We start from the raw sequence: 57,671 nt of genomic DNA on the forward strand, positions 1-57,671 counted from the left end.
GGGGCTCTTTTTGTGTTGGGGTAGAATTTGTGTTTCATATGTCGCGAATCTGTTGGATGCCACAAATAAGGCAGAAAGGTGCGGTATGCCGCCAGGTCGTCTAAGCCGCCCCGGCGTTTCCACCCCGGCCGCTGGCGCCGCACCCGTCACATTTCTTTCACTTCGTAGGACATTGCAATTGCTACAGTGGAATCGTAAGGTAGGCTACAGGTACACATTGAACGTGATTGTTTGGCGCGCAGATAGAGAGGGAGTGGGCGTGTGAAGTTGGAGGGGAAGCGAATCGCTGTGGCGGCGGATCGGAGAAGTGATGAGATTACCGCGTTGGTGAAGAAGTTGGGTGGTGAGGCTGTGCTCCGGCCGTTGCAAGGGACGTCGTGCACAGATGAGGCGCTCGTCGTGCGGGAGCTGGAGGAACTGTTGGATACGGGTGCCGACTGGGTGATTTTCACCACTGGTGTGGGGGCGCAGAAGGTATGGGAGATTGCTCAGCGCTGCGGTTGCCTTGAGGCGTTGCGGGCGTTTTTGCAGACGGTGCGAGTGGCCGCGCGAGGGCGCAAGACCACAAAATTCCTGGTCGATCACGGCATTGAACCGGCCGCCCGCGACGACGATGGAACGACGTATGGCGTGTTGCGGGCCCTGGAACCGTTCGATGTGGCGGGAAAGCGAGTGGTGGTGCAACTGCATGGGGACCTGCCGAAGTCGTTGGACACGTGGTGTGTCGAACAGCGCGCGAATGTGAGCTTCATTCATGCTTATACGTATTTGCCGCCGGAAGCCGATGTATTACAGGCGCTGTTGATGGATATTGTCCATCGCCGGGTGGACGCCGTGACATTTACCAGTGCGCAACAGGTCCGCTTTCTATTCAATTACGCGGCGATAGAAAATCAGGTGGATGCAGTGGTGGCTGGCTTCGACGAAGTCGTCGCGACCGCCGTCGGCAAAGTGACTGCGGAGAGCCTCCGGGAGAGTGGCGTGCGGCGCATCGTCGCGCCGGAGGAGGAGCGTATGGGCGCGATGATTGTTGCATTGATGCGGTACTTTGAAAGGGAATCTTTAAAATAGAGATGTGTTGAAAAATCGGTGATAAATCCTCCTACGTCCGCTGCCAATGCCTAGGCGGGCGTTTGTCTGTGTGGAGACACTATAGAGTGACACATAGGAGGCCTTGGCCTCTGCGCCGAATGTCGTTGCACGTGCGGGGTGGGAATCGGGTATGCGGTGTGTGGGAGATATTGTAGTGGTGTCGACGGCCAGATTATAAGGAACACATACGGATACTATAGGCGTTCGGGGGGAATATGGATTGCAGGTGAAGCGTTGCAGATTACATAGATTACGGATGCCGCTGCGACAGCCGACACGCACGTCGTACGGGGTACATACGGGTAGAGATCTGATTATTGTCGAATTGGAGACGGTGGCGGGTGCACGCGGGGTGGCGGAGTGTGTGGCGATGCGAGAACCCACGTATACCGAGGAGACGGTGGAGACCGCCTGGCACGTGCTGCGGGACTTTTTGGTTGGCCGCCTGCGTGGTCAGGTGTTTCATTCGGTAGATCATCTCGACCGATTTGCGGATAGCCTACTGGCTATCCGCGGCAATGCGATGGCCCGCGCTGGTCTCGAAATGGCCGTTTGGGATGCGTTTGCGGCCGAGACGGAGACACCGTTGTACCAATTGCTCGGCGGTCAAGAACGGGACGTGCCCGTTGGTATCAGCTTAGGTATGGAGGACGCTGTCGACACGCTCGTCGAGCGGGCGCAGGCGGCAAATCGCGCTGGTTATCAGCGGATTAAATTGAAGGTCGCGCCCGGTGAGGATGTATTGCCACTTCGGGTGCTACGCGACGCACTGCCTGACTTGCCGTTGATGGCTGACGCAAATAGTGCCTATCAGGATGCCCCAGAATCCACTTTTGCCGAGTTAGACGAATTGTCGCTGATGATGATTGAGCAGCCGCTCTCACCTGACGATTTGGTCGACCACGCCCGGCTCCAGCACCGCATTCAGACCCCCATTTGCCTCGACGAAAGTATCCGATCCGCCGCAGATGTCCGTCGTGCTGCCGAAATTGGTGCATGTGGCGTCATTAACTTAAAACCCGGCCGCGTTGGCGGTTTTACGCAATCGCGCCGCGCGCACGACCAGGCGTGTGCGCACGGACTCGGGTTGTGGTGTGGCGGGATGTATGAGACGGGCATCGGACGCTTGCACAACATTGCGCTCTGTAGTTTGCCGGGGTTTCAATTACCGACGGATGTGGGGCCGAGTGATCAGTATTTTGTCGAGGATATCGTCGAGCCTCCTGTACGTTTCTGCCGTCCTGGTTTTTTGCGCGTGGAGGCGATGTGTGGTGTGGCTGAGCGCGTCGACTGGCGGAGTCTACAGCGGTATACGGTGCACTCGGAGCAGATTGACTTTTGAGGAAGCCAGAATTTACAACAGGAATTTTGCCGAATGACGTCGAAATTCATTAGGTGGATTAGAATTCGGCGTTTCTTGTTACTGGGCGAGTTCTCGTTCGACACCGAAACATTCGAGTAGAGGAGTTTGATTGCACAGTGATAGAAATGCAGGATGTCTGGAAGGAATACCCCAACGGCACCTCTGCGTTGAATGGAATTTCTGTTCACATTCAAAAGGGTGAGTTCGTATATGTCGTCGGTCCCAGTGGGGCCGGTAAGTCTACATTTATCAAATTGATGTATCGCGAGGTTCGCCCGACAAAGGGGCATATCTTCGTCAACGGATTTAACATTGAGCGTTTGAAGGACAGGAAGATTCCGTTGTTGCGGCGCAGTATCGGCGTCGTGTTTCAGGATTTTAAGTTGCTGCCGAAACTGACTGCGGCAGAAAACGTCGCATTTGCGTTGGAGGTCATCGGTTTGAGCCAGCGCCAAATTCGGCGCCGCGTGGAGGATGTGCTCACGCAGGTGGGGCTTGAAGACAAGATGAACATGCTGCCGTCGCAATTGTCGGGTGGGGAGCAGCAGCGGGTGGCGGTGGCGAGATCGCTTGCCAACAACCCTGCCGTGATTATCGCTGACGAACCCACTGGCAATCTTGACCCGGACACCTCTTGGGGGATTATGCGCTTGTTTCAGCGCATTAATGACCGGGGGACGACGATTGTGATGGCGACACACAACCGGGATATTGTGAACTCGCTGCGCCGCCGCGTGATTGCGATTGAACAGGGCATCATCGTTCGCGATGAGCAGAAGGGGCTATATGGATATGATGAGTAAAATCCTGCGTCACCTCCGTGAGGGGTTTCGGAATGTCTTGCGCAATGGGTGGATGACATTCGCCTCGGTCAGCGCCGTGACGGTGACCCTTGCAGTCCTAGGTCTGACGCTGATTTTGGCGATGAACGCACAACAAATGTCGAAATATGTGACTAACCAGGTTCAGGTACAGGCGTACATGCACCCGAATGCCTCGGAACAAGCAGGTGAGCAGTTGGCGCAGAAACTTCGTTCGATGCCGGATATCGCCTCGGTTCAGGTGATTAGCAAAGAGGCTGGCATGAACGAAATGAAGCAGGAATTTGGCCAGTATCAGGACATTTTGGAGCAGTATAAGTCGAGTCCACTGCCGGTGCAACTGGTGATTAAGGCCAAAGATCCGAGTAAGACGTTGCAGGTGGCCAACGAGGTTCGGCATATGCCGGATATCGATACCGTTCGAGACGGAAAATCGTATATCAAATCCTTGTTTCGGACGGTGAGCGTCTTGCGCACCATTGGTATAGTGTTTGTCATCGCATTGTTGGTGACATCTATGTTTCTCATTTCCAACACGATTCGCATGACCATTTTTTCGAGGCGCCGAGAAATTGAGATTATGAAACTGGTCGGCGCTGCAAACTGGTTCATCCGTTGGCCGTTTATCGTGGAGGGCATGCTCATTGGGGTATTTGGTGCGGTGGTTCCGCTTGTGATTTTAGGGTACGGCTACCATGTGGTGTATGACCGAATCCACGATATTCCGCTGATCCTTTCCATCAATCTAGTTTCGAGTGGTGCCTTGATTGCGAAACTCGCAGTGGTGTTGCTTGGCATTGGCATCCTGCTTGGTGTCTGGGGCGGCGTCATGTCCGTAAGGAAATTCCTACGTGTTTAATTCGTTTCACGGTGCCGAGCTGACAGGAAATTGCACGTGCGCGCGCGAATTCATCAGTGTGGACAGTCAACGGGTGCACATTGTGACGGTCTGTCAGCTCGACAGGTGATACACGGCGTATAGAAAGGAATCCTACGGCATGCAGCACTGGACGGTAGCAGGTGGCTGGGGGCAGATTGTCCTCGTCGCTGTAGTCGCATTTTTACTCAATCCCCTCCACTATGTGGCTACGGCGCTGGTGATTTGGGATTTGGTTCGGAACATTAAACATGAACGACTGTGGTTTGGTGTCCGCGTTACGCGAATTATTCAGCCTGTGATTTTGCGGTATATCAAGGCTTGTGTTATCGGCTTAGCTGGTTCTGTCGCCCTCGTGTTGTTGGGGGCAACGGCGTCCTGGCAAACGATTCTGTTTGTCGCCGTTTTGTCCCTCGTACTAGGGCTTTTCCGATTTCGTTTCCTCAGTTCCATTGTGGCGATTCCAATTGCATTGACCTGCTCGTTTGTCGCACACGACTTGCCTGTATCGGGGAATAGTTGGTATGCAAGAATTATTGAGTTTCTGCAGACTTTTCAAATGAGGTCTTGGGTGCTGATTGCCATTGTCGTCTGCTTGGCTGAATTATTTCTTCAGTGGTGGACGTCTCGTGATGCGGTATTTCCAGCGTTGGTCACGAGCAAACGCGGACGTCGAATTGGGGCACTCAAGTTACAATTGGGTTTTTCAATGCCGCTCGTCATTTGGATGTCCCCGATAGAGGGTGTGGGGATAAGTTTTCACGATGGTGTCAGACCGTGGCTGATGGAACTTCACCATCCGGTCACCTTGTGTGTGATGCCGACGGTGTTTGGGATTCATGCACTCTTCACGGCATTGAAACCTGAGCGCGTTCTGATTCAGTTTCGACGTTGGAACTTACTCTATGCCGCGATACTCGCTGCGGGTTTTTCTGTGGTTTACTGGTTGCACTCCGACATGGGTTATTTGGCAGCGCCCGTTCTCATTGTGGTCATGGAAGTGGTGCGGTACGTATGGCGGCGTGTGGATGAGGCGAGTGAACCGGCGTATTCACCCTCCTCGCAGGGTGTTATGGTACTGTATACCATTCGCAACTCACTATCACACAAGTTGGGGATTTTACCGGGCGAAGTGATTACGCATATCAATCAGACGGCGGTACACACGGAGTACGACCTGCACTTTGCGTTTGAACAGAACCCGGCTTACGCGAAATTTCAGGTGCTTGACCAGCGTGGTGAAGTTCGACTGATTGGCAATCCGGTGTATGAAGGCGAACGACACCAGCTAGGCCTGATTGTCGTCGTGTCAGGTGAGGCACCTGTATTGAAATTGGCACGACCGTTCGGATTCCTCGAAACGTTGTACTTGAAACAGCAGTGACAAGCAAAACGTTGTGGTAACCGACAGGCCAAACTAGTACAAAAGGCGGCCGGACAGCCAGTTGGGCTGGATTCGGACACGCAGGAAATGGGCGGATTCGGCTAGGCATGGGGGAGGAACCACAATGGATTTCGCAACGATTATAGGATTAGTGGTTGGTATCGGCGGGCTGCTGACCGGTTTTGTTCTGGACAAGGGGAGTATCGGCACACTCGTTCAGCCTTCTGCGGCATTGATTGTGTTCGGTGGTACGCTCGGCGCGACGTTGGTATCGAGCCGGATGAAATCATTCTCGACGATTGGGAAATACCTTAAAATCGCTTTTTTTACGAAGGCAAAAGACCCCCACGATACGATTGAATTGCTGGTTGATATGGCCGTAACTGCCCGACGCGAAGGGATTTTAGCCCTTGAAGAGCAGGTTGATGATTATGACGATGTGTTTCTAAAGAATGGCGTTCGTCAGATTGTCGATGGTGTGGACCCTGAATTGGTGAAAGAGATGTTGGAGACGGAAATTGCGTACATTGAGCGGAGGCACGAAGCTGGTGTAGCGATGTTTGAGGCGGCGGGCGGATTTGCGCCGACAATGGGAATTATCGGTACGGTCATGGGATTGGTACACGTCCTTGGGAACCTGCAGGACGTGACAACACTTGGGCCGGAAATTGCAACCGCGTTTATCGCTACACTGTACGGTGTGGCTAGCGCTAACGTATTTTGGCTACCAATCGCCAATAAGTTGAGGACGAAATCTGAAGATGAAATCCTTGAGCGGGAAATGACCTTGGAAGGTATTTTGTCCGTACAGGCGGGTGAGAACCCGAACGTACTGAGGCAGAAGCTTCTGTCGTTCCTCGCGTCCTCGCAGCGCGCGCGGAAGAATGCAAAGGCGGGTGAGACCGATGCCGAGACCGCGCAAGCCTAGGAAACCGCAAAATCACGAGCGGTGGATGGTGACGTATTCTGATCTTATCACGCTTTTGCTCGTGTTTTTTATCATCATGTTTGCAATGTCTAGTATCGACAAGGTGAAGTTTGCCACGTTAGCTGAATCGTTGGCGAGCGCCTTGCACCAAAGCAACGAAATACCGTTACAGGGGCTTGGTAAGAGTTCGTTGCTCCTCTCGGGTGATAACGACACGGGCGACAGTCCTCCAATGAATGTGCCGACGCCAGCGAAGACGACGCCGACCCAATCTTCCAAGGATAATGATCAACAGCTTCAAGACCTTTACCAGATGGCAAACCAATACGTGATTTCACACCATTTGCAAGATAAAGTGCAAATTACGAACCAGCAGCGGGGTGTCCAGATTACGATGAAGGACATCGCACTGTTTGACACGGGTGAAGCTGTCCTCAAGCCCAATGCGCAAAATTTGATTCGTGGATTTGTTCCGTTTTTCAAGTCACTACCGAACGATATTGTGGTGGAAGGTTATACGGATAATCAGCCGATTAGCACGAGTACCTATCCTTCCAATTGGGAACTGTCCTCTGCACGCGCGATGAGTGTGGTTCGCTTTTTGGCCGCCGACGGGATCTCTGCGGATAGACTATCTGGAACGGGGTATGGGCAATACCACAATATTGTGCCAAACGACACACCCGCCCATCGTCAACAGAATCGGCGGGTCAATATCGTGATTCTGCGCCAAGATGCGGCGCCGGGAACGCCAGCGGCTATGCCACAGACCACGTCATCCGCGCAGACGTCGCCGTGACGACACTTGTGATTTAAATTTGCCCTTGTCGTTTCGTTTAGCATAGTTGCAGTGGTCGACCGAGCTTACGGATTTCCAGTGACATCTCCTTTACCCTCTATGCAGACTTCTCTATAATTCCAAACAGAGACATTTCTCAATTGCAACAGGGAACGCACGTTCCCTTTTTGCCGTGTTCGTGATAAGGTAATCCTAATGGGTATACAGACTTCGCATTCCGCTTAGCGGAATTGCGTGATATAACGACGAACGATAAAATATCGCACTTGACGGGAGGGCTTGGTTTGGCGACGCAACCCGGAAAGTTTGAACTTGTTTCAGAATATAAGCCGCAGGGAGATCAGCCTGCGGCCATTGATGCTTTGGTTGACGGCGTCGAGTCGGGACTTCGGCACCAAACGCTGTTAGGTGTGACGGGTTCCGGGAAGACATTTACCATGGCGAACATTATTCAGGAAGTGAATCGCCCGACGTTGGTCATTGCGCACAATAAGACGTTGGCTGCGCAGTTGGCGGCAGAATTTCGGGAGTTTTTTCCTAACAACGCGGTGGAGTATTTCGTCAGTTACTACGATTATTATCAGCCGGAGGCGTACATTCCTTCGACGGATACGTTTATCGAAAAGGATGCCAAAATCAACGACGAAATCGATAAGTTGCGCCACTCTGCGACGGCGGCGTTGCTGGAGCGCAACGACGTTATCGTCGTCGCTAGTGTCTCTGCGATTTATGGGTTAGGTAGTCCCGCTGAGTACAGCCAGCATGTATTGTCTTTGCGTGTGGGTGCCACGATGGACCGCAATCAAATCTTGCGACGGCTCGTCGATATGCAATATGAGCGCAACGACATTAACTTTACGCGTGGCACGTTTCGCGTGCGCGGCGACGTGGTGGAGATCTTTCCTGCGTCCCGCGACGAGAATGCGATTCGCGTCGAGCTGTTCGGCGACGAGATTGACCGGATAACCGAAATCCATGTGGTGACAGGCCAGGTGGTGGCACGTCGGAACCACGTGAGCATTTTCCCGGCTTCTCACTTCGTGACCTCGCGGCCGAGGTTGGAGATGGCTATCTCGCGGATTAAGGAAGAGCTGCGCGAGCGGCTTGCTGAACTTCGGGATAATGGCAAATTGCTCGAAGCCCAGCGCTTGGAGCAGCGGACGATGTACGACATCGAAATGATGTTGGAAATCGGCTTTTGTTCTGGGATTGAGAACTACTCCCGACATCTCGAAGGCCGCGCGGCTGGCGAGCCGCCGAACACGCTGCTCGACTACTTCCCGCCGGGGTTCTTGACGTTGATTGATGAGTCGCACGTGACGCTACCGCAGATTCGCGGTATGTACGGCGGTGATAGATCTCGAAAAGAGACGCTGATTGAACACGGCTTCCGGCTCCCATCCGCGGCGGACAACCGGCCGCTCACGTTTGAAGAGTTTGAGCGGGCTGTCGGGCAATGCATCTACGTCAGCGCGACGCCCGGACCGTATGAAGAAGCGCATCAACAGCGGATTGTCGAGCAAATTATCCGTCCGACCGGGCTGCTTGACCCAACCATTTCCGTCCGTCCCATCAAGGGTCAAATTGACGATCTCGTCGGCGAAATTCGCGCCCGCATCCGCAATGACGAGCGCGTTCTCGTCACGACGCTGACAAAGAAGATGGCGGAAGACTTGACGGATTATCTCAAAGAGATTGGCATCCGCGTGCGGTATTTGCACTCCGATATCAAAACCATCGAACGCATGGTGATCTTGCGAGACTTGCGCAAGGGCGCTTTTGATGTCCTTGTCGGCATCAACCTCTTGCGGGAGGGGCTCGATTTGCCGGAGGTATCTTTGGTCGCGATTCTCGACGCGGACAAGGAAGGCTTTTTGCGTGCGCACCGGTCGCTCATTCAGACGATTGGACGCGCAGCCCGCAACGCCAATGGTGCTGTTATCATGTACGCGGATAAAATTACGGATTCCATGCGCATTGCCATTGACGAGACGGAGCGCCGCCGCGCGAAGCAGATAGCCTATAACGAGGAACATGGCATTACGCCGACGACGATTCGCAAAGCTGTGCGCGATGTGATTGAGTCTACGAAGGTCGCTGAGGAGACGGAGGATTACGTCTCTGTGGCTGAGCAGGCGCAGCAGTTGAGTAAACGGGAACGCAAAGAGTTGGTCGCGAAATTGGAAGCTGAGATGCGCGAAGCAGCTAAGGAATTGCAATTCGAGCGCGCTGCGCAGTTGCGCGATATGATTTCCGAGTTAACGAACGCGTCATAAGCAATGGGGTGCCCCGTGCCACGCGACATTGTGAGACAGGGGGGCACCTTTCATAGAGGGATGTGAAACTGGTGCCACAAGATTACATCTACGTACGGGGAGCCCGTGCGCACAATTTGAAGAACGTCAACGTTCAAATTCCACGCGATAAGTTTGTCGTTGTCACTGGATTGAGTGGATCCGGCAAATCGTCGCTGGCGTTTGACACGATTTACGCAGAGGGGCAGCGTCGATATGTCGAAAGTCTGTCGGCGTATGCGCGGCAGTTCCTCGGTCAAATGGACAAGCCGGATGTTGATGGCATTGATGGCCTATCGCCGGCTATCTCTATTGATCAGAAGACGACGAGTCGCAACCCACGGTCGACAGTCGGAACAGTGACGGAGATTTATGACTACCTGCGCTTGCTCTTTGCCCGCGTGGGCCATCCGTACTGCCCGAATTGCGACATTCCCATCTCCTCGCAGACGATTGAACAAATGGTTGACCGCCTCATGCAATTGCCGGAACGTACTCGTCTGCAGGTGTTGGCGCCGATTGTCCGCGGGCGCAAGGGTGAGCACCAAAAGGTCATCGAGCAGATGCGCAAAGCCGGGTACGTGCGCTTGCGCGTGGATGGTGAGGTTCGTGAGCTGGAAGAGGACATTCAGCTCGAAAAGAACAAGAAACACAATTTAGAAGTCGTCGTCGACCGGATTGTTCTGCGCGACGACATTCACAGCCGCCTCGCTGATTCCTTGGAGTCCGCCTTGAGCCTGGCGGGCGGTATTGTTATCGTCGAAGTTATCGACGGTGAGGAACTGATGTTTAGTCAGAATATGGCTTGTCCGAATTGCGGTTTTAGCGTTGACGAGTTGGCGCCGCGCATGTTCTCCTTTAACAGTCCTTTCGGAGCTTGTGACGCGTGTGCCGGACTCGGTGTCAAGATGGAAGTAGACCCGGAACTGGTGGTGCCGAACACCTCCCTCAGCATTGATGAGGGCGGTATTGTGCCATGGGCGGGATCGACATCGACGTACTATCCACAGCTGCTACGGGCCGCGTGCCAGGCTTTTGGCATCGACACGACCGTTCCGATTGCAGCGTTGCCAGAAGACGCGTTGAAGAAGATTTTTTACGGAACGGGTGAGCCGATTCAGTTTACGTACGAAAACGACTTTGGTCAGCGCAAAACAGCGCAGATTCCGTTTGAGGGCGTGATTCCGAACTTGGAACGGCGCTTTCGGGATACGGCGTCGGATGGCATTCGCGAGTTTATTGAGTCATTTATGGCGGCGAAACCATGCCCTTCGTGTAAAGGGCGGCGATTGAAGCCGCAGAGTTTGGCGGTTCGCATCCATGATCGCAATATTTCTGAGGTCACAGATTTGTCGGTGGTGGAGGCCCTGAATTATGTTCAAGGTCTCGAACTGTCTGAGAAGGAGATGCAAATCGCCCGGCAGATTTTGAAGGAAATCGAAAGCAGGCTTGGCTTTTTGCGCGACGTCGGGTTGGATTATCTGACGCTTTCCAGATCTGCCGGCACGCTTTCCGGCGGTGAGGCGCAGCGTATCCGTTTGGCCACGCAGCTTGGTTCTTCCTTGATGGGTGTGCTCTACATTCTCGACGAGCCAAGCATTGGTTTGCACCAGCGAGACAACGAGCGCCTGATTCGCACCTTGGAAAATATGCGGGATTTGGGGAATACACTGATTGTCGTTGAGCATGACGAAGATACGATGATGGCATGCGACTACATTATTGATATGGGGAAAGGCGCTGGCGTTCACGGCGGCGAGGTGATTAGTCAAGGTACGCCTCGTGAAGTGATGAACGACCCAGAGTCGGTGACTGGTCAGTACTTGTCAGGTCGGCGGTTTATTCCGGTGCCGGAGAAGCGGCGCAAGCCGGACGACCGCTGGTTGGAAGTCCGAAAGGCGCGCGAGAACAACTTGAAGAACGTCAACGTCAAGATTCCGCTCGGAGTCTTCACCTGTGTGACAGGCGTCTCCGGGTCGGGAAAGTCGACGTTGGTCAACGAGATTCTGCATAAGGCGCTCGCGCGTGATTTGAATCGTGCACGCGTGCGCCCTGGGGCGCATGACAAGATTCTTGGTCTGGAGCACCTGGACAAGGTGGTCGACATTGATCAGTCGCCGATTGGGCGGACGCCGAGATCAAACCCGGCGACGTATACAGGCGTCTTCGACGACATCCGTGATTTGTTTGCCACGACGAACGAGGCGAAGATGCGCGGGTACAAGAAAGGGCGCTTTAGCTTTAACGTCCGCGGTGGGCGCTGTGAAGCGTGTAAGGGCGATGGTATCATCAAGATTGAGATGCACTTCTTGCCCGACGTGTATGTTCCGTGTGAGGTTTGCAAAGGAAAACGGTACAACCGGGAGACATTGGAAGTTCGGTACAAGGGCAAGAACATTTCGGAAGTGCTGGACATGACGATTGAGGATGCGGTGTCGTTCTTCGAGAACATCCCGCGGATTCACCGCAAATTGCAGACGTTGCTCGACGTCGGCTTGGGTTATATGCAGTTAGGGCAGCCAGCGACGACGCTCTCTGGCGGTGAGGCACAGCGTGTGAAATTGGCTTCTGAATTGCATCGCCGTAGCACTGGTCGAACGCTGTACATTTTGGACGAACCGACGACGGGTCTGCACGTGGCGGATATTGAGCGGTTGCTGACAGTGCTTCACAGGCTCGTCGACAACGGCGATACTGTGTTGATTATCGAACACAATCTGGATGTCATCAAGACGGCGGACTACATTGTTGATCTCGGCCCGGAAGGCGGCGACCGCGGCGGCCAATTAGTTGGCGCGGGCACGCCGGAGCAAATTTGTCAGATTGACGCGTCGTATACAGGGCGGTTTTTGAAGCCGATTCTGGAACGCGACAAACAGCGCGCGCTCGCTCGGGCTGCGGAAGCTGACCGCATGGCCGAAATGAATGCCGCTGCAAATTAACACATTTCACGAGTGGTGAGTTCCACCGGCTTGTAGATGATATGAGGTGGGGTGCGGTTTGACCGAAGAACGCGGTGTGACTGTTCGCCAATTGGTCAAGGATTTGGACTTACACGTGTTTAATGAAGACTCTGATCTTGACCGGATGATTCAAACGCTGGATATCAACCGACCTGGATTGGCGCTTGCTGGGTACCTGCGCTACCACCCGGCAGAGCGCGTCCAGGTATTAGGCCGTACAGAGCTGTCGTTTTTGCGTGGCATGAACGAGCGAGAACAGGCTTTGCGGGTCTTTGCATTTTGCTCTTACCAACAGACGCCTTGTATCTTGATTACTCGGAACGATACACCGCCATCCGTCTTGCTTCGGGAGGCGGCTGCGAAACGGATTCCTGTACTCGGAACGAACATGGTGACGACGCGTCTGACGGCCACGTTGTCCACGTACTTGGAGGAGCGCCTCGCGCCGGAAACGCTGGTTCACGGTGTGCTCGTGGACGTCTATGGGATTGGCATTCTGATTACGGGTGCAAGTGGAATTGGTAAGAGTGAAACGGGATTAGAGCTGATTAAACGCGGTCATCGCCTCGTGGCTGACGACGCGGTGGTGATTCGTCAGATTTCTGATGAGAGTCTGATTGGTTCGGCCCCGCCACTGCTGCAGCACTTGCTTGAAATTCGCGGACTTGGCGTCCTCAACGCGATGACGCTATTTGGCGCGGGTGCGGTGCGCACGCATAAGAAAATCGCACTGGTGATTCACCTTGAGGCGTGGCGGGAGAACGTGGCGTATGACCGATTGGGCATCGAGCAGCATACGACGAAGATTCTCGATCTCGAGGTCCCGCATGTCACAGTACCTGTCCGCCCAGGTCGCAACTTGGCGGTCATCGTCGAAGTTGCGGCGATGAATTTCCGCTTGAAGGGCATGGGGTATGATGCTGCAAAGGCGTTCACCGATGAGCTTGAGCAGGCCATTGCCGAGCAGGCGGACAAGGACAAACAATAACCCCCTAATATCAAATGTTGATATTCATCGCAACCGAAGCCCCCGATGCGCCTGCGTTTGGGGCTTTGTCGTCGTTTCAGACATGGGAGAGGAGTGGACGGACGTGAGTTCAGCTCACAGGACTAGCAGATAGTTATCTGAGCGAAATGCACGGTTGTCGTCGCGCCAACTCAGGCACGCGAGAGGCGAAACTTATGTCAACATGTGTTCTGATCCCGGCTGTAGCACGTGAAAAACAGGGCCCACAATGGGCCCTGTTTTTCGTATGCGTGGCACCTGGCGGCGCGGCTTACATCTCGTCTGGGGCGTCCATCCCGATGAGATACAACGCCTTGGCCAACGCCTTGCGCGTGGCGAGCGTAAGGGCGAGCCGGCGTGCTCTGTCCTCCGGACTGGATTGGAGGATAGGGTTGTGGTGGTAGAACCGGTTGAACGCGTGGCACAGCTGCAAGGTGTAGCGGGCCATGACGGACGGATCGTACTCGTCAACCGCGCGGTTGAGCGCCTCGTTCGCCTGGCCGAGTTGTAGCACGAGTGCCCATTCGGTATCGTTGAGCGCGTGCGCGTCGTCGGTTGCGCCCGCGGGTGCTGGGAAGGTGAGCGTATCGATATCGCCACCGGCTTTGCGCAGGACGCTGGAAGCGCGTGCGTGCGTATATTGAACATAGGGGCCTGTCTCGCCGTCGAAGTTCAGCACGTCCTCATAGCGGAAATCCACTTCGTGCAAACGGTAGGTCTTCAGGTCGTTGAAGACGACTGCTCCGACGCCCACACTTTTAGCCACTTGGTCTTTGTTGGCGAGATTTGGATTCTTGGCCTCGATAATCTTGCGCGCTTCGTCGATTGCTTTGGCCAGCACGTCTTCGAGATAGACGACGTGACCACGCCGCGTCGACAGGCGTGCGCCGTTGAACTTCATGAGGCCAAAACTGACGTGGACGGCGCGCGATGCGTAAGGTTTGCCCATTAGCTCGAGCACCTTGAACAGCTGTTGGAAGTGCAGTTTTTGCTCACCGCCGACGACGTAAACCAACGTGTCTGCCCCAAGTTCATCGTGGCGATAGGCAGCGGCCGCCAGGTCGCGGGTCGCGTAAATCGACGTGCCGTCTGATTTTTTGATAATGCATGGGGGCATGTCGTAGGCGGAGAGATTGACCACCTCTGCCCCTTGGTCCTCGACTAACAGATTGTCGGCGATTAACTCGTCGACAATTGCGTCCATCTTGTCGTTGTAAAAACTTTCGCCAAGATAGTGATCGAATGAGACGTTGAGCAAATCGTACGTCTTTCGGAACACTTTCAGACTTTCGTCGATAAACCACTGCCAGAGTTTCACCGCTTGCGGGTTACCGTCCTCTAGCTGCTTAAACCAGTAGCGCCCCTCTTCTTCGAGGGATGGATCCCGCTCGGCCTCTTCGTGGAACTTGACATACAACTTGAACAACTCGCGCACCGGGTTTGCCCGGACGGTTTCTTCGTCGCCCCACTTGAGATACGCGGCGATGGTCTTGCCGAACTGTGTGCCCCAGTCGCCCAAGTGATTGATGCCAATGACCTCGTATCCGTCCTCGCGCATCAGTCGGACGATGGATTCGCCGATGATAGTCGAGCGAAGGTGCCCGACGCCGAACGGTTTGGCGATGTTCGGGGACGAGTAGTCGACGGCTGCCCTGTGGCCTCTATGTCGATCCGCCGAAAACAACGCGTGAACATCTTGCACTGCGACATCGACGATGGCCTTCGCAAAGGGCAAGCGGGCAAGAGAGATATTTAGGAATCCGCCAGCTGGCGCAGCAGATGCCACTTCTGGAATCTGCACCAGTGCTTCTGCCAGCGTCTGCGCGATTTCATTTGGGTTCTTGCGCAGCGATTTGGCAAGTTTGAAGCAGGGTAGGGCGAGATCGCCAAGTTCTGGGTTGGGTGGGTACTCGAGCATTTGCACGAGTTCGTCTTCAGCGAGGCCCGTTGCGGGCACAAGTGCTTTGGCTATGGTGGCCTTGACCGCTTTCACCAATCATCCTCCTATATGAAAACTGCCGTGGAACGCTTGTCCACGATGAATGCGCTCGATTGCGGCAGTTTGTCGCAATATGTTAAGGAAAACGCGCAGCGTCCAAATTCAGATGACCAGAATAGATTTGGACATACTGCCGATTTACGCTCCACTAATTCTCCATTATAACATGGGGTATATCGCATAGGTACTTCGCGCTTTTCGTTGGTTGTGGTATACTTTTTCCACCAGTTCACATAACGCCAGGTCAATGCGCTGATTTGCGCTTGGGCAGCAGCTTCAGGAGGTGCCTCATGGACACTCGTCATTTTCGCAAATCGTCCAGCAATGGAAGCAGCAACGTCATCGCGATGAACTTTGACGCGGCGTACTTCTTTGAGCGGGGCGTCCGCTTCCTGCAGCGGAATGATTTGAATAAGGCCCTCAAAGCATTTCGAAAAACCGTTGAATATGAGCCAAACAACCCCATTAACTATTGTAATTTAGCAGGCGTGTACTCGGAAATGGGTGATTTCGAAGCTTCGAATCAACTGCTCGAGCACGTACTTTGCGATTTAGATCCCAATATGACTGAATGCCAGTTTTACCTTGCCAACAACTACGCAAACATGGGGAAGTACGACGCGGCGGAGGAATACGTGCTTCGCTATCTCGATGCAGACCCAAATGGTGAGTACGCGGACGACGCGGAAGAGATGCTCGGCGTGCTCCTCGACGAATTCGGTGGCGGCCGTGCACTTGAGAAATGGCAAGAGGAAAAGCGGAAACTCGATGCGGAACAAGCGGCAAAAGATGGACGCTACTTCTTGGAAAACGGGCAGTTTGAAGCCGCGGTTGAGTGGCTTGAAGCCGTCATCAAGGAAGAGCCGGAAAATTACGCTGCGTACAACAATTTGTGTTTGGCCTATTACTATACTGGTCAACACGATAAGGCACTCGCGCTTGCGGACGACGTTTTGCACCGACAGCCGGATAACTTGCATGCGCTGTGTAATCGCGCGATTCTCGTCAAGCATTTTGGGTGGAAGGACGTCCTAGATGCCGCTGCCGAGCCACTCTGTAAGGTGTTTCCACTTCATTATGACTTGGCGATGAAGGTGGGAACTACACTTGGCATCATCGGCTATCACGCTGATGCCTTTGAAAAGTTCCGGCGTTTGATGCGCCTGACTGCACAGGCTGACCCTGTGCTTATTCACGCGACTGCCGCTGCTGCAGCGAACTGTGAAAACTGGGCCATCGCTGAGCGCTATTGGCAAATGCTCGCGCGGGAGTCTGAATATCAGGCAGTGGCCGAACATTACTTGCGGCGGGTACAGGAAGTCCGCGCCGGCCACACCGCCCAACTGCGCGTGAGCTACCAGTTAGACTTGCCGGTTGAGGAGCAACTGGCGGTGGTCAAGGATAAGCTCAAGGACCCGAAGATGGAGGCTTGGCGCCGTGATCCGCTTTTGCGAGCCTCTTTGTACTGGGGGCTACGGCATGGGAACCACGAGACGAGACGCCGGGTGATTCGAGCGCTCGCGGTAGTCGCTGATGACGATGCGGAGAAGGCTTTGCAATTGTTTGTCGGCCGACGCGATATCGACGATACGCTGCGATTATATGCAATTGTGGCGCTGAAGCGAATTGGGGCACGAGGCAAAGTCCGCCTCAGCGGAGATGCTGAAGAGGTGGCCATTGAGCAGATCAATCCAGATGTTATCTTTGAGCTGAATCCGAGTTGGCGGGAAGTGTGGCAGCGGGCCGAGACGTGGCTTGAGAAGGAAAATTTGCAAAGGCTCGTGCCGGAGGCAAAGCGACTTTGGCTCACGTATTTGTACGATATGTTCCTGCATGTCCACCGGCGGATCGGCAAAGCTGATATTTGGGTAGCCGGGTTACTTTATATCACGTTGCGGTATTTTGGTGTACCGATTGTGCAAAGAGAGCTTGCAGAGGAGTTTTCCGTGGCGGCCTCGTCGATTCGCAAGTGTAGTGCACGATTGGAACAGTCGCTTTTCACGTCAGGCATTTGAAGCGCGAGGTTCGTGCAATTTTGCTGTAGATGTCACAGTTTTTTAATCCGCTTGTAACACGATTGAAATATGGTCAGCGTACGATACAGATGTAGCACATTTGACCCCCTTTTTTAATATAACTTTCGGACGCCGACAGGCGTCCACTTTTTTTTTCGCCAGAAAAGCCAAGCGAGCGCTGCGAATCTGGAGAAGGCGCCGGTGTCGCTGGTAGTCCGAACCGCCACATGCTATGCTTTTCATTAGAGAGGTGGAGCAGGTGCAGCTGATTGTGAATTGCTTCGTTCCATGGCAAGACGGATTTGTGATGTTACAAAAACCTCGCCGGGGTTGGTGGTACTTGCCAGGGGGGAAAGTGGAAGATAATGAGCTGTGGCGACAGGCGGCCATGCGTGAATTCTCGGAGGAATCCGGTCTGCAATTGGCAGATGCGACGCTGTGTGGAATCTACCGGGTGCAGGTGGCGGCCGGATCGGACACGGCTGCAAAAGACCGCCTAATTGCTCAATTTATCGGGCATGGCGCATCAGGAACACTGGCGCTGGACCACCGCGAGGGGAAGTTAGCGGTCATTCGACCAGAACAATTGCCGCAGTTGCCGATGGATGAGGGCGATAGATTGATGATTCGGCACACACTCGCTGCGCATACACGCCAAGATCCGGTTGTATTTTTTGGACACTTTACATATGATGCAGACCATCAGGTTCAGCATTGGACGATTGACCCAGAAGGCTATCTCGCAACGACTTGACACTTGTTTCGGAATGGAGGGCTGAAACGTGACAGTGCGCTTAGAAACCGTGATTTTGACTGGCATGTCAGGGGCTGGGAAATCAGTCGCGATGCAGGCACTGGAGGACATTGGCTTCTTTTGTGTGGATAACCTGCCACCGGCGCTGATGCCACGTTTGCTGGACATGGCGGAGCATGCGTCTGGAAGTTTGAGCAAGGTTGCGTTCGCCTGTGACCTACGCGGTGGCGCACTGTTTGAGCCGCTGTTGACGACTGTTGAGGAATTGCGGAGCCGGAAGGACATGGATACGACACTCGTCTTTCTAGACGCGAATGAGGCAACACTTGTGCGTCGCTACAAAGAATCGCGGCGCAGACATCCGCTGTCTCCGACGGCGCGCCTGACGGAAAGTATTACACAGGAGCGGATTGCCCTCGAGGCGGTACGGGCGGCTGCGGATATCGTGATTGACACAAGTGATATGGCGACGGCTGTTCTGAAGAAGGAACTGACTAGCCGGTTTGAGGCACATGCAGGGCGGATGCCGGTGCACGTCGTCTCATTTGGCTTTAAGTACGGGGTGCCGGTGGATGCAGACATGGTGTTCGATGTGCGCTTTCTGCCGAATCCGCACTATATCGACGAATTGCGCCCATTTACTGGGGAAGATAAACCGGTCTACGATTACGTCATGCAGTGGCCGGCGACCCAGCAATTTATTGCAAAGGCCGAGGAGATGTTGGACTTTCTTTTGCCCGAATACCAACGAGAGGGCAAAAGCCATTTGGTGATTGGTATCGGCTGCACGGGGGGGAAACATCGCTCTGTGGCAATTGCTCGGCACGTGGCCGAACACCTTAGGCAGAAGGCGGACGTAGAGCTCTCGCACCGAGATAAGGGTCGGGAGGGGTAGAACATGCGGCAGTGGTGGTTACTCGCCTGGACTATCGCGTGTTTCGGAGTTGGCATCCTAGCGGGTGTCTTGCGACTCGCGCGGCTGCCGTATGGCACAGCCCTCGGAATGCTTGTCCTGTTTGCTGCCATTGTGCTACTTGCATTTGGCTGGTGGCGCGATATGCGCGAAAGTCGTCGGCAAGCCAAATGGGCTGAACGGCGACTGAAAATTGTCGCGCTTGGCGGCGGTACAGGATTATCGACGATTCTTCGGGGACTTAAGGAGTTCCAGGTAGACCTTACAGCGGTCGTCACGGTGGCCGACGATGGCGGGAGTTCGGGCCGTCTGCGCAACGATTTTGCAATGCCTCCGCCTGGAGATATTCGTAACTGTCTTGTGGCGATGGCCGACACCGAGCCGTTACTGGAGCGACTTTTGCAGTTTCGGTTTCCGTCAGGAGAAGGGCTAGAAGGTCACAGCTTTGGGAATTTGTTTTTGGCGGCTATGACACATATCATGGGTGATTTTGAGTCAGCGATTCGCGAGACGAGTAGAGTGCTCGCGGTGCGTGGGCAAGTGTTGCCCGCGGTTCGGGACGATGTTCGCTTGCGCGCCCACTTGACCAATGGAACGGTCGTTGAAGGGGAGTCGAATATTCCGGAGGCGGGCGGCCAGATTGAGCGACTTGAATTGGTGGCAGATAAGTTGGAGCCGCTTCCGGAGGTTTTGCGCGCCATCGAGTCGGCTGATGCTATCGTCATTGGGCCGGGAAGTTTGTTTACGAGTATTCTCCCGAACCTGTTAGTCCCAGGCATTGTCGAGGCGGTTCGAGCGAGTAACGCAAGGAAAATTTATGTTTGTAACGTGATGACGCAGCCTGGTGAAACGGATGAATTGTCCGCATCTAGCCATGTCAAAGCCATTTATCGACATGTCGGCGACGCGTTATTTGATTACGTGCTCGTCAACGCAGCACCGCTGCCTGAAGAGGCGTTACAACAATATCAATCGCAGCAGAGTTACCCTGTGCGAGTGGACATTGAGGAATTGAACCGAATGGGGCTCAAGGTGGTCGCTCGCGATTTTGTGCATTATGCCACATATGCGCGACACGACAGCCGTAAAGTGGCTGAACAGATTGTCAGCCTATTAGGCTATGAACGGGATAAACGTCGAGGATAGGAGGGTGTGCGCTGTGTCGTTTGCAGCAGAAACGAAGAAAGAGTTGACACAAATTGAGCAAGACGCTTGCTGTGCGAAAAGCGAATTGCAGGCCATCCTCGGTCTCGGCGGGTGTTTTGTGACAGTCGATGGCCGCCGTCAATTGGTGGTTGAAACGGAGAATGTCGCCACGGCTCGGCGAATCTATACGGTGCTGAAAGAGACGTTTGGCACGCGGTGTGAAGTGATTGTCCGCAAAAAGATGCGCTTGAAAAAAAACAACGTATACGCGATTCGCCTCACCGCGTTGCAAGCAGAGGTGGTGCTTTCAGAACTGGGGTGGACGGGCGAAACCGAAGACGGGCCACTCGCGGCAAATTGGCCTAAACCGGACGCGGACTGTTGTAATCGGGCCTTTCTTCGGGGATGCTTTCTCGCAGGGGGGTCTGTTAACGCACCAGGGAGCCCGTCTTACCACCTGGAGATTTATGCGGCCTCCGCAAATATGGCGGAGACGGTCCTCGCGTTGATGAATGATTATGAATTGCACGCGCGCCTGACGACACGTAAAAAAGGGTACATTGTATATTTAAAAGAGGGGGAGAAGATTGTTGATTTTCTCAACCTCATTGGCGCTGTCCGCGCTTTGTTAAAGTTTGAGGATACGCGCATTTTAAAAGGGATGCGAAATCAAGTCAACCGACTCGTCAACTGTGAAACCGCCAATATGAACAAAACGATTGCAGCTGCGGTACGGCAACTGGAAAATATCCAATTGATTGAAGCTCACATAGGTTTACAACAGCTTCCAGATAGCTTGCGCGTGGCGGCGGAGTTGAGGCTGCGTTATCCAGAGGCGAATCTTCAAGAGCTTTGTCGTCGTATGGGGAATCGCGTGTCGAAGTCCGGTCTTAACCATCGTTTCAGGAAAATGGAAGAAATCGCCGAGCGTCTGCGCTCTAGCCCTACCACGTAGTCAGAATATCGCCAAAATTGATGGGGACGATGGCTGTCTATGAAAATCTCTACATGCTATACTTGAACATACTTAAATCAAGGTTCTTGGGAAAAATTAAGTTTTTCCCTACGAAAATACTATGACGAAACACGGTGATTCCGATGGTGCAGAAGGAAACGATAGTCAGAATTCAGGGCGGTTTATTTGCGCGCGCAGCGGCAAATTTTGTACAAATGGCCAATCGCTTTCGCTCGGAAGTCTTCCTCGAAAAAGGAGGAAAATCCGTGAATGCGAAAAGTATTATGGGCGTTATGTCGCTTGCTGTGGCGTCTGGACAATCCATTATTGTTCGCGCGAGTGGCGGCGACGAGCAACAGGCGGTCGACCAACTTGTGCAGTTTATTGAGGCTGAACAACTTTCGTAAGGGCGAATGCGCGGACAGGGTGTCTGTCTGAGCCTCGTTCTTTCCCGATGGGCCTGTACATATATTTAGGACATCGGTGAAATGCAAGGGGGGCTCATCATGAGGATGCGTCTTGCCAAACGGCGTGGACGGCTACCCTATCGCGTAGTCTTCATCGCGCTTGCGGTTTTTGGACTGCTGTTGTTCGAAATGTATCATTTGCTGATGCCTTACGTGGCACGCAATCCGATGTATCACGAGGTTACGATTGGGGAGCCAGTCATTGACACATGGGATTACGATGGTGAGGATGAAGAGGGCTACCTCAAGTTTTATAACACGTCGTCGCACGACGATGCCCTGTTGCCGCCTACGTCTAAACTATTTGGAGCGGACGGGAAATTTGTCGTCATCGAGCGGGCGGATGCAGGGTCGCTGACATATGCCGAGCCGCTTGAGAGTGCTCCGCCCATTTGGTACGTCATTATGGTGTTGTTGATTGGCGCGGCCGTTTGGATGATCATGTATCGATTAAAAGTAAATCGGAAACGCCGCATGCATCTTCGCAAATCGCTACCTCCCTTATCTGCCTCGTTCAACCATGGGCGTCGGTTTCGTCCTTCCAAACAGCATAAGTCCCGTTTTTTTCGTTGAAAATCTCATTCGATATCTGCTGTTTCTCGATGGCTTTGTGTTTTGGTTAACTCATGGTAACCTATACGGAGGATTGTTCTGATGGGAAGGGGGGGGCGTGTGTGGCGCTGCGAGCAGGCCGCGTTCAACAGATCCACAAACGTGAAGAGCGTGGGATTGATCGGTCTAATGAACCTTTTAAAATTGAAAAATTCTTTCGGCGACCCGGTCTCGTCGTCGTCGAGCGGCCAGCCTTTGAGCACGGCTACAGCAATCACCTGCGAGAAATTTATCCGCAGTGGGGCATTGCGGTGAGTACTTGCTTGAACTCAGGCACACCCGTCAAACACCCGCGACTCCGATTTGACCATTATGTGGATCTTGTCAAAGTGTGGGAAGACCAGGAGTATATCTACGTTGAAGATATGTACGTGGATGTGTTGTTATACGAAAGATCGTATTATCACGTGATTGACCTTGAGGAATTTGGCGAAGCGTTATTTACGCGTCAGGTGAGTATGGCAGAAGCTCGACGCGTACTTGAAAATACTCAGAAGTTCGTGGACAGCATGAAACGCAGCCGATTGTCGTATCAGGTATGGAAACATAAATACGGCATTCATCGGCGCTATTTATAAAATGGCTATCGTGATGGAGCCACTTTGCGATGTCGCCGCGCACGAGAAGGAGACAGAGTCTTTTACAACTCTGTCCCTGCTGCGCCACAGTCGATTAGCTTTCAATTTCCCGCATGACTTCTTCCGCCAGGGCAGTCGCACCGCCATCGGAGGACGATGACTGAGACCCGCCCATCATGCGCATTCCTTGCGCTTTACGGACAGCCTCCCAAGCGGCGATGCCGACACTGGCACCGACGAATAGCGCGGTCATCGTTCCCATGCCACTCCTGCGTCTCGGCATGATCCGATGTCGAACAGAACTTGCCACTACGTTCATGAGACCCATGGACAGCACCCCCTCGAGTTGTATTTTGTCCTGCTTCTTTGTTTGTATGTTGACGATATGTAGCATGGCACAGATGCCCATTTGACCGAGCGGTCGTTACCAAATGGAGCAGCATATGTATGGAGGCTTTTTATGAACTTATGCAAGACATCGGAAAGGCTCGCTGTTTTTGCACATAACCTAGAGGTGTGGTACGAGCAGAACAAGCGTGCACTTCCATGGCGGGAAACGACAGATCCGTATCGTATATTGGTGAGTGAGACGATGCTCCAACAAACTCGGGTGGAGACGGTCATTCCGTATTACCATCGATTTCTTGAGCGTTTCCCAGATGTGCAGAGCCTGGCGTCTGCAGCGGAGGAAGACGTCATGAAAATTTGGCAGGGTCTGGGGTACTACTCGCGCGCGCGCAACTTGAAACGCGCTGCGGCCACAGTGCTTGCGGATTATCAAGGGGTGTTCCCAAATACAGTGGAGCATGTTCGGGCGCTCCCTGGTGTCGGTCCTTACACAACCGGTGCGGTGATGAGTATCGCTTTTAACCAGCCCGTTGCGGCGGTCGATGGTAACGTATTGCGCGTGGTGTCACGTTATCTAGGAATTGAGGACCCAATTGATGATCCAGCGGTGAAACGCGTCATTTCGGAACACACGCAACGTGCTGTTGAACAAAGTACACCGCGGCTTTTTACGCAGGCTTTGATGGAACTGGGCGCCATGGTGTGTACACCGCGCAAACCGCAATGTTTGACATGTCCAATTCAAGAGGACTGTACGGCGTTTCAGGAAGCGCGTGTCGCTCGTATTCCGGTTAAGCGGCCCAAGCCACAGCGCAAGCGACTGACTGTCGTCGCCTTGTGGATTGAGCAAGACGGGCAGTTGTTGGTGGAACAGCGACCTAGTGAAGGCCTGTTGGCAAATATGTGGCAGTTGCCTTCGGTGGAACTCGAGAGCGACAATGCGCCGGAATTATCTTTGCCATTGCTCGCTGAAACACGTTTGCAACGTCTATTTCCAGGTTATACCGATGATGTACCGACTGTTGTCCGAGAGGGGACGTTGCAGCCGCAGACGTTTGTGGAGATTGCGACGGCAAAGCACATTTTTACACATTTGGAGTGGATGGTTCACGTTTGGCGGCCAATTGGGTTACCGGTGAAGCCGGAGACAATGACTGAGACCGTCAACGCGAGATTTGTGCCGATTGCCGATTTGCCGCGATTGGTGTGGCCGAAGGTCTACGTGAAGATTTTGCACGATGTGTTGCGAATGGATGTCGCCAGTCCAACATAATTGCTGGCAAACCACTCGTGGAATTAGCAGGAAGGATGGATGTTCATGCAGACGTATAGCGTGTCAGAAAATCGCGTGTTGGGTCGCGTCTTTTTTGGCTTATTTGGTACGCTCCTGACTGCACTGGTGGGTGTGGTCGTCGGAACGCAGATTCCAATTGCGTTGATTCCCATATTGAGCATTGTCGAATTGGTTCTCATCGTCGTTGCGATGTTTCGGCAACGCAAGCGGGCGATTGGCTTTGGCTTTGTCTACTTGTTTACATTTATTTCAGGCATTACGTTGTGGCCCATCATTCATAGTCGTGCAGCTGAACTTGGCGCAGGGCTCGTTGTGGAAGCATTGGCTGTGTCCGCTGGCGCGTTTTTGATTGCCGCCATCGTCGCGTCGCGAACCTCCATGGATTTCTCCTTTTTGGGCGGGTTTTTGTTCATCGGTTTAATGGCCATTCTGCTGATGGGGATTATTTCCCTATTCGTCGGCTTCTCGTCAGTGATGAGTCTGGTCTACGCGCTCGTCGGCATCGCCGTGTTTGTCGGCTATGTACTGTTTGATGTCAATCGAATTGCGCGATATGGCATCTCGGAGCAGGCTGTGCCATGGGTGGTGCTGTCGTTATACCTGGACTTCGTCAATCTCTTTTTGTTTGTTTTGCGACTGATGGGCGTACTTAGCTCGTCGGATCGTAGGTGAAGTTGCAAAAAGATGTCGTGTGAGTATACTGATAATGGTCAGTAACGATTCCATTCAGTCACAATTCAATATGTAAGTCCTGCGATGCACAGCTTTTGTGGGAACCTACATTTAGCCGCTTTGCCGATAGTGCGAATGGGCGACAGAGACCTGGTGGACGCTGCGAACCAGGAATGTACTCTCGCAACCTCAGTGCGAAGGATTTCACCTGAAACGCCGACGTTTTTGGTTCTGGCACATAGGGTGGGACGCGCGCCTGGCGTTATAGGTTGAGTGGAAGCGGCATGGGCCGATGAGCTGGAATGTCGTCTTCAAGATAGGTGGTACCACGGGAATTCCCTCTCGTCCTATGCGGACGAGAGGTTTTTTGATTATCAGGAGGAACCGACGATATGGACTATCAGACACAGCAGATTGAAGCTAAATGGAAATTGCGTTGGCAAGAGACAGGTGCCCATCGCGCAAATAAAAACAGCGGTAAACCGAAGTATTATTGTCTCGACATGTTTCCGTATCCCTCTGGAAATGGATTGCACGTCGGGCATTGGCGCGGCTATACCATCTCCGATGTTTGGAGTCGCTATAAACGCATGCACGGGTTTGAAATCCTGCACCCGATGGGGTGGGACGCATTCGGGCTGCCAGCCGAGAATTATGCGATTCAACATGGCGTCCATCCGCGGATCAGCACGGCTGAAAACGTCGCCAATTTTAAACGTCAGCTAGAAGAAATCGGTGCGATGTACGACTGGGATCGAGAAATTAATACGACCGATCCGGAATTTTACCGTTGGACGCAGTACTTCTTTGTGAAGATGTTCGAACGGGGTTTGGCCTACCGCAAAAAGATGCCTATTAATTGGTGCCCGAGCTGTAAGACTGGCTTGGCGAATGAAGAGGTCGTCGATGGCAAGTGTGACCGCTGTGGTTCCGACGTCACCAAAAAAGAGATGTATCAATGGATGTTAAAGATTACCGCGTACGCGGATAGATTGCTGGATGACCTCGACAAGTTGGACTGGCCAGAGCATGTCAAACGCATGCAGCGGGCTTGGATTGGCCGCAGCGAAGGAGCGCGCATTCGCTTTCAAGTGGTAGGTCGAGAGGAGAAAATTGAGGTTTTTTCTACGCGTCCGGACACGATTTATGGCGCGACGTATATGGTATTGGCGCCGGAACATCCACTGGTTCAAGCTATCACCACGGATGCCGCGAAAGCGACTGTCGAGACATATGTCGAGGAGGCGCTGCGTAAATCAAACATTGAGCGGCAAGTTGTCGACAAGACGAAGACGGGCGTCTTTACGGGCGCGTATGTCGAGCATCCACTAGTCGACCGTAAATTGCCAGTGTACGTCGCCGACTATGTCCTGATGGACTACGGGACAGGTGCAATCATGGCCGTTCCGGCGCATGACGAACGCGATTATGAGTTTGCGACGCAGTTTGGGCTGGAGATTATTCCTGTTGTACAGCCAGTGGATGGCCCTGTAGAAGGTCTTTACACAGGGGACGGCGTGCTCATTAACTCCGAGTCGCTCAACGGGCTTAAGGTAGCTGAGGCGAAGCGTGCCGCGATTGAATTGTTGGAGAAGCGGGGGCAGGCGGAAGCCACAGTCAATTATCGGCTGCGCGATTGGGTGTTTGCCCGCCAGCGTTACTGGGGTGAGCCGATTCCGATTATCCACTGTGACCACTGTGGTCCTGTCGCGGTCCCTGTGGAGCAGTTGCCGGTTCGGCTGCCGGAGGTTGAGCGCTACGAGCCCACCGGTACAGGGGAGTCACCGTTGGCGGCGATTCCTGAGTTCGTCAACACGACTTGTCCAAAGTGCCACGCGCCGGCGAAACGGGAGACCGACACCATGCCGCAGTGGGCAGGTTCGTCTTGGTACTTCCTGCGTTACGCGGACCCTCAGAACGCCGAGGCACCGTTCTCCAAGGAAGCTGTCGACTATTGGCTGCCGGTGGACATGTATATCGGCGGTGTCGAGCACGCCGTGTTGCACCTGTTGTATTCGAGGTTTTATACGAAGTTTATTTACGATCTCGGCCTGATTACATTCGATGAACCATTTTCACGTCTCTTTACACAGGGGATGATGACGCTCAACGGCGCGAAAATGAGTAAGTCGAAGGGCAACGTCGTCAACCCGGACGATATTATTCGCGACTACGGCGTCGACGCGTTGCGCATGTACGAGATGTTTGTCGGGCCACCGGAGGACGAAGCGGAGTGGAGCACCAACGGCCTTGAAGGCGTCGCACGCTTCCTGCAGAGGGTGTTCCGGCTTGTTCAGGCGAATGCGACGAGCACCGTTCCGGAACGCGAGTCACTCACCAAATTGCGCCATCGCTTTGTCGCGGCGCTGACGGAACGCATGGAGGGTTTCCGGTTCAACACAGCGGTCAGTGCCTTTATGGAGTACGTGAACGCCTTGTCAACGGAAGCGAAACAAGGGCTCGACCGGGCGACTCTGGAGACACTGACGATGACCCTGGCGCCGTTTGCACCGCATTTGGGTGAGGAGCTGTGGGAGATGCTCGGGCATAAGAAGTCCGTCTTCGAGGAGGCGTGGCCGACGGTTGAAGAGAAGTGGTTAAAGGACGATGAAGTGGAAATCGCTGTGCAGGTCAATGGCCGCGTCCGCGCAAAAATGGTGATTGCCGCAGAGGCTTCACAAGAGGAGGCTATCGCTGCGGCGAAGGCCCTGCCGGACATGCAGGAGTGGCTGCAGGGCAAAGAGGTTATGAAGCAAATATACGTGAAGGGGCGCCTCGTCAACTTGGTCGTGAAAGGCTAATTGGGTTGACGGCGCAGCTGTAACCAAATTCGTGCGTTTCCTGGCGGCGTGGAACGGTTGAATGGTTCGGGCTGCCAGGGGGTTCGCACGTGTGTCGCATCGGCCACTGAAGCATTTATTTCAGGCACGTGTGAAGAGGGAGACAGCGGTGAACGAGTTTTCGCCCATTGGACAGAAACTGTATATGCGCATTGCCCAGCAGATTCGAACGATGATTGAGGACGGCTACTGGAGTCCGGGAGACAGACTGCCGCCGTTAAAGCGTTTGGCAGAACAATTCAATTGTAGTCGTGCAACCGTTCGAGAGGCGCTTGGCGCACTCCGTGGCCAGGGGTTGATTGAGTTTCGCCATGGCGATGGCACATACGTGCGCACGGCGAGTGTGGAGATGTGGATGCAGCCGCTTGACGCTGCGGTGTTATTAGGACTTGATCACGTGTCAGACCTCGTTGAGTTACAGACGGCAATTCTTGCGGCCATCGCCTCTTCTGCGGCCAAACGCAGGGCGACAAGGGATTACTCTGAGCTGTCTCGGGCATTGTTTGATTTGGAGTCTTCGAGCCGGCACAGTGAACAACGTATTGCCAGTGAGTTGCGATTTTACGCAGTGCTTGCAGCTTGCGCGGACAATCCGGTTCTCGAGAACACGTTTCGCGTGTTGCAAGAGGCGCTTCGAAGCAGTTTGCGGCTGCTGAGCCCGAAGCGGGACGTTGGCCTACATACCTGCCGTGCGGTTTACGACGCGGTTCAGATGGAACAGGCAGACGTGGCGCGCGAAATTATTTATGCGTATGGTGACCATCTGCTGGAGCAGGCGGAAAAAATCAAATAAACATCGTGACAGAGTGACTACAAAAAGCGAGAAGAATGGTGTAGAATATAAATGTAAGCGCTATCAATCGGTTCGGCGAAAGGTTGGTTACCGATATGACACCAAAGTTGCTTGTAGCTGCATTTGCGGCAGAAGATCGTCCGTATGTCGACAGAGCGATTGAACACGGGATTGATGTCCGCATCTTGGACTGTTTTGAAGACGTTCACGCGCTTGTTCAGTTTTGGTATAAACGCCGTTCTATCCATGTTCCCGCGCAAAAGCAGTCGGTGAAGAGCGCCGTGGGAAAGGAGTATTTTGACATGGCCGTGATTCGCGATACGCCTCACGACTTTGTTCGTGCTGCGTTGCTCGCGCAAACGCTGCGCGAGGCAAACGTCGGTCAGGTCGTGGTCGTCGCGAATGATGCGTCCCGGGTGCCGATTTACCGTAGGTGTGGCGCGCATCAAGTGGTCATTTCCGAGCATCCCGTGGAATTTTGGACACAACTGGAGCAGCGCTTGCTGTCACAAGTTACAGCCTCCTAACCCCGCGAGTTACCGCATGGCGGGCTGGCGGCACGTAGTTGCTGGCCCTCCTACTTGCCTACCCCCTTCCGTACCCACTTATGTTATGATGAGAGTAGTTCAGTGTGCTCGTTTTCGTTGTGCACTGTCGAGCGCATAATAAAAGGAGGGGCGTCTTCGTTGACCACCTCATTTAAGATACTGTTTTTCTTTATCTCCCTATTCACGATGGCCTGTTTTGCCCTTGGTTCTGTGATGATGGCACAGGGGCGGGGCTGGTTGGCGACGTTATTTTTCGTTCTCGCCGTCCTTATTACAGGGTTGGGGTTTGTTACAAAGCGCCGGTTGGTTCGACCACAATCACAATAGTGTAAAGGGGCGGTTTCGTCGGTGCGCTCAAAGCGTCGGGACGTGGAAATGCGGCGGTACCTCTGGCGTGTGCTGGAAGTGTGTTTTTTGCTGGCATTCATTATCGGGTTTGCATTGCTGCTTGGCTATCTGATGAAATACATCCTGCCATTTGTCATTGGCTGGGTCGTCGCAATTCTGCTTATCCCGATTACACGTTGGCTGGAGCGGATGGGGGTGACGCGACTCGTCGCCGTGATTGTGACGTTATGTTGCACGGTTGCTGCGGCCATTGCTGTCACCTTGGGGGTCACCATCGGTGTGACGCGCGAGGCGGGCTCATTCATGACGAATAGCCAATCGTTCTTTACATATGCCGACGCGTTCGTTCAGAACAAGTTGATGGCAGGAAAAGTTTTTTACGGACAGATGCCGCCGCAGGTAGCTAATCAGATTCAACATGCTTTAGTGCAATTCGGTACAAGTATCGAGCAATCAATACGGAGTTTTGTCAGGTCTCTCATTGGTGCATTGACGCAGATTCCAGAATTGTTGTTTGTGGGTGTCATTGCCGTGGTGACTGCGTTTTTTATTATGTTGCGCCACGAAAAGATGATGGTGTCATTCCTGCGCGTGGTTCCCCCTGGATGGGACAACAAAATTCGCGCCATTCTCGACGATATGTCGCGCGCGTTTTTAGGGACCATTCGAGTTCAATTCATTCTCATGTGTATGTCAGCCGTATTGGGCGTTGCGGGGATGCTCATTCTGCACGTTCATTACGCGGTTTTACTCGGGATTTTATTTGGCCTGTCCGGGTTGATTCCCATTCTAGGATCCGCCATCTTAACCGTTCCATGGGCGATTGGCGCGTTGGTTATCGGTGATGTACCATTGGCCATCAAGGTGCTTGGGCTGCAGGTCGTCATCTCTTTGATTCGGCATATGGTCGAGCCGAAAATCCTCGCGAATTCGGTGGGCCTGGACACATTGACCACATTGTTTGCGCTCTATGTCGGATTAAAAGTGATTGGGATTATTGGTCTCTTCATTGGGCCGATTATTCTGATTGGGGCCAAGGGATTGTTGCGCACGCATTTGTTTGTCGATTTCCTGCCTAAGTTTAGTCAAGCCGAGGATGATCCGGGTGGAGGCGAAAGTGGTTGAATATTATAAGTATTCATGCCGATGGCGCACCACACCGCCGTTGGACAGGTGTATGGCCGACTGCATCGCCTGGGGCCTATATCGTACCGCCTGGGGCGCTTGTCCATGAAGCGAGTGGGAGGACCTGGGCCAGTGATTACCCGGTCGTCGCTTTTTTTTGGCCAAAGGTTTATTTCCAGGTATTTATGCTCTTGAAGGAAAATGTGACAGACTATTATTGTAATATGATTACGCCTGCGTTCATCGCTCGAGACGTGATTTATATTGATCTCGATCTCGACGTCACCGTGATGGACGGCCAAATCGATTTGCTTGACGAGCAAGAGTTTCGCGCGCGTCAATTTGCCTATCCGGCTGCATGGCGCAGCGCGGTGCAACAGGCGAGTCAGTGGCTTGTTCAACAGGCGCACGCAAAAACTGGGATATTTCATCCCGCCACCGGTGAAAGGTGGCGGATATGGTTATCGTCAGTTTTGGATTAGCCTTCTGTATGAGGACGGCCTGTATCGCCTAGTAATTTGCGCGCGCGTTCCATGATGGCAAATAATGTGCGAGAGTCTTCTTCCAACTGTTCCGGTGTGACGTCCTTTTCGAGAACGACCGTGTGCGTTTGCAATTGTTTTTGGAGGGACTCTACTTGTTCTGCCAACTCCTGTTTCTCTTTCTCAATTTGCGTTAAATACGCTCGGAGTTTATGGTACTGCTCGTCATATGTTTGGAGGAAGTCAATGACGTCCCTCATCGATTCGCTGGTTGCATGGGCTGGCGATTCCGCTGATGTTGTGGACGCTGTGGTCGGTTCAGAAACTGTTGCGGCGTTGTCCGCTGACGTTGATGATGTGCTATTTTTACGGCTTTGTTTCGCCGCCTCAATTTCTTCTCGGTAATCTTTGCGCACGACGCCGTTCCAGCGGTATCCACAGGCAGCAGGCGTGCGTCCAAGCAAACTAGCTGCCTCTTCGAACGCCTTTAGTTGTGTGCTGCCGCTGCGGATGTGTTCGAGTACTAAAGCCGCCAAACGAGTATCATCATCAGGTGTCCACGCGTCCGAGCGCGAGGCCCATTTCTCTACCGTTTGCAAGGTGATTCCTCCCTACAGTCTGTACTATACCTTATTTCCATGCTGTACAAGATTCATACAGTGCCCTCTATGGGCTGCTCATTATCATGCTATGATCGGTTTTTGAAATCGTGACCTTTTGTCTTGAAATTTCGTAGAAAGCCAGGGTGGGACAGTCTTTCATCACGGAAATTGCCAAAAAAAGCGAACAGGAGTTCGCAGTTTTGCGTCGAAAGATGTCGGATAACGGTGTTAAACATTTTTTGGCGTAATAGAGAGAGGTGGGGCGGAATGAATCTGGAGCAATTGCTCAACGAGTGGCAGCGAGACCCATCGTTCATGTCCCAGGTGGCCGCGTGGCGGGTAAGTGAAGCCACTGCAGGACGGTTTCGACCTATCCCGGCCACTGCACACACTGAAGTTCTAGCGGCTTTGCAAAGTCGCGGCATTTCACAGCTGTTCAGCCATCAAGAAGAGGCCTGGAATGCCATTCAAGCTGGTAAAGACACGATGGTTGTCACGCCGACGGCGAGTGGCAAGACCTTGTGTTACAACCTGCCTGTACTAAACGCCATTTGCGAAGATCTGTCGGTGCGGGCACTCTATATTTTCCCGACGAAAGCCTTGGCGCAAGATCAGGTCGCTGAATTAAGCGAACTCATTGAGCACGTAAAGACTCAAATTCACTCCTTTACATACGACGGGGATACGCCCGTTCACGCTCGCCAACGCATTCGTGAGGCGGGACACATTGTTGTCACCAATCCAGATATGTTACACGCGGCCATCTTGCCGCATCACACGAAATGGCTGCGGTTGTTCGAGAATCTAAAATATATCGTCATTGATGAAACGCATATGTACCGTGGCGTGTTTGGCAGCCACTTTGCCAATGTGCTGCGGCGGTTAGACCGGATTTGCGCGTTCTACGGCGCCAAACCGCAGTACATCATGAGTTCCGCCACTATTCAAAACCCTGGTGAACTGGGCCATTTGCTGACTGGTCGGGATGTCTACGTCGTGGACAAGTCGGGTGCGCCGCAGGGCGAACGGCATACGATTCTCTATAATCCGCCGATTGTCCATCCGAAGTTGGGACTGCGCCAGTCAAGTCTTCAGGTAGCTCGCAAAATGGCGGGCAGACTGCTAAATGAGGGCATTTCGACGATTGCGTTCGTCAAGACGCGTACGCAGGTTGAGGTGTTATCGTCTTACCTCAAGGCGGATGCGAAAGAACGGTTGCGTGCCGGGATAGTCGGATATCGCGGGGGGTATCTCCCGAGTGAACGGCGGGCAATTGAACGCGGTTTGCGAAGCGGGGAACTCAAAGGCGTGGTGAGCACCAACGCCCTGGAATTAGGCGTAGATATCGGTTCTCTCGACGCGTCGTTAACCGTTGGTTACCCGGGCTCGGTGGCGTCGGTTTTACAACAGAGTGGCCGTGCAGGACGCCGCAGGGGCGTATCTCTGGCCATGTTTATCGCGAATGCGTCCGCGCTAGATCAATATCTCGTCCATCATCCAGAGGCACTGCTTGAAATGTCGCCGGAGTCGGCTCGAATCTATCCGGACAACTTGTTAATCTTGATGGACCATCTCAAATGTGCTGCATATGAACTGCCGTTCGCGGCAGATGAGTCGTTTTCTGTCGAAACGACGTCGGAGTTGTTGGAGTACCTCGCAGATGCTCGAATTCTGCATGTCGGGCGCGACAAGAAGTATCACTGGATGGCGGACGCACTGCCGAGCGCCGGGGTATCCTTGCGCAGCGCTGCTCAGGAGAATGTCGTGATTGTCGATGAGACGGACGGGCGACCGCGTGTCATTGGTGAGACAGATCGCTTTAGCGCGTTGACCACCCTGCACGAGGAAGCCATTTATTTGCACCAGTCCAAATCGTATCAAGTGGAAAAACTCGACCTTGAGAATGGCAAGGCGTTTGTTCGCGCGGTGGAAGCAAATTATTATACGGACGCAGAACTGGCCGTTCGGCTGCAGGTACTTGACCAGCTCGCGTCGACACAGGCGGGGCCAGCATCTCATACGTTTGGCGAGTTGGCGGTCAATGCGACACCAACGTTGTTCAAAAAAATCAAGTTCGACACCCACGAAAATTTGGGGTGGGGGCGAATTTATTTGCCAGAGGCGGAATTGCACACAGTGGGGTATTGGGTTTCTTGGGAGCCAACCGCGTTTCAATTGACTCAGGAGGACTGGGAGAGCGCGTTGAAGGGCCTAGGTTATTTGCTCAAACACGCGAGTGCCCTTCATTGCATGTGTGCGACATCCGATTTGCATGTCACGGTTCAGGTCCGTGATCCACTTGGACAGCGACCAACGCTGTATGTGTACGATGCGTATCCGGGTGGTATTGGATTATCAGAGCGAGTCTTTCGTGATAGAGATCTGATCCTATCCTCCTCATTCGACATGATTCGACAATGTTCTTGCGAGTTTGGCTGCCCATCCTGCGTCGGACCAGGTCATGTGGATGAGCACCTCAAGGAACGTGCGCGCATGTTGCTCATCGCTTCAATGGTGGATACGGCGACAGATGCGGCGCACCAGGAAAGGGCGTGATGGTCTGTGGCTCGCAGTTTGCTAGAGAGACTACGCGCACTCGAACAGTCTGTTCAGGCTGCTCGGCCGACTGCGGATGTTGCCGCTGAGGGCAGTCACTCTACTCCTTCCCACGACGACCGCACGGCGGGTGACGACGTCTTTGAGCAGTTCCACCGCGCGGGCTTTGAGCGGATTGCAACGCCATACGGCGATTGCTGGCGCCGCAAGACCACTTTTGACTTGTTCACACGCCATGGACATCACGTTTTCGCGGATGCGTTAGAAACGGATTATCGTGCCCTCGAACAACTGGCTAAAGCGCCAATTTCGATGGATTTGGTGCGCTACTACGATGTAGAGACGAACGGCCTTGGCACCGGCGCGGGGACATTTCCGTTTTTACATACAATTGGCTACTTTGAACAGGATGAGTTGTGTTTTGCCCAGTACTTCGTCGACGATTACGGCGCAGAGGCCGCTGTTCTTCATGCCATCGCAACTGAGCACCTGCCGGAGGGCGCAATGGTTGTGACCTTTAATGGCAAATCGTTTGACTGGCCATTATTTCAAAATCGGCGCTTGTTGCACCGGATGGAGCGCGTTGAATGCTATCAACTCGACTTGCTTCACCCGAGTCGGCGGTTGTGGAAATCACAATTGCATCGCGTCCGATTGGCTGAGGTAGAACGGGGGATTCTCGGTGTGGAACGCGTGGGCGATTTGCCTGGTAGCCAAGCGCCGGAAAGGTACTTTCAGTTTCTTGAGTGTCACGACATTGAGCTGATGGAGCCCGTTCTATCGCATAATCTGATGGATGTTTGTTCGTTGGTCGTTCTGCAGGTGAAAATTGCGCGCTTGTTGAATGGTGAGGTCGATGACTTACCTTCGCCGACCCATTTGGCCCTTGCTTCCTGGTATGATGCGTGGCACGACGTACAGGCAGCGGCGATGTCTTATGAGCGTGCGGCACAGGCGCTTGATGCGACTTGGCGCGCGCATTGGCTATATAGTTTGTTTCTGAAACGGCAACGAGACGACGTTACTGCCTGTCAGGTGTGGGAGAAAATGGTGCAGGACTATCCAGACCGAATTGAACCATTAATTGAGCTGGCTAAGTGTTTCGAGCACCGTCAACACGATTTGAATCGCGCGCGGGAAGCCGTTGAGGAGGCCCTCCGTCGCATTGCCAAGCCATCGGGGCAGACGCGTACAGCGTTGCAAATTCCACATCGGGTCATCGACGTGCCGTTGCAGGCATCGATGCTGCCGTCGTCACCGATTGAACAGGCCTTGCGCCATCGCCTCAATCGGATTGTCAGGAAACTGGGTGCACAGGGGTAGCGGTAGGCGCTTGCGGATGTGCGCAGTCTTGTCTAGTGTAGAAGATGTAAGCTTCGGGTTGGGGGCGATTGGATGTTTACGGGGTTTCAAGAAGAGGATTTTCAAGTATTTTCTGTGCCGGGGCTCGATGCTCGGATGGCGGCGATGAAGCAACACGTCCGACCAAAGCTCGAAGCGCTGGGTCAACATTTTACAGCATTTTTAGCACCTCGGCTGGGCGAGGAGGTTTACGCCCATGTGGCGAAACACGCCCGGCGGACCGTCAACCCGCCTAATGACACCTGGGTGGCGTTCAGTACAAACGCCCGCGGGTATAAACAACATCCGCATTTTCAAATTGGGTTATGGCAAACGCATGTGTTTGTCACGTTCGGATATATTTATGAGTCCCCGCGAAAAGGGGATTTTGGTGAACGGCTCGCGCGTTCTGCCGACCAGGTACACGCGCAAATACCAGACGATTTTATCTATGTGACGGATCATACAAGTCCAGCATCGATTCCGGCCAGCGAGGTGGCCGTGAGCGATATTGTCCGCCTTGGCGAGCGGCTACAAGCGGTCAAAAAAGCGGAACTCCTCGTCGGCAAGCGATGGGAGAGAGATATAATCATGCAGATGTCGGGAGAGCAGTTTGTGACGGCGGCGGAAGTTGTCATGACTCAACTCGTGCCACTGTACCGGTTGTAGAGAGACGGGTTGTGGGGTGAAGCTGTGCAAATCCACCTACTTCATATGAATGATGTACACAGCCAATTGGAGAGTTATATGCGCCTGGGTCACCAGTTACGCACATTGCGCAGTGAACTGGAACAGGCAGGAAACTTTGTGTTGACGTTTGACCTCGGCGATGTGCTGGATAGAGTTCGCCCCGAAACAGAGGCGACAATGGGCCTCATCAACGTTGATATGATGGCGGCGCTGGGCGTCGATGGATGGGTTTTTGGCAACAATGAGGGGCTGACGATTCCCGTTGAATGTTGGCCATTGCTGACACAACACGCACAGACGACGGTTTATGGGACCAATTTTCGTCGGCCTGGACAGTTGTCATTTGACTGTTTTTGCGACACGCACATTTACGAGCGGGATGGTATCCGCGTTGGTGTATTTGGACTTACGCCAGACTATACGTTGCCGTACAGCATGCTTGGTGTATCTGCCGAAGATCCGTTTGTCAGTGCGAAGGAGGCGGTCGAAAATCTGCGCCAAAATAGCGTCGACGTCATCGTCTGTCTGTCGCATTTGGGGCGGCGGGCAGATCACCAATTGGCGATTGAGGTTCCACACATCGATGTCATTCTCGGCGGTCACACGCACGAGTTTATGAAGGAACCCGATTGGGTCAATGGGACGGCCATTTTTCAGCCAGGCAAGCACGCGCGGATGTTCGGGCACACTGCCATCACGTTGGATGAAGACAAACATGTGGTGTCCATCACGGCCGAGCCGATTGAAGTATGGTTGAACACGCCATATGACGCGGAGATGCAACGCGCCTATGAGAGACACTTCGCAGGCGTTCAGGAAGTGTTGAACCGGCGGGTGGCCACGTTGTCAGAGCGGCTTCCACTTGTGTACGAACGCGAGTCACCGTTTGCCAATTTACTGGCGGATGTGTTGTACGACGAGTGCGAAGGCGACCTTTGTGTCATGATGACAGGAGCGCTCAACTCGAGCCTTTTGCCTGGGGAGGTCAAGTTGAATCACTTGTTGGGTGCCTGTCCGACGCCAACGCGGCCGATTGTCGTGACGTTGACTGGGCGGGAGTTGCTCGATGCGCTCAATCAAGGCATTCAGTCCGACACGTATGGCAGGCATGGAATAGGGTTTGGTTTTCGCGGTGGCAAAATTGGTTATTTGGTCGTGTCGGGTGCGGTGGTTGATGTCGCCACGGACCAAGCGGGGCAACCACGTATCCAAGAGGTCCACGTTGGGCAGGTGCCGTTGGATTGTGCGCGTGCGTACAGAGTGATTACCTGTGAATATCTGTGGCTTTCGCCTGTCTTTCAGCCCTTTCGGCAAGCGCGCGAGGTTACCTATTACCCGCCATTGGTACGGGAGGTACTGCTGGCACGGATACATGAGGAAGGCCGGATGGCACGCGCGTCAACGCCACGGTATCGCTACTTACACAAGAGTTCCGAAGGGGGGATGTGAAATGGCTTTGCTGTCTAAACGGGATACGGCGCAAGTGATGGAAAAGTTGCAACGCCGATATCCAGACGCCAAATGTGCGTTGAATTTTTCCAATCCCTTTGAGTTGTTGATTGCAACTATGTTGTCAGCACAGTGTACCGATGTGCGCGTCAACATGGTAACGGAGCGCTTGTTTCAAAAATATCGTGGGCCGGCTGACTTTGCGGCGGCAACACCTGAGCAGGTACAAGAGGATATCCGGGAGGTCGGCTTGTTTCGTTCAAAGGCCCAGAATATCGTGGCGACGTGTCGGTTATTACTCGAACGGTATGATGGAGAAGTTCCTGCAGATAGGGAAAAGCTCGTCGAGTTGCCCGGTGTTGGCCGGAAGACGGCGAATGTCGTACTGTCCAACGCTTTTGGCATACCAGCGCTCGCTGTGGATACACATGTGTTAAGGGTGTCCAATCGCATCGGTTTGGCGAACAGTGATTCCCCTGATGAAACGGAGCGTCAGATCTGTCGCCGTGTCCCGAAATCTCAATGGTCACAGGCTCATCACTGGTTGATTCACCATGGGCGGCAGATTTGCTCAGCGAGGAAACCGAAGTGTGAGGCGTGTCCAATCCAAGAACACTGTCAGTATTTCCGTAAGACTTTTACCAAGTCCCTGAACGCGAAAGAATCGACAGGCAGCTAAACGGTTTGTGACGCGTTTTATGAATTGGCCCATCAAGATGCGAGGAGGTTCAACGTCAACATGTGGTGGAAGCGCGGCTTTATCATTCTTTTGTCTTTGAACATCCTCGTCTTCGTCGGAGGCCTGATTGCCCTGGATTCGTTTCCGTCAGCGACGTCGTCCTCGGTAAAGAAATTTCAATCGACGCCGAATGACGGAAAGACGGCTGCGGTTCAGGTTGTCATCGGCCAGGATGCAATCAACAGTTATATTGCCTATGCACTGGCTCAGGAAGCAGATGTCCAGAAAATCATGAGTTATGCCCAGATTCAATTCGCATCGACCTGGAATTGCGACATTGGGGTCAAATTGCTGGATAAAGTGGTGCCGTTTCATTTGGTTCTCGTTCCGGATGTTGAGAATGGAAACTTGAACTTGCAAGTCAAAAGCGCATCCATGGGTCAAGTTCCGGTACCCGATAGTCTCCTCTTCCTTTTGTTAAAACATCTGCAATGGCCCAACTGGATTAATTTGGACGCCAATCATCACGTATTGCAACTGAACTTCACACAACGCCCCCAGGAGCCATTTGGCGTTCGCATTCTCGGGTACTCGTCCACTACGCAGCAGTTGAGTCTGCAAGTGACCATGTCGCCGTCGGCGATTGCCCAAAGCGCGAATCACGCATAACGCCACGGAGCTGGCAGATTCCTCATGTTCGTTCCTCCGCAACCAACGCAGTGAACAAAAGGCATAAGCTTTGCACCAGTGTCGCAGGATATACGAAGATTCTAGAATCAGGAGGAAACACTGGTGCTGAGCAAATATGCCTCCATGTTAAAGCGTTTGATTACCGTCAACGAATCTGTGCTAGATGAGCAATTTACACTATTGGACGACGAAAGCGATACGAGCTACGACGAAGACGGGAATAAACGCGGTCCGGAAGTGATTGACTTTGATACAGATGAAAATAAAACACAGACGGCGAAGCGCCCGGTTTCGATGCGGCAGTTCATCCGTCGCGGTGCAGCCCTGTACAACGAAGCTGTGCGAAAAGCTCACGTCGGCCAGGATGACGATTTGCCAGTTTCCATTGACCAGATGAAAGCGCGTCTCGAACGCTTCTTTCACTTGCCCCAGAACAAGGATGTCGTGATTCGTGAGTTCAGTGTTGGTGTACACGCGAAACAGCCCTGGCGCGGACTCGCTGTGTTTGTCGATGGGCTGGCGGACAAGACAGTCATTAATCATGACATTCTTGAGCGGTTAATGCTGTTTACTCAATTCATCGACGACGAACCACGGCGCAATATGGAGTATATTCAGGAGAAAATTTTAACCAGTAATCAGACGGCTATGCTGGAAAAATGGTCGGAAGTGATTCAGGCGATTCTGGCGGGATCGACCGTTGTGCTATTGGACGGCTGTAATGGCGCGTTATCTGTGGAGACCAAGGGGTGGGAGCACCGAAGTGTCAGCATCCCACAGACTGAATCGGTGGTGCGGGGGGCCCATGACGCTTTCACCGAGAACTTTCGGACCAATACGGGTCTTATCCGATCCCGCTTTCGCTCCGAACACCTAGTGACCGAAATCTACAGCGTTGGGAACCTGGCGTCGACCGATGTCGCTATTATGTACGTGCATGGGATGACAAACCCGAAGTTGGTTCGGGAAGTCCGCCGCCGGATTGAGGCGATTGACGTCGATTACATCGATAGTCCGGGGGTGTTGGAGCAGTTTATCGAAGATGAACCGCGCATGATTATTCCGCAGGTGTTGTCGACGGAACGGCCAGACAGGGTCGCGGCATCGTTGGCCGAGGGATATGTCGCTATCGTGGTTGGGAATAACCCATTTGTATTGATTGCACCTGTCGTATTGTACTCTTTGATTCATACATCGGAGGACGCAAACCTGCGGTTTTACGCCGGCACGTTTATTCGAGGACTGCGTTGGATTTCTTTGTTCATCGCTTGCCTGTTGCCTGCACTGTATGTTGCGGTCACCAATTACCATCCAGAAATGCTTCCGACTGACTTAATGCTCGCGATAGCAGGTAGCCGTGAGCAGGTGCCATTTCCTGTTATCGTCGAGGTTTTACTGATGGAGTTTGCTATCGAGCTGATTCGGGAGGCAGGGATTCGCATACCGTCCGTGATTGGGCCCACGATTGGCATCGTTGGCGCTTTGATTATCGGACAGGCCGCAGTGCAGGCTGGTATCGTGAGTCCATTGCTCGTGATTGTCGTTGCGACGACTGCGCTCGCGGGATTTGCCATCCCCAATTACGAATTGAGTATGGCCGTGCGAATTAGCCGTTTTGTCTTTTTACTCGCTGGTGCATTTCTCGGCTTCTACGGTGTCGCCATTCTCCTGTGCGTCTCTGTCGTCCGCCTATCGATGCAAAAATCGTTTGGCGTGCCGATTTTGAGCCCGATTGCCCCCACAAAAGCAAGTGCAAAAGACGTGTTGATTCGCGGTCCTGTGTACTCGATGAACTTGCGTCCATCGTTTTTGCATCCACTTCGGAGTTGGCGACAACAACCGGTCACTCGTCCGTGGAGTGCACCGACTGGTAAGCGCGCAGGGAGAAAGGGGAATGACCAGGCATGAAGAACCAGGAGGGAAAAGCCAGTGTTGCAGGCAGAGAACTGACGGCCTTAATGATTCTCGTCGTCGCCACGAACGCTTTCTTAATTTATCCGCAATACGTGAGTCAGTCAGCTTATGAAGCAGCTTGGATGGAACCGATTGTGTCAGGTGCACTGACACTCGTTCTGTTTTACTTTGTAGAGTGGCTTATGCGCAAGTATTACCCGCAGTTGGATATTGTCGAGGTCAGCAAAGAAGTGTTTGGACGGGTGATTGCCGCACTCTTGGCGATGTTATTCGCCGCGTATTTTATTTGTACAACAGCGATGGTCGTCCGTGAGTTCACGGAGAACGTCATCATGACCGTTCTGCCCGCAACACCCATTCTCCTTGTGGGGGCCGTCTTCATGGGGGCCGTCGGTTACATTGCGTACGCTGGACTAGAGGGGATAAGCCGCACCGCGTATATTTTCTTGCCCATTCTTTTGATTGGGCTCGTCGGCGTGTGTGTGGCGACGATGAACTGGTGGCACCCGGCGATGCTGTTGCCGTTCTGGGGAACTGGGATTCCCCGCGTGCTGACCGGGTCACTTGAATATAGTTCCGTCTTTAGCAACGTATTGTTGCTGACGATTATATACAAACACGCGCATAACCCACGTCAGATGCGACGCATTGGTTCTGTCAGCGTCACCGTTTCAACGCTGCTGTTGTGCTTGCTCATCATTACGTACCACATGGTTTTCCCGGCTGTCGAATCCGAGCAGGTGTCTTTTGCACTGTACAGATTGGCACGGCTGATTTACCTTGGCCCATTCTTTCAGCGACTGGAGAGTGTGTTTATTTTTCTCTGGGTCACTGCAGCAACGGTAAAGATGGCCGTGACGTTATGGTGTTCGGCGTATCTGCTTGGCAAAGCGTTTGGTTGGCCAACCTACCGCCCAGGTATTCCGATTCTTGCATTGTTGTCGTGGTCCATCGCGATGTGGGCGGACAGTTGGGTACAAGTGGTCGATCTCGACGGCCGATACCTACTGCGCTGGGGCTGGACAGTGGTTTTTGTCTTGCCGATTGTGGTGCTCTTACTGGGCGTGGTCGGTCGCGCGTTTAAGGGTTCAACGGGAGAACCTGGCGAGCGGCGACGGCGACGGAGGGGGATTACACATGCTTAGGTTCTTGTTTGCCATGATTATTCCGTTTCTCATTTTTGTCTACACGATGTCGTTTACGCGCTGGATGGGCAAGGAGCGCCATCTGGCCGCAGCGACCTCGGCAGCGCTGTTGGGTGCATTGACGTTGTGTGCGAGCGGTGCGACGTTGTGGAAACTGTTGACCTAATTGGGCGTCTCGCGGCAAGGTGTTTGACCGGGGAAAGTGTGTCGTTATATGCTGGGAACACAGGTGAGGCGGAACGTCGACCCGGCACCCGGGAATGCGCGTGCCGTTCGCCGTTGTCGAGGAGGCGTCTCTCTTGAGCGATACAGAAGCTTCAAAACAGGTCATTATTTATACCGACGGTGCCTGTTCGAAGAATCCCGGCCCTGGGGGCTGGGCGGCCGTCTTAAAATATGGGGAACATATCAAAGAAGTCTCTGGTGGCGAACCGCACACCACGAATCAGCGCATGGAAATCATGGCGGTGATTGGTGCGCTTCGCGTGCTTAAACAGCCTTGTGACGTCGTCGTGTACTCGGATTCCGCCTATGTCATTAATTGTTTTCAGCAGAAGTGGTACGTCAATTGGCAGAAGAATGGCTGGCGCAACAGCAAAGGGGAGATGGTACAGAATCGTGACCTCTGGGAGGAATTGCTGTCCGTCATGGCCCCGCATAAGGTGCAGTGGAAAAAGGTCAAAGGCCACGCTGGCGTCGCTTGGAATGAACGCTGTGATGAATTGGCGAGGGCGGCTATTCCCCGATGAGCACGGAGCTTGACATCGAAACGCTGCGCGAGCTGGCTCAGCGTGAGGGCGTGTTGGAAGTTGCCGTTACGGATACCGCCCCATTTCCGGAGTTAATTCCGTGGCTCGAAGCCTATGAGGCTCGGGGGAGCACGGGATTTGAGGTGGGGGAAGTCGCTCAGCGTATCAATCCACGTCTCTGGATGCGCGAGGCCAAATCTATCATCGTAATCGCGCTGCCATATCTGACAGAGCAAGGGGCGCGCACCGCCCGGTCGCACCCGCGAGGGCGGCGTCACGGGCATACCTCACACTACACGTACGGCGTCGATTACCACAGAGTGCTTGCGGAAAAACTTCATGCTATTCATCGCAGCATGGAAGTGGTCGTCGGGCATGAAATCGCCATGAAGCTCTCGATTGATACATCCCCTTTGGTCGACCGACGGCTCGCTGAGCGCGCGGGTCTCGGCTGGATTGGCAAAAATGCGATGTTTTACAGTCACCGCTATGGTTCCTATGTGTTTATAGGGGCGATGCTGGTTGATCTCGTGATTCCTCCCACCGCACATCAGGAAGCGGCTGTTGGTGCCCTGTGCGGAACGTGCTCACGCTGTCTCACGGCATGTCCAACTGGCGCAATTGTCGCACCAGGCGTCATGGATGCCACACGTTGTTTGTCGTATGTTACACAAATGAAGGGGCTTATCCCTGTTGAATTTCGGGACAAACTCGGTCGCCGAGTTTGGGGTTGTGACGTCTGCCAGTCGACTTGTCCAATCAATCAGAATGTCGAACACTCGAAAGAGAATGCCTTTGGCCCGAGTCAAGAGTTGGCATACCCTGACCTCATTGAATTATTGCAGATGTCAAATCGCCAGTTCATGCGCAAATACGGGCATACCGCGATGGCTTGGCGGGGGTTGCGCACCTTACAGCGCAACGCGCTGATTGCCCTTGGCAATGCCGGTGACGCTGCGGCCCTTGCATGGATGATTCCCTTTCTGCAAAACGCGCGCGTTGAACTGCGGGCGAGCGCGGCGTGGGCGATTGGTAAAATCGGCGGCCCAGAGGCCAAGGAAGCGTTGCTTGAAGCGCTGGAAGAGGAAGCGGATGCACAGGTGATGGAAGAATTGCGCAATGGATTGGAGGCCTGTCATGAACGCGGTTGAACGCTCGGTTTTCAAGTTACCTGTCGAGCAGGTAAGGGGTAGCACGCAAATGACGCCATATGGTTCGTTTTCGCTCATCGCTTGTGAGCGCGGGTTGATGTATGCCGGTTGGGGCGGTTTAGAGCCGTTTATGGAGTATCTTAACCGGCATCCATCTGGAGAGTTGTCTAGGTCTTATCTACAGCAGGCGTCCAGTGAATTGGATGCGTATTTTCGAGGAACGTTGTCGACGTTTTCGGTGCCGTTGGTTTACCAAGGCACGCCTTTTCAGGAGGCGGTCTGGTCGGGGCTTTTGACGATTCCGTATGGTGAGACGTGGTCATATAGGCAACTGGCCGTTCATATTGGCAATCCGCTTGCAGTTCGCGCGGTTGGACAAGCCAATCGGGCGAACCGCATCGCGGTGTTGATTCCTTGCCATCGAGTGATTGGTGCCGACGGTGGTCTGGTCGGATATGCCGGCACGGCCACAGACCTCAAGGCCAGTCTCATTGACCACGAACACTCAGTCGTCGCCCACCGATAAACTGCGAACCTGTTCTGAGAAAGACTTTAAAAACGATTGGCGGCGCGGTGCCGCGTCGGCATACGCGAGGAGATCATCTAGCTGTGCCGGATCCTTGAAAAAATGGTAGCGTGTATGCGCCAGCCGCCAGGCCCGGTACGGGAATTTTAACAGCGCCTCGACCAAGCGGTATTCGACTTTTGGAATGGTTTTGACTGTGTCGAAGTGCAGAAAGCACGCGTAGGCGATATCGCCGCTCCAATGATTGAGTTGCAGGCTTCTTCGGAGCAGGTGCGCCATATCGAGAACGCGTGGGGCAAAGGTCGAGAGTTCAAAATCAATCAGGTACACGTTGTGATCAGGTGCGTACAGACAGTTCCCCGGGATGACGTCCAAGTGACTGATGCCCGCATTGGCTTTGTCGGCGTGTAAGAACGCTGCACATTCCGCCTGTTGCAGTAGCTGCAGGCTATCTGCCGCATCATCCAGGAGCTGCGCCTTAAGTGAGACGAATAACTTGTCGAACTCGTCTTTTTCGTCATTGGCTTCCGCTTTGTAGATGAGTTGTCGCAGGTCGTGGTTGCGTTCTTTAGTCATCTCGAACAAATTGAACGCGTCGTTTGGGACGAACTTTTCCGATGTAAACCCGCGGGTCGCCTCGTGGAATTGGGCCAAGGCATAAGCGGTTTGTGCCACGTGTTCGGCGGATGTGAAGTTTGCAGGTTGTGCGTCTATCCACTCGGTTGCGTAATACACGCTTCCCCCTTCATTTACACCAGGTGCTTTTTTCTTCGTTAGCAAGAATTTGCTGTAGCGAGAAAATCCTTGTTTTTGCGCATATTTCAGCATTCGGTGCACGAACCATACGTGCGGCAGTGTGAGGTGTGTGCGTTTGATGGCGTAGCGTTTTCCGTCATCTGTGACGACCCGGAGGATACCAGGCATTTGTTCTCTACGTTCGATAGTCACAGGGTAGCGGTCAAGGACACCTTGGGGAATGTCGTACGTTTGTGTCGGGATAGCGCTCCGGGAAGATCTCCTGTTGGCCACCGGTGTGCGTGTTTGCTTTGCGCTTGTTGATTTTGCCGATACATCTGCGGCAATCGCAGTCAGTCCTTCGCGCAGATCGTACGAATGGGCGTTGCGATTGGCGGTTGCACTTGTCGAATGTGCAGTTGAAGCTGTCTCAGGGTCGTTGTGCGTTGACTGTGCAGCCTCTTTTGCTTCGAACTGCGCTTGCAGGAAGTAAGGGGGCTTTAAGAACTCGTTTGCCAACACTTCTAACCAATCCGGCATCTTTTGTCGTTTCATCACCATCACCTAACACAGGATTCGATGACACTAGCCTATTCAATGATGTAAAAAAGGACTGGGCGGTTGCCTCTATCGGCATAAAATGATAAAGACCCAAACGCGGGCGTACGTCATAGTTCGCCGGCGTTTGGGTTTGGCTTGATGTTTCGTTGTTATTGCGTTGTGCCTAACAACTTACAGTTTGGCGCGAACGCGGCGAATCACTTCATCAGTGAACTCGGTCGTGGTGGATTTGCCACCGAGATCAGATGTGCGCGTTCCTTCCATGACAGCCTCTAAGGTGCTATCGTAGATAGCTTGGGAGACGGTTTGAGCCGCTTTGTCGTCTTGATAACCGAGGAGTGAAGCACCAGCCAGAATCATGGCCATCGGGTTTGCGACATTCTTGCCGAACAGGCTTGGGGCAGTTCCATGAGGCGCTTCGGCCATGACCACGTTCGGTTGGAAGTTGTCGTCAAGCGCCAGCAAAATCGATTCTGATCCGGCGATAGATCCGAACATTTGCAGCACGAGGTCGGACAGGCAATCTCCGTCGCGATTGAGGGCTGGGATGACCAGAGGTTCCCCAGCTTTTACGAGCAACAGCGCGTAGGTCGCGTCAATCAATTGTGGCTCATAGGCCACGTCGGGATATTGCGGAGCAGCAGCGTCCATTTCTTCTTTCAGCATGCCCTCGTAAATCGGGCTGACTGTAAATTTTGGCCCACCGAACACTTTGGCGTTCAAGCGCTTCGCGTGCTGGAATGCGTACTTGGCAACACCTTTACAAATGGCGCGCGAGATTTTCTCTGTGCGAAACGCGTATTCCCCGTCTGCTGTCTCTTCACGCCATTCCTTTGCGCCGTATGCATCGTCGACCGCCATCCGCACGACCGAGATAGGGGAAGAGACGGCAACTGGCGGTTGCACGCCGGGAATGCGGCGACCCGTACGAACGATGACTGTGCCGTTGATTTCCTTACGCAAAATTGCGTTCGGGCTGCCAACATCGCCTTTGGTTTCTGGTGTGATGGTCGCGGCCTTCAATCCTAAACGGCTTTCGCGCATGGCCGCGGCCGCTTCGTACACGACTTGGTTGTTGGTCTTTCGACGATTCTCCAGGCTCAAATCAAAACGTTGAAACGCGACGTCATAACCAGTCACGTCTGGGGAGAGTACACGAAGTGCCTCTTCGAGCAACTCCTGACCCGTTTGGTCGCCTTCCATCACTACGATGGTTGGTTTAGACATGCCTTTCACCTCATCTTCGTCACTTTTACGCTGGTGCATGTGAATTTGGGTGGTGCACGACTGGTGAATTCGTACAGACACTGAAAACAGAAATCAATGGGAGAGCATCTTCGTAAGCCAAGCGGCTGACGTACATAACACGTCGACACATTGATTCATTTTGTCGACGGTAAATCGGGATACAGGTCCTGAAATCGACAGCGAGGCGATACACTCGTGATTGCGACCGAATACTGGGGCAGCAATCGCAGAAGCGCCAAGGTCTCGTTCCTGGATGCTCATGGCGTAGCCGTCACTACGTATTTTGTCCAATTGCTGCAGCAACTCGGTGCGTGAGAAATCTTGTGGGAGACACTCTCGCAGAAACACCTCATCGACAACCGCTTCATCGGCAAATGCCAAAAGGACTTTGCCGGAAGCGCCAATGTAGAGAGGATAGGTCTGACCGATAGCTGCTACGTTCCGAATGGGTTCATTACTCTCGACGGCCTGAATCCGAATGCGTTCAATGCCCGAACGAATGTACAGACTGACGGTCTCGCCAGTGATATCCCGAAGTTTTGTCATCTCCGGCAATGCCAACGTCGTTAATTCGTCCGACAGATATACGTTCCCCAGTAGTTCGAGTATGCTCCAGCCTAAAATATATTTGTCCGATCCCGCCTGTTTCCGAACAAACCCTTTAGCCTGAAGCGAAAGTAAGAGACGGTGTGCCGTGCTCTTATGTAGTCCTACCTCCCGCGCAATCTCACTGAGGCTCAACTCTCGCGGTGATTTTGCGAAACAGAGTAGGATATCCAATGCTCGTTCGACTGAGCGGACCGTCGTCGATGTGGTCGTATTGTCCGCCAACGAAGGCTCCCCCTCTGTCTCATCATACAGAACAGCGCTCCAGTGCGTAGTATAGCACAATTGATAATCGGTTTCATTGAATGCTTGGGCGAATGTGCACATCTCCAAGCCAAAGACCATAGAATGCCCTATCGAATGGTGAGGTGTGGTGCGGTGAAATCATGTCTGGAAGCGGTTCGTCAATATTTTGACGCACGTACGCAAAACTGGCTGGCGAAGGATGAGCGTCTGTTCGACGAGATGATACCGACCGGAGAGCGTCCACAGTGGCTGGCAAGGACGGTTCACCAGGCGGAACGAAAACGTCGGGCGTACCTTGCCCAAGGCAAGCGTTTGGCACGGGCACACACGAAAATAGATATTCTCGAGATGCAAGCTTCCAAGGATAAGATGACCGTTCGCGTCACGGTGTTAGAAACCATTTGTTGGGCCTATATGGAGGCGCACACACCTGCGGTGGAGTGTCGCCGTATCGTCCATCGACAGGTGTGGGTATACAGCGAAAGTGCCTGGCGGCTTCAGAACGCCGAAGAGACCAGTGATGGTCAGTCGTTTTTGCAAGAGGATGTTGGACCACGCTTGGCAGAAGATTTGCGAACGCCGAAGCGCCCACTGAGAAACTCGGTATACGACCGCGTGCGCGCGACTCGTTATGCGGATGTGTGGTGGGATGGATTCAATCCACGCTATCCCAAACTGGCCGACGACTGCACAAATTTTATCTCCCAATGCATTCACGCCGGGGGCGTGCCGATGACGAAAATTGGCGATAAGAAAAATGGCTGGTGGGTCGGCCACGGAAAAAACAAGGGATCTTGGAGCTATGCGTGGACGACATCGAACGCATTGTACCACCATGTCCTCCGTGTAGTGGGTGGTAAGCAGGTGCCAAGCCCCTCTGATTTGAAAATGGGAGACCTCATTTTTTACGATTGGGAGGGCACCGGGACATTTCACCACAGTACGATTATTACGGATTTCGACGACGCAGGATACCCACTCGTCAATGCGCATACAGACCCGAGTTATCACCGACCATTCACGTACTACGACAGCCGGGCATGGACAGAACAAACCAGATATGCGTTTGTCCACTTGCCGGATAACTTGTCTGTCTAAGGTTGGTCGTGGTTGCGGTGAATGGGTCCCATCATTCTGTTGCGCGGATGAACGTGCTACACTGAGAGGTGGCATCAGAATGGTGGAGGTAATCCAAGATGAACATTGTACTCGTAGAACCCGAAATCCCAGCGAATACGGGTAATATTTCGAGGACTTGCGCGGTGACAGGGAGCGCTTTGCACCTAGTTCGACCCCTTGGCTTCTCGACGGATGATAGACAGTTAAAACGAGCTGGACTCGATTACTGGTCCTTGCTCGACATCACTTATTATGACTCTTTACAGGACCTGTGGAACAAGCATCCACAAGGTCGCTTCTATTATGTGGAGACGAACGGTGGAGCCTGGTATACAGACGTCAAATATGGAATGGACGACTTTCTGGTTTTTGGCAAAGAGACCACAGGGTTACCGCGAGATGTCATTGCCGAACATGAGGATGACGTGATTCGCATTCCAATGCGGAACGATGCGAAGGCGCGAAGCCTCAATTTATCAAATGCCGTGGCAATTGTCGCGTTTGAGGCACTGCGCCAAAATGGCTTTCTTGGGATGGTGTGAGCGATGTTAACGACCCTTTTGTTCGATCTCGACGGCACGCTACTCCCGATGGATTTGGACGCCTTCATGAAGGCGTATTTCAGGCGACTCGCGCCACACTTGGCAGGTCACTACCGTCCGGACGAGATTGTCCCGTGGATGATGGGCGCGCTGCGAAATGTCGCTGAAAACGAAACACCCCAAATCACAAACTTAGACAAGTTTCGGCGTGCGCTGTTCGACAGCGACACGCAGAAGTTGGAACAGATTTGGCCTCTATTCGAGCAATTCTACGATTCTTCGTTCGATGATATCCAACATGTGGTGTCACCCAGCCATATTGCACGGGAAATATGTCGAACGGCGCGCGACAAGGGGTATCGCTTGGTGTTGGCGACAAATCCAATTTTTCCAGAAGTAGCGACGATGGCAAGGATTCGTTGGGCAGGTCTTGACGCGTCCTGGTTCACGCTCATTACGACCATGGAAAACAGCCACTTCTGTAAGCCGAATCCAAAGTACTTTTTGGAGATCTTGGACAAGCTGAACATTGCGCCGAACGAGTGTATGATGATTGGCAATGATGTTCAGGAGGATGGGGCTGCTGGTTACGTCGGCATCCGTGGCTACCTAGTGACCGATGATTTGATTGATCGGAACTTGGGGACGTTTGACTTTGACAAAGTGGGAACCCGTGAAGAGTTACTGCGGTTCGTGCAAGAGCTACCAGATTTGACTCAGCGCTGAACCATTGCCCAGATGGGTGAATGACTTGAATAATCTGAATCGCTTGGTCAGCACAAGAAGGGGGGCTGTCCCATAAGTCGAAACATGACTTTGTGGGACAGCCCCCTGATGATGACTTTGAGCGCTCTTAGCGTGTGACGATGTGGATAGGCGAACCAAGACCGACTTCAGCGGCTTCCATGACCATTTCCCCGAGTGTCGGGTGGGCGTGGATGGTCAGTGCGATGTCTTCCAAGGTTGCGCTCATTTCAATGGCCAAACCGAGTTCGGCAATCAAGTTGGATGCCTCGTAGCCGACCACTTGGGCGCCGACGAGCACGCCAGTTTCCTTGTCTGCAATCAACTTGATAAAGCCATCGGTTGCGTTCAACGCAGTGGCACGACCGTTTGCGGCATATGGGAAACGGCCGACAGAAACGCTCTTGTATTCTTTTTTCGCTTCGTCCTCGGACAGGCCGACTGTGGCCATCTCCGGATCTGAGAAGACGACAGCTGGAATGCAACGATAATCGACAACGCTTGGCATTCCCGCGATGGCTTCAGCGGCGACCTTGCCCTCATAGGAAGCCTTGTGTGCCAATGCGGCGCCAGGGACAATATCGCCAATAGCGTAGACGTTCGGGTTCGTGGTGCGACATTGCGCATCCACCTTGATGAGGCCTTTTTCACCGACCTCGATACCAGCGTCTTGCAGCCCCAATTCATCCGTGTTTGGACGACGTCCTACGGTGACGAGAATATAGTCTGCCTCAATCGTCTTATCCTCGCCAGCCTGGTTCGTGTAGGTCAATTTGATGCTGTTTTCCGTCTCTTCGACCGACTTGGCCATGGCTTTGGTTTCGATTTGGACGTCGTATTTCTTCAGATTTTTCTCGACCAAGCGCACCATTTGTTTGTCAAAGGCGGCGAGAATGCTGTCCAAACCTTCAATGATGGTGACTTTTGAACCGAATTTCGCGAACGTTTGGCCCAACTCGGCACCGATGTAGCCGCCGCCGACGACAATCAGGCGCTCCGGAATTTCATCGAGTTCCAGCGCTTCGGTCGAAGACAGGACGCGTTTGCCGAATGGTAAGGACTTGAGCTCAATGGGGCGGGAGCCAGTCGCCAAGATGCAGTGTTGGAATTTGATACGTTGCCCGCCGTTTTCATGCATGATACGCACTTCATCCGGTTTGGTGAAAAAGGCTTCCCCGTCGATCACGGTGATTTTGTTACCCTTCATTAGGGATTGTACACCGCCTGTCATCTTGTTGACGACAGATTGTTTCCACTCCTGCACTTTTTTGTAGTCCAGTTTTGCAGTGGATTCGATGCCTGGGAACGCCGATTCGCGTGCGGCTTCGTATTGGTGTGCCGCCGAAATCAACGCTTTCGACGGAATACACCCGCGATTTAAGCAGACGCCGCCGAGCTCAGCCTTGTCGACGATGGTGACTGACTTGCCGAGTTGCGCAGCGCGGATGGCTGCAACATATCCGCCCGGGCCCGCACCAATGACTAGAACCTCAACCTCTTCCAACATCTCGCCTACGACCATGAATTACACCTCCAAGAGTAAGAGCCGTGGGTTTTCCAACAGCCGCTTGATATCATTCATAAAGCGTTGGCCCAAGGCGCCGTCAATGACGCGATGGTCAAAGCTGAGCGACAGGGACATCATCTGGCCAACTGCGAATTCGCCGTCGCGGATGACTGGCTTTTCTGTAATCCGGCCAACACCGAGGATGGCGACCTCTGGGTAGTTGATAATTGGCGTGAAATACAAACCGCCGGCGGATCCGATATTGGTGATGGAGATAGTGCTTCCGCGCATTTCGTTCGGCGCTAGTTTGCCAGCGCGGCCGCGTGTAGCCAAATCGTTAATTTCATCGGCGATAGCCCACATGTTCTTCTTGTCGGCGTGGCGAACTACCGGAACGATGAGACCCCTATCGGTGTCTGTCGCGATACCGATGTGGTAGTAGTGTTTCAGGACGAGTTCCTGTTTCTCCTCGTCAAGCGTCGAGTTGAGTTGTGGGCTTTGTCGTAGTGCTGCAATCATTGCCTTGACGATAAACGGCAAGTAGGTGATTTTCGTACCGCGTTCCGCAGCCAGCGGTTTAATTTCCTTGCGTAATTTGACGAGTTCAGTCACGTCGACTTCGTCGATCAGCGTGACGTGTGGTGCCGTGTATGCGCTCTTTACCATCGCCCTGGCAATGGCCTGGCGAATCATCGGCAATGGCACGCGTTCCTCGACTTCCTCGCCGCTGACTTGTGTCACGCGAGTTGGCGCTGCTGTCTCTGCCGTGTCGGTGGCTGCTGCTGGAACGGTCTGGTCGCCGCCGGCCACGAACTTGTCGATGTCTTCCTTGGTGATCTTGCCGTGGTTGCCCGTGCCCGTCACATTCGTGATATCGATACCTTGTTCACGTGCGTATTTACGCACGCCAGGGGTTGCTAACACGTCGTGTGCGGAACTTTTAACACTCGCATTAGCCGCAGCCGGTGTTGGTGCGTCTGCAGATGGTGCAGGTTGTTGCGTTTGCGCCGCTGGCGCCGGCGCACTGTTTGCGTCGTGTTCGGCTTTGGCTGCGTCCGCTTGCGCTTGTGCAGCCGCTGGCACGTCGCCTTCTACCTCGATAATCATCAAGATGTCACCGACGACGGAAGTAGTCCCTTCAGAGACTTTGAGTTCCTTCACGGTTCCGCTCACAGGAGAGGGTAATTCCACCAGCGATTTGTCGTTTTCAACTTCGGCGATTGCGTCGTCTTCTTCGATTTTGTCGCCAGGTTTGACCAGCCACTTGCTAATGCGGCCTTCGTGCAGGCCTTCGCCCAGTTCTGGGAGTGGCAATTCAAACAATGCCATAGAACTCACCTCCAGGTATTAAAGACTCATGACTTTGTTCAAAGCAGCAATGACGGACTGTTGGGTGGGCAGCCATTCGTCTTCAATCATGCCGAACGGATAGACTGTGTCTGGCGGCGTGACGCGCAAGACAGGCGCTTCCAGATGATAGATGGCATGTTCGTTGATTTGCGCGATGACCTCTGCGCCCACGCCGGCACTGCGCTGAGCTTCTTGAACGACGATAGCGCGGCCGGTCTTTTTGACAGACGCCGCAATCGTGTCGATGTCAATCGGGCTGATGGTCCGAAGGTCAATCACTTCTGCCTCGAGACCTTTATCCTTGGCCCATGCGTCAGCGGCCTTTTGCGAAACGCCGACCATCGCGCCGTAAGTGACAATGGTGACGTCTTTGCCCTCGCGCACGACGTTCGCTTGCCCGAGTGGAATGGTGTACTCCTCTTCCGGCACTTCTTGGCGGAAGGAGCGGTAAAGACGCATGTGCTCAAGGAAAATAACTGGGTCGTTGTCGCGAATGGCAGACAACAGCAGTCCCTTGGCGTCGTACGGCGTACTCGGAATGACGACTTTGACGCCAGGTGTCTGAAGGAATAAGCCCTCAAGGCTGTCCGAGTGCAACTCGGGTGTGCGAACACCGCCGCCAAATGGGGAACGGATGGTGATTGGTGCGTAGTAGCGACCGCCGGAACGATACCGCAGGCGGGCGATTTGGCTCGCGATTTGGTCAAATGCTTCAAATACGAACCCGAAAAACTGAATTTCCGGCACAGGTCGAAAGCCCTGGATGGCTAAGCCGTTGGCCAGGCCGATAATGCCACTTTCGGCTAACGGTGTGTCAAAGACGCGCTCTTCGCCATACTTCTTTTGAAGACCTTCTGTCGCGCGGAACACACCGCCGTTGTTTCCTACGTCCTCACCAAACACAAGGACTTTTTCATCGCGTGCCAACTCGAGGTCGAGTGCATGCGTAATGGCTTGAATCATCGTCATTTGTGCCATGTCAGTTCGCCCCCTCGCCAGTGATTTCAGCACGTTGGCGTTTCAATGTCGCGGTCGGCTCTTCGAACATTACGTCGATGAGGCCTTCGATTGTCATTTTTTCGGCAGCGTCCGCTTGTTTCAATGCATCGTTGATGGTATCCTTTGCCTCTTCGATAAACTGTTGCTCCTCGTCGTCTGTCCACAGTCCTTTGGCCTGCAGATAGCTACGGAAGCGCACGAGTGGATCCCGCTTTTCCCACGTTGCCTCGGTTTCCTTGGTGCGATAACGCGTTGGGTCGTCACCGGACATCGTGTGCGGACCATACCGGAACGTAACCGCTTCAATCATGGTTGGGCCTTCGCCAGCACGCGCTCTATCGACCGCTTGCTTGGTGGCTGCGTATACGCCGAGAATGTCCATGCCGTCGACTTGAACCCCCGGGATACCTGCGGCAATCGCTTTCTGCGCGAGCGTTTCAGCAGCGGTTTGCTTTTCCCGCGGAACGGAAATGGCGTATTGGTTGTTTTGGACGAAGAACACTGCAGGTGCTTGAAATGCACCAGCAAAGTTCATTCCTTCATAGAAGTCGCCTTGTGACGTACCGCCGTCACCCGTGTACGTGATGGCTACGCGTTTTTCCCCTTTGAGCTTAAAGCCGAGAGCGATGCCAGCTGTCTGGACGATTTGGGCGCCAATGATGATTTGCGGCATGATGACGTTTACGTCTTCAGGTACGCGACCGCCTTCCTGATGGCCTCGGGAATACAGGAACAATTTGTACAATGGGTATCCATGGTACAGTGACTGTGGAAGGTCACGATAGCCTGGCACCACGAAGTCTTCTTTCTCGGTAGCGAACTCGCTGCCAATCATCGACGCCTCTTGACCGGAGACGGGTGCATAGAATCCAAGACGCCCTTGGCGGGTCAGTTTGATGGCGCGTTGGTCGAGAATTCTCGTGAACACCATGCGTTTCATCAATTCTCGCAGTTGGTCGTCAGTTAAATTGGGAAGCAATTCGTTGTCGGTCACGTTACCATTCTCGTCTAACACTTGGACGTACGGAACAGTGTGCTCGGAGACCGTCTTGCTCATATGCGTCACCTCATTCCGAAAAATGTGTAGCGTGCTAGCGTGCGTGCCTATGTATTCACCAAGTCGTCCCGGTAAAAGCGAGCGACATGCACGTAGTAGTGATACAGTTCAACAAATATTATAATACACATTATTAGAGTGTGCGAATCACTTTCGTGCTACGCGCAATTTACTGTTATATAATAAGAGGTTTGCGAGACTATAACAGTTTAGTACAACGCTTTCTTCGCGAACCGCAAAACAAGCTGTATTCTGTTAAAACAGCAGTCAGGTGCGGCGGCCGCAGCAAGCCGGCGGCGCACCGGCGAAAAGGAGCAGAAGACGATGACAAATACGCCGCAGAGAAAAATTGAATCTCACACGATATACAGTCGCCATTTAAATGAAGAGCGGGCCATCAAAGTGTTTGTACCGCATTCGTATGACCAATCGAAGCCGTTGCCCATTGTCTACTGTCACGATGGGTTGGAGTTTTTTACACATGGTCGAGTTGCCACGATTGCCAATGAACTGATGACGAAAGGCGAGATTCCTCCATTTTTGATTGCTGGCATTGCGGTGAACCTAGAACAGCGTCACAGTGAATACGCCATGGACGGCGCGCGCCATACCGCATATCAGCAATTTGTGGTCGATGAGTGCATGCCGATGCTAGATAGTCTCTACGCCGTAGACGACAACGCTCGGCTAATGGCGGGCATTTCACTTGGCGCCGTAGCGTCCCTCAGTTTTATGCTGGCGTATCCGCAGTACTTTCATACCTTAATCCTGTTTTCTGGCGCCTACTTTCCGCCAGTGCAGGCACGCCTTCGCGACGAGCCAGATTTAAGCCGCCTGGCGGCGTATCTGTTTATCGGTGACGAGGAACGACAGGCGAAGACACCTTCTGGCGTGTACAACTTTTACGAGTACAATGAGCAGATGCGCGATATCCTGCTTGATCGCGGCGCAGAGGTGGAATTCCATGTCGGCCCTGGGAATCATATCTGGGGCGTTTGGCAGAAGCAGTTGCCAGATGCGTTGCGTTGGTTGGGCAGGCATCTCGACGTTTGATGAATTGTCCCGTGAGCGACCATGCGCGCCGCGTGCGCAAGGATTTTGGAGAGCGTCCGAAAAAGGAGTAAAACAATGAATGTAAAAACTGCGTCGGGCCATCAATTGGCCACTGCGCGCCGGGGGCGCACGGCCGTCATTCTCGGTTCCCTGACGGCGCTTGCGCCACTGTCGATTGATATGTACCTTCCGTCACTGCCGGTGATAGCGAATCATTTACAAGCATCACAGTCCGTGGCGCAGTTGAGTATTACCTTGTGTTTGATTGGCCTCGCACTCGGCCAACTGTTGGCGGGCCCCATGAGTGACGCTAGAGGACGGCGCGGGCCCTTGCTCGTGGGGCTTGCAGTGTATATCATCGCGTCCATGGTTTGCGCTGTGACGCCAAACGTCTGGGTCTTGATTGTCGTTCGTTTTGTACAAGGGTTTGCTGGGGCCGCCGGTATCGTCATCGCGCGAGCGATGGTGCGCGACCTGTACGCTGGGCCGGAATTGACTCGCTTTTTTTCGCTGCTGATGCTCGTCAATGGTGTCGCCCCCATTCTTGCGCCGGTGCTCGGCGGTCAGTTGTTGCGCGTGATGCCGTGGCGCGGCGTGTTTGTCGTGCTCGCTATCCTCGGCGTGGCGATGTTTGTGACCGTAGCCTTCGCGCTGGGCGAGACATTGCCCCCTGAGAACCGGCGAACAGGTGGTGTTCGTAGCACGATATCGGCGTTTGGACAACTCGTCCGCGAACGGACGTTCATGGGGTACGCGTTGTCGCAAGGACTCGTGAATGCGGCGATGTTTGGGTATATATCGGGATCTCCATTTGTACTGCAAGATTTGTTCGGCCTATCGCCACAAGTATTTAGCATCTGTTTTGCCATCAATGGCATTGGCATCATTCTGTTTTCGCGCGCAGCCGGCCTCCTGGTTGGAAAGGTTCGGGAGGTATTGTTGTTCCGTATCGGGGTAGGCATCGCATGTTGCGGAGGCGTCGCGTTGCTCATGTCC

At 53.4% G+C, this 57,671-nt stretch carries 53 protein-coding genes (1 of these 53 running past the window's edge); 43 read left to right on the plus strand and 10 right to left on the minus strand.

What is annotated here, in order from left to right:
* Positions 1-261: 261 nt before the first annotated feature.
* From J3482_RS05260 to hprK, 10 genes are all read left to right on the plus strand, one after another.
* The gene (locus tag J3482_RS05260) at positions 262-1,071 is read left to right on the plus strand and encodes a uroporphyrinogen-III synthase (protein WP_146823239.1); all 810 of its coding nucleotides are present in this window, start codon (positions 262-264) and stop codon (positions 1,069-1,071) included.
* 247 nt (positions 1,072-1,318) lie between these two features.
* A complete protein-coding gene (menC, locus tag J3482_RS05265) occupies positions 1,319-2,434 on the plus strand; it encodes an o-succinylbenzoate synthase (RefSeq protein WP_328702661.1) in 1,116 nt (371 codons plus the stop codon).
* Positions 2,435-2,571: 137 nt separating this feature from the next.
* The gene (gene ftsE, locus J3482_RS05270) at positions 2,572-3,258 is read left to right on the plus strand and encodes a cell division ATP-binding protein FtsE (protein ID WP_146823235.1); all 687 of its coding nucleotides are present in this window, start codon (positions 2,572-2,574) and stop codon (positions 3,256-3,258) included.
* Positions 3,242-4,135, plus strand: a complete 894-nt coding sequence (gene ftsX / locus J3482_RS05275; protein WP_236017925.1) for a permease-like cell division protein FtsX — start codon at positions 3,242-3,244, stop codon at positions 4,133-4,135. Before ftsE ends, ftsX begins: the two co-directional genes overlap by 17 nt.
* Positions 4,136-4,274: 139 nt before the next feature.
* Positions 4,275-5,537: a PDZ domain-containing protein gene (locus J3482_RS05280; RefSeq protein WP_206922162.1), complete on the plus strand. Its 1,263-nt coding sequence runs from the start codon at positions 4,275-4,277 to the stop codon at positions 5,535-5,537.
* Between the two features lie 124 nt (positions 5,538-5,661).
* The gene (locus J3482_RS05285; protein ID WP_146823229.1) at positions 5,662-6,465 is read left to right on the plus strand and encodes a flagellar motor protein; all 804 of its coding nucleotides are present in this window, start codon (positions 5,662-5,664) and stop codon (positions 6,463-6,465) included.
* Positions 6,443-7,264, plus strand: a complete 822-nt coding sequence (locus tag J3482_RS05290) for a flagellar motor protein MotB (RefSeq protein WP_146823226.1) — start codon at positions 6,443-6,445, stop codon at positions 7,262-7,264. Before J3482_RS05285 ends, J3482_RS05290 begins: the two co-directional genes overlap by 23 nt.
* A 284-nt stretch (positions 7,265-7,548) precedes the next feature.
* Complete coding sequence (gene uvrB / locus J3482_RS05295) at positions 7,549-9,540, plus strand: excinuclease ABC subunit UvrB (protein ID WP_146823224.1); 1,992 nt, start codon at positions 7,549-7,551, stop codon at positions 9,538-9,540.
* Positions 9,541-9,611: 71 nt separating this feature from the next.
* Entirely contained in the window at positions 9,612-12,500 is a 2,889-nt protein-coding gene (gene uvrA, locus J3482_RS05300; protein ID WP_146823222.1) for an excinuclease ABC subunit UvrA, read from the plus strand.
* A gap of 58 nt (positions 12,501-12,558) precedes the next feature.
* Positions 12,559-13,509, plus strand: coding sequence for an HPr(Ser) kinase/phosphatase (gene hprK, locus J3482_RS05305; RefSeq protein WP_021297833.1), 951 nt, complete (start codon positions 12,559-12,561; stop codon positions 13,507-13,509).
* 289 nt (positions 13,510-13,798) lie between these two features.
* Here hprK and argS read toward each other — a convergent pair whose 3' ends face one another.
* Entirely contained in the window at positions 13,799-15,520 is a 1,722-nt protein-coding gene (gene argS / locus J3482_RS05310; protein WP_146823220.1) for an arginine--tRNA ligase, read from the minus strand.
* Positions 15,521-15,816: 296 nt separating this feature from the next.
* Here argS and J3482_RS05315 point away from each other — a divergent pair, with 296 nt between their 5' ends.
* From J3482_RS05315 to J3482_RS05350, 8 genes are all read left to right on the plus strand, one after another.
* On the plus strand, positions 15,817-17,541 hold the full coding sequence (locus J3482_RS05315; protein ID WP_146823218.1) for a tetratricopeptide repeat protein: 1,725 nt from the start codon (positions 15,817-15,819) through the stop codon (positions 17,539-17,541).
* A 259-nt stretch (positions 17,542-17,800) separates the two neighbouring features.
* Positions 17,801-18,295 carry an NUDIX domain-containing protein gene (locus J3482_RS05320; RefSeq protein ID WP_021297837.1) on the plus strand — a complete coding sequence of 165 codons (495 nt, stop codon included), beginning with the start codon at positions 17,801-17,803 and terminating at the stop codon, positions 18,293-18,295.
* A gap of 28 nt (positions 18,296-18,323) precedes the next feature.
* Positions 18,324-19,190, plus strand: a complete 867-nt coding sequence (gene rapZ, locus J3482_RS05325; protein WP_146823216.1) for an RNase adapter RapZ — start codon at positions 18,324-18,326, stop codon at positions 19,188-19,190.
* Positions 19,191-19,193: 3 nt separating this feature from the next.
* Positions 19,194-20,354, plus strand: coding sequence for a gluconeogenesis morphogenetic factor MgfK (gene mgfK, locus J3482_RS05330; protein ID WP_146823215.1), 1,161 nt, complete (start codon positions 19,194-19,196; stop codon positions 20,352-20,354).
* A gap of 13 nt (positions 20,355-20,367) precedes the next feature.
* Positions 20,368-21,309 (plus strand): DNA-binding protein WhiA, encoded by a 942-nt coding sequence (gene whiA, locus J3482_RS05335; protein ID WP_146823213.1) that lies wholly within the window; start codon positions 20,368-20,370, stop codon positions 21,307-21,309.
* Positions 21,310-21,452: 143 nt separating this feature from the next.
* Entirely contained in the window at positions 21,453-21,716 is a 264-nt protein-coding gene (locus J3482_RS05340; protein WP_188332256.1) for an HPr family phosphocarrier protein, read from the plus strand.
* A gap of 99 nt (positions 21,717-21,815) precedes the next feature.
* Complete coding sequence (locus tag J3482_RS05345) at positions 21,816-22,349, plus strand: hypothetical protein (protein ID WP_146823211.1); 534 nt, start codon at positions 21,816-21,818, stop codon at positions 22,347-22,349.
* A gap of 101 nt (positions 22,350-22,450) precedes the next feature.
* A complete protein-coding gene (locus J3482_RS05350) occupies positions 22,451-22,966 on the plus strand; it encodes a DUF402 domain-containing protein (RefSeq protein ID WP_021297843.1) in 516 nt (171 codons plus the stop codon).
* Between the two features lie 94 nt (positions 22,967-23,060).
* Here J3482_RS05350 and J3482_RS05355 read toward each other — a convergent pair whose 3' ends face one another.
* Positions 23,061-23,294, minus strand: coding sequence for a hypothetical protein (locus tag J3482_RS05355; RefSeq protein ID WP_021297844.1), 234 nt, complete (start codon positions 23,292-23,294; stop codon positions 23,061-23,063).
* Positions 23,295-23,426: 132 nt separating this feature from the next.
* Here J3482_RS05355 and mutY point away from each other — a divergent pair, with 132 nt between their 5' ends.
* From mutY to J3482_RS05395, 8 genes are all read left to right on the plus strand, one after another.
* On the plus strand, positions 23,427-24,587 hold the full coding sequence (mutY, locus tag J3482_RS05360; RefSeq protein ID WP_206916282.1) for an A/G-specific adenine glycosylase: 1,161 nt from the start codon (positions 23,427-23,429) through the stop codon (positions 24,585-24,587).
* A gap of 45 nt (positions 24,588-24,632) precedes the next feature.
* A complete protein-coding gene (locus J3482_RS05365; protein WP_146823207.1) occupies positions 24,633-25,280 on the plus strand; it encodes a Bax inhibitor-1/YccA family protein in 648 nt (215 codons plus the stop codon).
* A 392-nt stretch (positions 25,281-25,672) separates the two neighbouring features.
* Positions 25,673-28,081: a leucine--tRNA ligase gene (leuS, locus tag J3482_RS05370; protein WP_146823205.1), complete on the plus strand. Its 2,409-nt coding sequence runs from the start codon at positions 25,673-25,675 to the stop codon at positions 28,079-28,081.
* A gap of 91 nt (positions 28,082-28,172) precedes the next feature.
* Positions 28,173-28,913, plus strand: coding sequence for a FadR/GntR family transcriptional regulator (locus J3482_RS05375; protein WP_223204155.1), 741 nt, complete (start codon positions 28,173-28,175; stop codon positions 28,911-28,913).
* A 95-nt stretch (positions 28,914-29,008) separates the two neighbouring features.
* A complete protein-coding gene (locus J3482_RS05380) occupies positions 29,009-29,440 on the plus strand; it encodes a hypothetical protein (protein WP_146823203.1) in 432 nt (143 codons plus the stop codon).
* A 159-nt stretch (positions 29,441-29,599) separates the two neighbouring features.
* Positions 29,600-29,788, plus strand: coding sequence for a DUF5325 family protein (locus J3482_RS05385; protein ID WP_146823201.1), 189 nt, complete (start codon positions 29,600-29,602; stop codon positions 29,786-29,788).
* 21 nt (positions 29,789-29,809) lie between these two features.
* Positions 29,810-30,934: a sporulation integral membrane protein YtvI gene (gene ytvI, locus J3482_RS05390; protein WP_146823199.1), complete on the plus strand. Its 1,125-nt coding sequence runs from the start codon at positions 29,810-29,812 to the stop codon at positions 30,932-30,934.
* On the plus strand, positions 30,931-31,416 hold the full coding sequence (locus J3482_RS05395; protein WP_206916280.1) for a DUF402 domain-containing protein: 486 nt from the start codon (positions 30,931-30,933) through the stop codon (positions 31,414-31,416). The genes ytvI and J3482_RS05395 overlap by 4 nt, the downstream gene beginning before the upstream one ends.
* Here the strand turns inward: J3482_RS05395 and J3482_RS05400 are convergent.
* Entirely contained in the window at positions 31,413-32,015 is a 603-nt protein-coding gene (locus J3482_RS05400) for an RsfA family transcriptional regulator (RefSeq protein WP_146823195.1), read from the minus strand. The genes J3482_RS05395 and J3482_RS05400 overlap by 4 nt on opposite strands.
* Before the next feature lie 270 nt (positions 32,016-32,285).
* On the opposite strand from J3482_RS05400, the gene J3482_RS05405 reads away from it, so the two are divergent.
* The 12 genes from J3482_RS05405 (at position 32,286) to J3482_RS05460 (ending at position 44,908) form a co-directional block, all read left to right on the plus strand.
* Complete coding sequence (locus J3482_RS05405; protein ID WP_146823194.1) at positions 32,286-34,574, plus strand: DEAD/DEAH box helicase; 2,289 nt, start codon at positions 32,286-32,288, stop codon at positions 34,572-34,574.
* A gap of 6 nt (positions 34,575-34,580) precedes the next feature.
* Positions 34,581-35,897: a ribonuclease H-like domain-containing protein gene (locus J3482_RS05410; protein WP_206916276.1), complete on the plus strand. Its 1,317-nt coding sequence runs from the start codon at positions 34,581-34,583 to the stop codon at positions 35,895-35,897.
* A 72-nt stretch (positions 35,898-35,969) separates the two neighbouring features.
* Positions 35,970-36,584 (plus strand): YktB family protein, encoded by a 615-nt coding sequence (locus J3482_RS05415; RefSeq protein ID WP_146823191.1) that lies wholly within the window; start codon positions 35,970-35,972, stop codon positions 36,582-36,584.
* Positions 36,585-36,608: 24 nt separating this feature from the next.
* A complete protein-coding gene (locus tag J3482_RS05420; protein WP_146823189.1) occupies positions 36,609-38,054 on the plus strand; it encodes a bifunctional metallophosphatase/5'-nucleotidase in 1,446 nt (481 codons plus the stop codon).
* A gap of 1 nt (position 38,055) precedes the next feature.
* Positions 38,056-38,733 carry an endonuclease III gene (nth, locus tag J3482_RS05425; protein ID WP_146823187.1) on the plus strand — a complete coding sequence of 226 codons (678 nt, stop codon included), beginning with the start codon at positions 38,056-38,058 and terminating at the stop codon, positions 38,731-38,733.
* Positions 38,734-38,793: 60 nt separating this feature from the next.
* A complete protein-coding gene (locus tag J3482_RS05430; RefSeq protein ID WP_146823185.1) occupies positions 38,794-39,402 on the plus strand; it encodes a DUF2140 family protein in 609 nt (202 codons plus the stop codon).
* A gap of 123 nt (positions 39,403-39,525) precedes the next feature.
* Positions 39,526-41,331 carry a spore germination protein gene (locus J3482_RS05435; protein ID WP_223204154.1) on the plus strand — a complete coding sequence of 602 codons (1,806 nt, stop codon included), beginning with the start codon at positions 39,526-39,528 and terminating at the stop codon, positions 41,329-41,331.
* The gene (locus J3482_RS05440) at positions 41,328-42,482 is read left to right on the plus strand and encodes a GerAB/ArcD/ProY family transporter (protein WP_146823183.1); all 1,155 of its coding nucleotides are present in this window, start codon (positions 41,328-41,330) and stop codon (positions 42,480-42,482) included. Before J3482_RS05435 ends, J3482_RS05440 begins: the two co-directional genes overlap by 4 nt.
* Positions 42,475-42,648: a hypothetical protein gene (locus tag J3482_RS05445; protein ID WP_188332255.1), complete on the plus strand. Its 174-nt coding sequence runs from the start codon at positions 42,475-42,477 to the stop codon at positions 42,646-42,648. The genes J3482_RS05440 and J3482_RS05445 overlap by 8 nt, the downstream gene beginning before the upstream one ends.
* Before the next feature lie 133 nt (positions 42,649-42,781).
* Complete coding sequence (rnhA, locus tag J3482_RS05450) at positions 42,782-43,231, plus strand: ribonuclease HI (RefSeq protein WP_223204153.1); 450 nt, start codon at positions 42,782-42,784, stop codon at positions 43,229-43,231.
* The gene (gene queG, locus J3482_RS05455; protein ID WP_146823179.1) at positions 43,228-44,382 is read left to right on the plus strand and encodes a tRNA epoxyqueuosine(34) reductase QueG; all 1,155 of its coding nucleotides are present in this window, start codon (positions 43,228-43,230) and stop codon (positions 44,380-44,382) included. The genes rnhA and queG overlap by 4 nt, the downstream gene beginning before the upstream one ends.
* Positions 44,369-44,908: a methylated-DNA--[protein]-cysteine S-methyltransferase gene (locus tag J3482_RS05460; RefSeq protein WP_223204152.1), complete on the plus strand. Its 540-nt coding sequence runs from the start codon at positions 44,369-44,371 to the stop codon at positions 44,906-44,908. Before queG ends, J3482_RS05460 begins: the two co-directional genes overlap by 14 nt.
* Here J3482_RS05460 and J3482_RS05465 read toward each other — a convergent pair.
* The 3 genes from J3482_RS05465 to J3482_RS05475 form a co-directional block, all read right to left on the minus strand.
* Positions 44,888-46,198 (minus strand): phosphotransferase, encoded by a 1,311-nt coding sequence (locus tag J3482_RS05465; RefSeq protein ID WP_223204151.1) that lies wholly within the window; start codon positions 46,196-46,198, stop codon positions 44,888-44,890. The two genes, J3482_RS05460 and J3482_RS05465, sit on opposite strands and share 21 nt — an antisense overlap.
* A gap of 177 nt (positions 46,199-46,375) precedes the next feature.
* Positions 46,376-47,431, minus strand: coding sequence for an isocitrate/isopropylmalate family dehydrogenase (locus J3482_RS05470; protein ID WP_021297867.1), 1,056 nt, complete (start codon positions 47,429-47,431; stop codon positions 46,376-46,378).
* Positions 47,432-47,524: 93 nt separating this feature from the next.
* Complete coding sequence (locus tag J3482_RS05475) at positions 47,525-48,283, minus strand: IclR family transcriptional regulator (protein WP_021297868.1); 759 nt, start codon at positions 48,281-48,283, stop codon at positions 47,525-47,527.
* A 153-nt stretch (positions 48,284-48,436) separates the two neighbouring features.
* Between J3482_RS05475 and J3482_RS05480 the strand changes: the two genes are divergently transcribed.
* The 3 genes from J3482_RS05480 to J3482_RS05490 all read left to right on the plus strand — a co-directional run bounded on the left by J3482_RS05480 (position 48,437) and on the right by J3482_RS05490 (position 50,691).
* Complete coding sequence (locus tag J3482_RS05480; protein WP_146823175.1) at positions 48,437-49,402, plus strand: amidase domain-containing protein; 966 nt, start codon at positions 48,437-48,439, stop codon at positions 49,400-49,402.
* A gap of 98 nt (positions 49,403-49,500) precedes the next feature.
* A complete protein-coding gene (locus J3482_RS05485; protein ID WP_146823173.1) occupies positions 49,501-49,965 on the plus strand; it encodes a tRNA (cytidine(34)-2'-O)-methyltransferase in 465 nt (154 codons plus the stop codon).
* 3 nt (positions 49,966-49,968) lie between these two features.
* On the plus strand, positions 49,969-50,691 hold the full coding sequence (locus J3482_RS05490; RefSeq protein ID WP_146823171.1) for an HAD family hydrolase: 723 nt from the start codon (positions 49,969-49,971) through the stop codon (positions 50,689-50,691).
* 127 nt (positions 50,692-50,818) lie between these two features.
* Here the strand turns inward: J3482_RS05490 and lpdA are convergent, their stop codons facing one another.
* From lpdA to pdhA, 4 genes are read right to left on the minus strand one after another with little or no spacing between them, the layout of a single operon-like run.
* Positions 50,819-52,231 carry a dihydrolipoyl dehydrogenase gene (gene lpdA / locus J3482_RS05495; RefSeq protein WP_146823169.1) on the minus strand — a complete coding sequence of 471 codons (1,413 nt, stop codon included), beginning with the start codon at positions 52,229-52,231 and terminating at the stop codon, positions 50,819-50,821.
* Between the two features lie 3 nt (positions 52,232-52,234).
* On the minus strand, positions 52,235-53,545 hold the full coding sequence (locus tag J3482_RS05500) for a dihydrolipoamide acetyltransferase family protein (RefSeq protein WP_146823167.1): 1,311 nt from the start codon (positions 53,543-53,545) through the stop codon (positions 52,235-52,237).
* A gap of 18 nt (positions 53,546-53,563) precedes the next feature.
* A complete protein-coding gene (locus tag J3482_RS05505) occupies positions 53,564-54,544 on the minus strand; it encodes an alpha-ketoacid dehydrogenase subunit beta (protein ID WP_146823165.1) in 981 nt (326 codons plus the stop codon).
* Between the two features lies 1 nt (position 54,545).
* On the minus strand, positions 54,546-55,622 hold the full coding sequence (gene pdhA, locus J3482_RS05510; protein WP_146823163.1) for a pyruvate dehydrogenase (acetyl-transferring) E1 component subunit alpha: 1,077 nt from the start codon (positions 55,620-55,622) through the stop codon (positions 54,546-54,548).
* Positions 55,623-55,946: 324 nt separating this feature from the next.
* Between pdhA and J3482_RS05515 the strand changes: the two genes are divergently transcribed.
* Complete coding sequence (locus J3482_RS05515) at positions 55,947-56,675, plus strand: alpha/beta hydrolase (protein WP_146823161.1); 729 nt, start codon at positions 55,947-55,949, stop codon at positions 56,673-56,675.
* Between the two features lie 75 nt (positions 56,676-56,750).
* Positions 56,751-57,671 carry the 5' portion of a multidrug effflux MFS transporter gene (locus J3482_RS05520; RefSeq protein ID WP_146823159.1) on the plus strand. The gene runs 330 nt beyond the window's last position, so 921 of the gene's 1,251 nt are visible here — the first part of the coding sequence; its start codon is at positions 56,751-56,753; the stop codon falls past the right edge of the window.

Source organism: Alicyclobacillus suci, from assembly GCF_017329615.1.
Lineage (GTDB): Bacteria > Bacillota > Bacilli > Alicyclobacillales > Alicyclobacillaceae > Alicyclobacillus > Alicyclobacillus suci.

Bases quoted from the DNA above. Each gene is read 5' to 3' on its own strand.
- ftsX (WP_236017925.1), top strand. From the start codon at position 3,242: ATGGATATGATGAGTAAAATCCTGCGTCACCTCCGTGAGGGGTTTCGG.
- J3482_RS05280 (WP_206922162.1), top strand. From the start codon at position 4,275: ATGCAGCACTGGACGGTAGCAGGTGGCTGGGGGCAGATTGTCCTCGTC.
- J3482_RS05285 (WP_146823229.1), top strand. From the start codon at position 5,662: ATGGATTTCGCAACGATTATAGGATTAGTGGTTGGTATCGGCGGGCTG.
- J3482_RS05290 (WP_146823226.1), top strand. From the start codon at position 6,443: ATGCCGAGACCGCGCAAGCCTAGGAAACCGCAAAATCACGAGCGGTGG.
- J3482_RS05315 (WP_146823218.1), top strand. From the start codon at position 15,817: ATGGACACTCGTCATTTTCGCAAATCGTCCAGCAATGGAAGCAGCAAC.
- mgfK (WP_146823215.1), top strand. From the start codon at position 19,194: ATGCGGCAGTGGTGGTTACTCGCCTGGACTATCGCGTGTTTCGGAGTT.
- J3482_RS05340 (WP_188332256.1), top strand. From the start codon at position 21,453: ATGGTGCAGAAGGAAACGATAGTCAGAATTCAGGGCGGTTTATTTGCG.
- J3482_RS05345 (WP_146823211.1), top strand. From the start codon at position 21,816: ATGAGGATGCGTCTTGCCAAACGGCGTGGACGGCTACCCTATCGCGTA.
- J3482_RS05355 (WP_021297844.1), bottom strand. From the start codon at position 23,294: ATGGGTCTCATGAACGTAGTGGCAAGTTCTGTTCGACATCGGATCATG.
- mutY (WP_206916282.1), top strand. From the start codon at position 23,427: ATGAACTTATGCAAGACATCGGAAAGGCTCGCTGTTTTTGCACATAAC.
- J3482_RS05365 (WP_146823207.1), top strand. From the start codon at position 24,633: ATGCAGACGTATAGCGTGTCAGAAAATCGCGTGTTGGGTCGCGTCTTT.
- leuS (WP_146823205.1), top strand. From the start codon at position 25,673: ATGGACTATCAGACACAGCAGATTGAAGCTAAATGGAAATTGCGTTGG.
- J3482_RS05380 (WP_146823203.1), top strand. From the start codon at position 29,009: ATGACACCAAAGTTGCTTGTAGCTGCATTTGCGGCAGAAGATCGTCCG.
- J3482_RS05405 (WP_146823194.1), top strand. From the start codon at position 32,286: ATGAATCTGGAGCAATTGCTCAACGAGTGGCAGCGAGACCCATCGTTC.
- J3482_RS05415 (WP_146823191.1), top strand. From the start codon at position 35,970: ATGTTTACGGGGTTTCAAGAAGAGGATTTTCAAGTATTTTCTGTGCCG.
- nth (WP_146823187.1), top strand. From the start codon at position 38,056: ATGGCTTTGCTGTCTAAACGGGATACGGCGCAAGTGATGGAAAAGTTG.
- J3482_RS05430 (WP_146823185.1), top strand. From the start codon at position 38,794: ATGTGGTGGAAGCGCGGCTTTATCATTCTTTTGTCTTTGAACATCCTC.
- J3482_RS05440 (WP_146823183.1), top strand. From the start codon at position 41,328: ATGAAGAACCAGGAGGGAAAAGCCAGTGTTGCAGGCAGAGAACTGACG.
- J3482_RS05445 (WP_188332255.1), top strand. From the start codon at position 42,475: ATGCTTAGGTTCTTGTTTGCCATGATTATTCCGTTTCTCATTTTTGTC.
- queG (WP_146823179.1), top strand. From the start codon at position 43,228: ATGAGCACGGAGCTTGACATCGAAACGCTGCGCGAGCTGGCTCAGCGT.
- J3482_RS05460 (WP_223204152.1), top strand. From the start codon at position 44,369: ATGAACGCGGTTGAACGCTCGGTTTTCAAGTTACCTGTCGAGCAGGTA.
- J3482_RS05465 (WP_223204151.1), bottom strand. From the start codon at position 46,198: ATGAAACGACAAAAGATGCCGGATTGGTTAGAAGTGTTGGCAAACGAG.
- J3482_RS05470 (WP_021297867.1), bottom strand. From the start codon at position 47,431: ATGTCTAAACCAACCATCGTAGTGATGGAAGGCGACCAAACGGGTCAG.
- J3482_RS05485 (WP_146823173.1), top strand. From the start codon at position 49,501: ATGAACATTGTACTCGTAGAACCCGAAATCCCAGCGAATACGGGTAAT.
- J3482_RS05490 (WP_146823171.1), top strand. From the start codon at position 49,969: ATGTTAACGACCCTTTTGTTCGATCTCGACGGCACGCTACTCCCGATG.
- lpdA (WP_146823169.1), bottom strand. From the start codon at position 52,231: ATGGTCGTAGGCGAGATGTTGGAAGAGGTTGAGGTTCTAGTCATTGGT.
- J3482_RS05500 (WP_146823167.1), bottom strand. From the start codon at position 53,545: ATGGCATTGTTTGAATTGCCACTCCCAGAACTGGGCGAAGGCCTGCAC.
- J3482_RS05505 (WP_146823165.1), bottom strand. From the start codon at position 54,544: ATGGCACAAATGACGATGATTCAAGCCATTACGCATGCACTCGACCTC.
- pdhA (WP_146823163.1), bottom strand. From the start codon at position 55,622: ATGAGCAAGACGGTCTCCGAGCACACTGTTCCGTACGTCCAAGTGTTA.
- J3482_RS05515 (WP_146823161.1), top strand. From the start codon at position 55,947: ATGACAAATACGCCGCAGAGAAAAATTGAATCTCACACGATATACAGT.